This is a genomic window from Bifidobacterium sp., assembly GCF_022640935.1.
In the GTDB taxonomy this organism is placed as follows: domain Bacteria; phylum Actinomycetota; class Actinomycetes; order Actinomycetales; family Bifidobacteriaceae; genus Bifidobacterium.
In genome coordinates this window covers 57,672-115,342 of the sequence record NZ_JALCCV010000002.1, presented here as the reverse complement: position 1 = coordinate 115,342, position 57,671 = coordinate 57,672, and the positions used below count along the sequence as shown (strand labels likewise).

The 57,671-nt window shown below is 60.3% G+C and carries 46 protein-coding genes and 2 tRNA genes (2 of these 48 cut by a window edge); 8 read left to right on the top strand and 40 right to left on the bottom strand.

What is annotated here, in order from left to right:
• Nucleotides 1-656 carry the 5' portion of a UTP--glucose-1-phosphate uridylyltransferase gene (locus LKG04_RS01320; protein WP_363300621.1) on the bottom strand. Its footprint begins 772 nt before the window's first position, so only the first 656 of its 1,428 coding nucleotides appear in the window; the start codon lies at nt 654-656; the stop codon falls past the left edge of the window.
• Between the two features lie 520 nt (nt 657-1,176).
• Between LKG04_RS01320 and LKG04_RS01315 the strand changes: the two genes are divergently transcribed.
• Nucleotides 1,177-1,905: a type 1 glutamine amidotransferase domain-containing protein gene (locus LKG04_RS01315; RefSeq protein WP_291758830.1), complete on the top strand. Its 729-nt coding sequence runs from the start codon at nt 1,177-1,179 to the stop codon at nt 1,903-1,905.
• 72 nt (nt 1,906-1,977) lie between these two features.
• Nucleotides 1,978-2,913 (top strand): NAD-dependent epimerase/dehydratase family protein, encoded by a 936-nt coding sequence (locus tag LKG04_RS01310; protein WP_291758829.1) that lies wholly within the window; start codon nt 1,978-1,980, stop codon nt 2,911-2,913.
• 14 nt (nt 2,914-2,927) lie between these two features.
• Here LKG04_RS01310 and LKG04_RS01305 read toward each other — a convergent pair whose 3' ends face one another.
• The 5 genes from LKG04_RS01305 to LKG04_RS01285 form a co-directional block, all read right to left on the bottom strand.
• Nucleotides 2,928-3,971: a permease prefix domain 1-containing protein gene (locus LKG04_RS01305; protein WP_291758826.1), complete on the bottom strand. Its 1,044-nt coding sequence runs from the start codon at nt 3,969-3,971 to the stop codon at nt 2,928-2,930.
• Nucleotides 3,971-4,300 carry a PadR family transcriptional regulator gene (locus LKG04_RS01300; RefSeq protein ID WP_291758823.1) on the bottom strand — a complete coding sequence of 110 codons (330 nt, stop codon included), beginning with the start codon at nt 4,298-4,300 and terminating at the stop codon, nt 3,971-3,973. Before LKG04_RS01300 ends, LKG04_RS01305 begins: the two co-directional genes overlap by 1 nt.
• A gap of 574 nt (nt 4,301-4,874) precedes the next feature.
• Nucleotides 4,875-4,948 (bottom strand) — tRNA-Pro (locus tag LKG04_RS01295).
• A 167-nt stretch (nt 4,949-5,115) separates the two neighbouring features.
• Entirely contained in the window at nt 5,116-7,245 is a 2,130-nt protein-coding gene (der, locus tag LKG04_RS01290; protein WP_291758820.1) for a bifunctional cytidylate kinase/GTPase Der, read from the bottom strand.
• Nucleotides 7,242-8,015 carry a pseudouridine synthase gene (locus LKG04_RS01285; protein ID WP_291758817.1) on the bottom strand — a complete coding sequence of 258 codons (774 nt, stop codon included), beginning with the start codon at nt 8,013-8,015 and terminating at the stop codon, nt 7,242-7,244. The genes der and LKG04_RS01285 overlap by 4 nt, the downstream gene beginning before the upstream one ends.
• Nucleotides 8,016-8,341: 326 nt before the next feature.
• Here LKG04_RS01285 and LKG04_RS01280 point away from each other — a divergent pair, with 326 nt between their 5' ends.
• The gene (locus LKG04_RS01280) at nt 8,342-9,325 is read left to right on the top strand and encodes an MIP/aquaporin family protein (protein ID WP_291759325.1); all 984 of its coding nucleotides are present in this window, start codon (nt 8,342-8,344) and stop codon (nt 9,323-9,325) included.
• Here the strand turns inward: LKG04_RS01280 and LKG04_RS01275 are convergent.
• The 15 genes from LKG04_RS01275 to thrS form a co-directional block, all read right to left on the bottom strand.
• Nucleotides 9,242-9,529 (bottom strand): DUF3017 domain-containing protein, encoded by a 288-nt coding sequence (locus tag LKG04_RS01275; protein WP_291759323.1) that lies wholly within the window; start codon nt 9,527-9,529, stop codon nt 9,242-9,244. The genes LKG04_RS01280 and LKG04_RS01275 overlap by 84 nt on opposite strands.
• 276 nt (nt 9,530-9,805) lie before the next feature.
• Nucleotides 9,806-11,470 (bottom strand): bifunctional phosphoribosylaminoimidazolecarboxamide formyltransferase/IMP cyclohydrolase, encoded by a 1,665-nt coding sequence (purH, locus tag LKG04_RS01270; protein WP_434734824.1) that lies wholly within the window; start codon nt 11,468-11,470, stop codon nt 9,806-9,808.
• Nucleotides 11,415-13,049, bottom strand: a complete 1,635-nt coding sequence (locus LKG04_RS01265; RefSeq protein ID WP_291758815.1) for a cell division protein PerM — start codon at nt 13,047-13,049, stop codon at nt 11,415-11,417. The genes purH and LKG04_RS01265 overlap by 56 nt, the downstream gene beginning before the upstream one ends.
• 2 nt (nt 13,050-13,051) lie before the next feature.
• Nucleotides 13,052-13,981 carry a succinate--CoA ligase subunit alpha gene (gene sucD, locus LKG04_RS01260; protein WP_291758812.1) on the bottom strand — a complete coding sequence of 310 codons (930 nt, stop codon included), beginning with the start codon at nt 13,979-13,981 and terminating at the stop codon, nt 13,052-13,054.
• Nucleotides 13,978-15,174, bottom strand: coding sequence for an ADP-forming succinate--CoA ligase subunit beta (sucC, locus tag LKG04_RS01255; RefSeq protein ID WP_291758810.1), 1,197 nt, complete (start codon nt 15,172-15,174; stop codon nt 13,978-13,980). Before sucC ends, sucD begins: the two co-directional genes overlap by 4 nt.
• A 116-nt stretch (nt 15,175-15,290) precedes the next feature.
• A complete protein-coding gene (locus LKG04_RS01250) occupies nt 15,291-15,917 on the bottom strand; it encodes an adenine phosphoribosyltransferase (protein ID WP_291758807.1) in 627 nt (208 codons plus the stop codon).
• Nucleotides 15,918-15,990: 73 nt separating this feature from the next.
• Nucleotides 15,991-16,473 (bottom strand): preprotein translocase subunit YajC, encoded by a 483-nt coding sequence (locus tag LKG04_RS01245; RefSeq protein WP_434734823.1) that lies wholly within the window; start codon nt 16,471-16,473, stop codon nt 15,991-15,993.
• Between the two features lie 69 nt (nt 16,474-16,542).
• Nucleotides 16,543-17,619 (bottom strand): Holliday junction branch migration DNA helicase RuvB, encoded by a 1,077-nt coding sequence (ruvB, locus tag LKG04_RS01240; RefSeq protein ID WP_291758806.1) that lies wholly within the window; start codon nt 17,617-17,619, stop codon nt 16,543-16,545.
• Between the two features lie 47 nt (nt 17,620-17,666).
• Nucleotides 17,667-18,284 (bottom strand): Holliday junction branch migration protein RuvA, encoded by a 618-nt coding sequence (gene ruvA / locus LKG04_RS01235; protein WP_291758803.1) that lies wholly within the window; start codon nt 18,282-18,284, stop codon nt 17,667-17,669.
• A gap of 170 nt (nt 18,285-18,454) precedes the next feature.
• Nucleotides 18,455-19,036, bottom strand: coding sequence for a crossover junction endodeoxyribonuclease RuvC (ruvC, locus tag LKG04_RS01230; protein ID WP_291758801.1), 582 nt, complete (start codon nt 19,034-19,036; stop codon nt 18,455-18,457).
• Between the two features lie 7 nt (nt 19,037-19,043).
• Nucleotides 19,044-19,802 carry a YebC/PmpR family DNA-binding transcriptional regulator gene (locus LKG04_RS01225; RefSeq protein ID WP_291758799.1) on the bottom strand — a complete coding sequence of 253 codons (759 nt, stop codon included), beginning with the start codon at nt 19,800-19,802 and terminating at the stop codon, nt 19,044-19,046.
• Nucleotides 19,803-19,856: 54 nt separating this feature from the next.
• Complete coding sequence (locus LKG04_RS01220) at nt 19,857-21,035, bottom strand: glycosyltransferase family 4 protein (protein ID WP_291759317.1); 1,179 nt, start codon at nt 21,033-21,035, stop codon at nt 19,857-19,859.
• A gap of 125 nt (nt 21,036-21,160) precedes the next feature.
• Nucleotides 21,161-22,213 (bottom strand): phosphatidylinositol mannoside acyltransferase, encoded by a 1,053-nt coding sequence (locus tag LKG04_RS01215; protein WP_291758797.1) that lies wholly within the window; start codon nt 22,211-22,213, stop codon nt 21,161-21,163.
• Between the two features lie 21 nt (nt 22,214-22,234).
• On the bottom strand, nt 22,235-22,927 hold the full coding sequence (pgsA, locus tag LKG04_RS01210; protein WP_291758794.1) for a phosphatidylinositol phosphate synthase: 693 nt from the start codon (nt 22,925-22,927) through the stop codon (nt 22,235-22,237).
• Nucleotides 22,928-22,944: 17 nt separating this feature from the next.
• Nucleotides 22,945-25,011 carry a threonine--tRNA ligase gene (thrS, locus tag LKG04_RS01205; RefSeq protein ID WP_291758792.1) on the bottom strand — a complete coding sequence of 689 codons (2,067 nt, stop codon included), beginning with the start codon at nt 25,009-25,011 and terminating at the stop codon, nt 22,945-22,947.
• A gap of 773 nt (nt 25,012-25,784) precedes the next feature.
• Here thrS and LKG04_RS01200 point away from each other — a divergent pair.
• A complete protein-coding gene (locus LKG04_RS01200) occupies nt 25,785-27,095 on the top strand; it encodes an MFS transporter (RefSeq protein WP_291758789.1) in 1,311 nt (436 codons plus the stop codon).
• A 146-nt stretch (nt 27,096-27,241) separates the two neighbouring features.
• On the opposite strand, the gene LKG04_RS01195 is transcribed toward LKG04_RS01200, so the two are convergent.
• From LKG04_RS01195 to LKG04_RS01160, 8 genes are all read right to left on the bottom strand, one after another.
• A tRNA-Gly gene (locus LKG04_RS01195) sits at nt 27,242-27,314 on the bottom strand.
• Between the two features lie 553 nt (nt 27,315-27,867).
• Nucleotides 27,868-30,744, bottom strand: coding sequence for a phosphatase PAP2 family protein (locus LKG04_RS01190; RefSeq protein ID WP_291763163.1), 2,877 nt, complete (start codon nt 30,742-30,744; stop codon nt 27,868-27,870).
• Between the two features lie 362 nt (nt 30,745-31,106).
• Entirely contained in the window at nt 31,107-31,847 is a 741-nt protein-coding gene (gene alsE / locus LKG04_RS01185; RefSeq protein WP_291758783.1) for a D-allulose 6-phosphate 3-epimerase, read from the bottom strand.
• A gap of 32 nt (nt 31,848-31,879) precedes the next feature.
• Nucleotides 31,880-33,001, bottom strand: coding sequence for a PTS fructose transporter subunit IIC (locus tag LKG04_RS01180; RefSeq protein ID WP_291758780.1), 1,122 nt, complete (start codon nt 32,999-33,001; stop codon nt 31,880-31,882).
• Between the two features lie 38 nt (nt 33,002-33,039).
• Nucleotides 33,040-33,351 (bottom strand): PTS fructose transporter subunit IIB, encoded by a 312-nt coding sequence (locus tag LKG04_RS01175; protein ID WP_291758778.1) that lies wholly within the window; start codon nt 33,349-33,351, stop codon nt 33,040-33,042.
• Between the two features lie 117 nt (nt 33,352-33,468).
• On the bottom strand, nt 33,469-33,930 hold the full coding sequence (locus tag LKG04_RS01170; protein WP_291758777.1) for a PTS sugar transporter subunit IIA: 462 nt from the start codon (nt 33,928-33,930) through the stop codon (nt 33,469-33,471).
• Between the two features lie 71 nt (nt 33,931-34,001).
• Nucleotides 34,002-34,481, bottom strand: a complete 480-nt coding sequence (locus LKG04_RS01165; RefSeq protein ID WP_291758775.1) for a PTS sugar transporter subunit IIA — start codon at nt 34,479-34,481, stop codon at nt 34,002-34,004.
• Nucleotides 34,478-35,974, bottom strand: coding sequence for a BglG family transcription antiterminator (locus tag LKG04_RS01160; RefSeq protein ID WP_291758771.1), 1,497 nt, complete (start codon nt 35,972-35,974; stop codon nt 34,478-34,480). Before LKG04_RS01160 ends, LKG04_RS01165 begins: the two co-directional genes overlap by 4 nt.
• Before the next feature lie 369 nt (nt 35,975-36,343).
• Here LKG04_RS01160 and LKG04_RS01155 point away from each other — a divergent pair, with 369 nt between their 5' ends.
• The gene (locus LKG04_RS01155) at nt 36,344-36,739 is read left to right on the top strand and encodes a hypothetical protein (RefSeq protein ID WP_291763161.1); all 396 of its coding nucleotides are present in this window, start codon (nt 36,344-36,346) and stop codon (nt 36,737-36,739) included.
• A gap of 324 nt (nt 36,740-37,063) precedes the next feature.
• The gene (locus LKG04_RS01150; RefSeq protein WP_291758769.1) at nt 37,064-38,056 is read left to right on the top strand and encodes an aldo/keto reductase; all 993 of its coding nucleotides are present in this window, start codon (nt 37,064-37,066) and stop codon (nt 38,054-38,056) included.
• Nucleotides 38,057-38,199: 143 nt separating this feature from the next.
• On the opposite strand, the gene LKG04_RS01145 is transcribed toward LKG04_RS01150, so the two are convergent.
• A complete protein-coding gene (locus LKG04_RS01145; RefSeq protein WP_291758766.1) occupies nt 38,200-38,985 on the bottom strand; it encodes a GNAT family N-acetyltransferase in 786 nt (261 codons plus the stop codon).
• 553 nt (nt 38,986-39,538) lie between these two features.
• On the opposite strand from LKG04_RS01145, the gene LKG04_RS01140 reads away from it, so the two are divergent.
• Entirely contained in the window at nt 39,539-40,726 is a 1,188-nt protein-coding gene (locus LKG04_RS01140; protein WP_291758764.1) for a MarP family serine protease, read from the top strand.
• A 412-nt stretch (nt 40,727-41,138) separates the two neighbouring features.
• On the opposite strand, the gene LKG04_RS01135 is transcribed toward LKG04_RS01140, so the two are convergent.
• A complete protein-coding gene (locus LKG04_RS01135) occupies nt 41,139-41,741 on the bottom strand; it encodes a superoxide dismutase (RefSeq protein ID WP_291758761.1) in 603 nt (200 codons plus the stop codon).
• A gap of 129 nt (nt 41,742-41,870) precedes the next feature.
• Nucleotides 41,871-43,433 carry an MFS transporter gene (locus LKG04_RS01130; protein ID WP_291758759.1) on the bottom strand — a complete coding sequence of 521 codons (1,563 nt, stop codon included), beginning with the start codon at nt 43,431-43,433 and terminating at the stop codon, nt 41,871-41,873.
• A 199-nt stretch (nt 43,434-43,632) separates the two neighbouring features.
• Between LKG04_RS01130 and LKG04_RS01125 the strand changes: the two genes are divergently transcribed.
• Nucleotides 43,633-45,453 carry an AMP-dependent synthetase/ligase gene (locus LKG04_RS01125; RefSeq protein ID WP_291758758.1) on the top strand — a complete coding sequence of 607 codons (1,821 nt, stop codon included), beginning with the start codon at nt 43,633-43,635 and terminating at the stop codon, nt 45,451-45,453.
• Nucleotides 45,454-46,384: 931 nt separating this feature from the next.
• Here the strand turns inward: LKG04_RS01125 and pyrE are convergent.
• The 8 genes from pyrE to metE form a co-directional block, all read right to left on the bottom strand.
• Nucleotides 46,385-47,170, bottom strand: a complete 786-nt coding sequence (gene pyrE, locus LKG04_RS01120) for an orotate phosphoribosyltransferase (protein WP_291758755.1) — start codon at nt 47,168-47,170, stop codon at nt 46,385-46,387.
• A gap of 241 nt (nt 47,171-47,411) precedes the next feature.
• Nucleotides 47,412-48,431: an orotidine-5'-phosphate decarboxylase gene (pyrF, locus tag LKG04_RS01115; RefSeq protein WP_291758753.1), complete on the bottom strand. Its 1,020-nt coding sequence runs from the start codon at nt 48,429-48,431 to the stop codon at nt 47,412-47,414.
• 76 nt (nt 48,432-48,507) lie between these two features.
• Nucleotides 48,508-50,079: a dihydroorotase gene (locus LKG04_RS01110; protein WP_291758751.1), complete on the bottom strand. Its 1,572-nt coding sequence runs from the start codon at nt 50,077-50,079 to the stop codon at nt 48,508-48,510.
• Nucleotides 50,080-50,295: 216 nt separating this feature from the next.
• A complete protein-coding gene (locus tag LKG04_RS01105; RefSeq protein WP_291758750.1) occupies nt 50,296-50,715 on the bottom strand; it encodes an aspartate carbamoyltransferase regulatory subunit in 420 nt (139 codons plus the stop codon).
• The gene (gene pyrB / locus LKG04_RS01100) at nt 50,715-51,662 is read right to left on the bottom strand and encodes an aspartate carbamoyltransferase (RefSeq protein ID WP_291759314.1); all 948 of its coding nucleotides are present in this window, start codon (nt 51,660-51,662) and stop codon (nt 50,715-50,717) included. Before pyrB ends, LKG04_RS01105 begins: the two co-directional genes overlap by 1 nt.
• Nucleotides 51,663-51,943: 281 nt before the next feature.
• Nucleotides 51,944-55,096 carry a bifunctional [glutamine synthetase] adenylyltransferase/[glutamine synthetase]-adenylyl-L-tyrosine phosphorylase gene (locus LKG04_RS01095; RefSeq protein ID WP_291758748.1) on the bottom strand — a complete coding sequence of 1,051 codons (3,153 nt, stop codon included), beginning with the start codon at nt 55,094-55,096 and terminating at the stop codon, nt 51,944-51,946.
• Between the two features lie 143 nt (nt 55,097-55,239).
• Nucleotides 55,240-56,121 carry a methylenetetrahydrofolate reductase [NAD(P)H] gene (gene metF, locus LKG04_RS01090; RefSeq protein ID WP_291758746.1) on the bottom strand — a complete coding sequence of 294 codons (882 nt, stop codon included), beginning with the start codon at nt 56,119-56,121 and terminating at the stop codon, nt 55,240-55,242.
• Nucleotides 56,121-57,671 carry the 3' portion of a 5-methyltetrahydropteroyltriglutamate--homocysteine S-methyltransferase gene (gene metE, locus LKG04_RS01085; RefSeq protein WP_291758744.1) on the bottom strand. 765 nt of this gene lie beyond the right edge of the window, so only the last 1,551 of its 2,316 coding nucleotides appear in the window; the start codon falls outside the window, past its right edge; its stop codon occupies nt 56,121-56,123. Before metE ends, metF begins: the two co-directional genes overlap by 1 nt.

Sequence of the window (57,671 nt, the reverse complement as noted above, 5' to 3'; positions counted from 1 at the left end):
TTGGATATGAACAGATACAAGAAGCCCTGCTCCTGCAAGACGTCGAGCAAGCCGGACTCCCAGAGGGTCGAATACAGGTCGCCGTGGCCGGGCGGGCACCATTCCAGCTCAGGATTCGCGGGGAAGCTTGCCGGTCTGCCGGTCGCGATGTCGATCTTGGGCTCCTGATGCTGCACGATCTCCTCGGGAATGTCGTCTTGAACGAATTTGGGATTGCGCCTAAGCACCTTCATCGTGTCGGCCGAAGTGCGGAAGGAGTTCATGAAGGTGATCGGCAGCGGCACCTCCAACCGGGTGCGCGCCGTGAGCACCTGCCCGATGATGATATCGATGAAGCGCATCTGCCGGGCCTTGTGCCGGCGCACCGGCAGCAGCGATTTGGCGCTGTCCAATCCCATCGAGGTACCCAGCCCGCCGTTGAGCTTGAGGAAGGCGGTCTTGGCAAAGGCTTCTTTTGCCTTGTCATGGTCGATGGTCTCATACACGTCGTGGAAGCTGGGCACCTCGCTCAGCGGTTCGACTTCGGATTCGCGGATCCAGCTGGTGTCTTCTTCGCCACGCCATACGTCATACAGCCGTTTGAACTGCGCAATCGCTGTCTCGCTCATATCGTTCTGGCGCATCTTCTCGGCAGATTCGTCAAAGGCTTCCGTCATCGGTGTCCCCTTTCGTTGCATGCATCGTCCGGATGAGTTCATCACAAGTCTAGCCGTTTTGCCAATGCGGCCAAGTTCAGCCGGATTATGGTGCGGTGAAGCCGCGCAGCGCAAACACCCCTCCGCCGCGTTTTCTGTGTGCTTTCGCCACGAGCAGGAAATCCCGTTCGCCGCGAATGCCCGACACGGTAATGTTAGCAATGCTAACAATATAAGTGCTTACAGCATCACGGAGATGCGATACGGATACATTCATAGATACTTTTGCGACGAGGCGTCACAGCGACCTGCGCGAGCAGCTGCTGCACTCGGCGCTGCAGCTGCTCGAAGGCGGAGGGATGGTCGCTCGTGCACGGCCTCGCCTTCCTGCATCTCGACGTCAAATTGTCGAATACGGACCTTGACAAGATTGATGAACAGGTGCGATCGACCCTCGCGGCGATCTTCATGCCGTTCGGCAAAGCTGATGCCGATCACACGAAAACCACAATAAATTCCACGTCACAGAATCGAAAATCCAATGAGCCGGAACACCGCAACACCGAGTACAGCGACGCAGACACCCGAGAGAGTATTGCTCGTCGTCACCAACGTCACCCACTACGAGGTTGATCCTTCGCATCCGACCGGGCTATGGCTGTCCGAACTCGTTCACGCCTATGACATTTTCGCGAAGCACGGCTATGAGCAGACCATCGTAAGCCCGGCGGGCGGCAAGTCGCCGTTGGAGCCGCGTTCGCTGAAGTTCCCCAACTACGACAAATCCTCGAAGGCCTGGCATGACGACCCTGCAAAAATGGCGCTGCTGGAGCATACGGCCAGCCCCGACGACATCAATGCCGCGGACTACGACGCGATCTTCTTCACCGGCGGCCATGCGGTGATGTTCGACTTCCCCGGCAGCGAAGGCCTGCAGCGAATCACTCGCGCTATCTACGAGGACGGCGGTGTCGTCTCCGCGGTCTGCCACGGCTACTGCGGGCTGCTGGAGACGAAGCTCTCCGACGGCAGCTATCTCGTCGCGGGCCGCAATATCACCGGCTTCTCATGGCGCGAGGAGATGCTCGCCCGCGTGGACAAGCTCGTGCCATACAACGTCGAGGATCGCATGAAGCAGCGCGGCGCGAACTATTCGAAGGCGTTGTTGCCGTTCGTGTCGAACACCGTCGTCGATGGCAGGCTCGTCACCGGCCAGAACCCCGGATCAGCCAAGGAGACGGCGACCAAAGCCGCCGAACTGCTGGGCTGAATCGGCTGTCGTGCCTTCTTCCGATACGGAAAACCAGCATTGAACAACGGATCTCAATCAGGGACATATACCATGCAGACCATCCTCGGCGCAGGCGGCCAGATCGCCGATGAACTCGCCCGCGAACTGTATCGCAATTACACGCACGACATCCGCCTGATCAGCAGGCATCCGCGCAAGGTGCACGACACCGATCAGCTTGTATCCGCCGATCTCATGGATGCCGAGGCCACAGATACAGCGGTCGAAGGCAGCGAAATCGCGTATCTCACGGTAGGCTTGCCGGCGAATTCAGGCATGTGGGAGGAGAAGTTTCCGACCATGATGGCGAATGCGATCGCGGCATGCGAAAGACACGGCGTCAGGCTCGTCTTCTTCGACAACACCTACATGTACCCGCGCACCGCCGAAATCCAGGCCGAAGGCATGCGCTTCGAGCCGGTCGGGCGCAAGGCGCGTGTCCGAGCACAGCTTGCGACAATGCTGCTGGACGAGATGGCTGCGGGCCAGATCGTCGCCGTGATCTGCCGCGCGCCGGAGTTCTATGGGCCTGGCAAAACTCAGAGCGTGACGAATGCTATGGTGCTGGGCCGCATCGCGCAGGGCAAGCGGCCCTTCGTGCCGATCAGCGCCCATGCCAAGAGGACGCTGATCTGGACGCCTGACGCGAGTCGCGCCTTGGCGCTCATCGGCAACACGGCTGATGCCTACGGACAGACCTGGCATCTGCCGGTCGACCACGAACGGCTGAATTATCGGCAGCTGATCAAAATCGCGTCAGCTGCCACCGGCCGTGGCATCGGTTACACGACCGTGCCAGGCTGGGCGTTCCGCATCGGCGGCTGGATCAACCCGACCGTCAAGGAGATCGAAGAGCTGTTGCCGCGCTACCGGCAGGACAACATCTTCGATTCCACCAAATTCCAGACCAGATTTCCGGGCTTCCCAATCACCACCTACCGCGAGGGCATCGCGCAGCTGCTTGGTGGGTCGAACGATCGGGCATAAGCGGCCTGACTGTTTTACCGTTCCTGCTCCCGCGATGAGTAAATGGTTCCGGCGATCGCCGCGAACGCGCCGAAGGCGATCGCCGAAATCGGCCAGATGATCCACGTGGTACCCCAATTGCCGGTGATGAAACTCCACGCGAGATAGATGGCCGTGATGATAAGCCAGAATCCCGCGAAGATCGCTCTCACCCATACGGGATAGTGGTCGGAATTCTCGCCGCGTTCACGCTCTGCGATCGCCTCAGGCGAGGTCTGCGTCAAATTCACCTGCGCGGCGTGCATCCAATTGGCGGGCAGGAAGACCAGCAGACCCAGGCTGACCAGAACAAGCGTGAGAGCCATGCTCCAGCCGAGCAGCGGATCAGCTTGGATTTGCGGCCAGTCCTGCGTGTAGATTCCCGCGCCGACCAATGGCAGCCCAGAAAGAATCCACAGCATAATCGCGACGACCAAAGCCAGTGTGCGCTTCGAGGATTCCTGTTGTTGCAGGGCGTTCGCATAGGCGGCTATCTCAGAAGTGCAACGATCCATGCCGCCGACGATGCGCCTGAACGCGGAAAGCTGCTGGTTTCGGTACACCAGAAGCCCGACGCCCACGCCGATGAGCGGGAGCATGAGCGCGAAGCCAAGCAGCAGGCCGAGGTTTTCGCGCGCTCCCCCGACGCTGCCGTAGGCGATCGCCAGCCCGAGGAACGGGGCCGCGCCGAACACGATCAACGCCACTCCCACGCCCAGCAGCCACCGGGTACGTTTCATCGCATCGATGAAGTTCTGCGCCTGGGCCATCGTGATGGGGCGCTCCACACGCCCGATGTGCTCCACCGGAACAGTTTTCGCCGCAGCATGCGCGTTGCCCAGCGTCGGCGCGATCTCATCGATATTGCCGAATTCGGCGATGGCCTGCCCTATGGCCTCATTGTGTGAACGTCCCGCGGCAAGCGCGCCGTTGTACGCGTCCTCCATCATGGCGCGCAGCTCGCGCTTCGCATCCTGCGTTTTGGGCGTAAGCGGATAGCGGGAGAACATGGTGTCCAAATAGTTGTCAAGGATGTCCATCAGTCGTTTCCTTTCGCGAAGCGGTCGACGAGTGTTTTGGTTTGCTCCCACTCCTCGCACTTGGAAGCCAGCAGTTCATGGCCCGCTTCGGTGAGTCGGTAGTAGGTTCTGGGCTTTCCTGATTGAGATTGCCCAGGGAATGATTCGACGTGTCCTGTGCCTTCGAGCCGTTTGAGTGCCGAATACAGTGTGGTTTGTTTGATCGAGTAGTCTCCTTCAGCCTCGCGCGCGATTTCCTTCGCCATGTCATAAGCGTATGAAGGCTCGCGGCGCAGCAGCGACAGAATCATGATGTCGACGTAGCCGCGCAGGGCGTCTGCACTGATCATGACGTATCCTTTCCAGCCGAAGTGTGCAGCGAACGGGCGTTTTCGTTCCCATTCACATAGTATGTTCATTATACTATGTTTGGCATAGTATGCGCAACTCTGTTTTCTCTTCTCTTCCAGCGAAATGGCAGGTGAGACACTGCAGGTAGTCCGCATCTTTGCCCACACCATCCCTGCACATTTGTTCTCGCTGAGTGGGAAAACGGGCCTCTTTTGCATTACCGAGGATATGGAACCTCACGTAATGCAAAATAAGGGCCGTTTTGCGTTACCTGAAGGGAATGGCGTTCTCATTGTCGCCAAGAGTAGCTGAATATCAACGAAATGTGGAAAATGGTCTGACGACCTGACTCAATGCAAAGGCCCCTGTTTTGCATATGCAAGGCACAAACAAACCGAAATCGCATCAAAGGGCAGTTCAGGGAGCCGTTCGGCATTTCCTTGACCCCGAAAATGCAAAACCCGCCCTCCGCAGCAAAGTGGAGGGCGAGCCGGGAACTCAAAACTTCATTGCCGCTCGTGTGAACGACGCCCCTACACGATATGGAGGCTATCTGAGACTGCCTGTTGTTTGTCGGGCCAGCGAGATTTGAACTCGCGACCCCTTGACCCCCAGTCAAGTGCGCTACCAAGCTGCGCTATGGCCCGAACGGTGTTTGCACACCAAGGACATAATGTACCACATCCTTTGACTTTTGACGACACGCCAGCAAGTTACGGCAAACACATCAGCCAATCATGCACTGAAACAAGAGCCGAACGCATCCATCTCGATGCGTTCGGCTCCTAATCAATGAATACAGGTAACAATATATCTACTTGCGCTTGCGCCTCTCCCGGATGTGCACAGAGATCTGGATAGGGGTGCCTTCGAAGCCGAACTCTTCCCGTAAGGAACGCTCGATGAAGCGACGGTAGCCGTGCTCCAAGAACCCGGTGGCGAAGATCACGAAGCGGGGCGGACGGGTCGAGGCCTGAGTGGCGAAAAGGACGCGGGCTTGCTTGCCGCCGCGCAGCGGGTGCGGGTGCGCGGACTGGATTCGGCCAAGAAAAGCATTGAGTTTGCCAGTGGGGATGCGCTTGTCCCAAGATTCGAGTGCGGTGCGCATGGCCTTGGCCAGCCGGTTGGAGTGCCAGCCGGTTTTCGCGGAGAGATTGACCCGCTCGGCCCACGTGACCCGGTCGAATTCGGTGTTCCAGAGCCGTTCGAGGCGCTGCCGGTCGAATTCGTCGAGCAGATCCCACTTATTGAACACGAGCACGATGGCACGGCCGGCGTCCACCGCCTGGCTCATGACTTTCAGATCCTGATCGGCTATTGGCTGCGAGGCGTCGAACAGCACCAAGGCCAGTTCGCTGCGTTCGATGGCTGCCTGCGTGCGCAGCGAGGAATAGTATTCCGCGCCAGACAGCTTGTGCGCGCGACGTTTGATCCCGGCCGTGTCGATGAACAGCCAGTCCTCGCCGTCGATGTCGATGACCTCGTCTATCGGGTCTCGTGTCGTGCCCGCCAGCTCATTGACGACTGCACGCTCCTGCTTGGCCATCTGGTTGAGCAGCGAAGATTTGCCCACGTTCGGCCGGCCCACCAATGCCACGCGCCGCAGATCGCCAGGCGTGAGGAAGCCCGAGGTCTTGTCGGCTTTTTTGAGCGCATCGACGGCCACATCGAGCAGGTCACCGACGCCGCGGCCGTGCATAGCAGAAACCGCATAGGGCTCTCCCATACCCAATTTCCAGAATTCAGCGGCCATGTATTCGCCGGTGGCATCGTCGATCTTGTTCACGGCCAGCACCACGGGCTTGCCCGAAGCACGCAGCAGTTTCACGATGCGCTGGTCGGTGTCGGTCAAGCCCACCTGGGCATCGACCACAAAGACGACGGCGTCGCTGAGCTGTACGGCGACCCGGGCCTGCGATGCAATCGCTGATTCGATGCCTTCGACGTCGGCCTCCCAGCCGCCGGTGTCGACGAGCTTGAAATCATTGCCGGCCCATTCGGCGTCATAGCTTACGCGGTCGCGGGTCACGCCCGGCGTGTCTTCCACCACGGCGACGCGACGGCCGAGGATGCGGTTGACCAGCGTGGATTTGCCGACGTTGGGGCGCCCGACTACAGCTAGCACGCCCACTGGTTTAGGACCTGTCAGGCTGCCGGTTCCGACATTGCGATCGGCGGCCAGCAGCGACTGGTCCTCATCGTCAAGCTCGTAGCCTTCGAGATTCGCGGCGTATTCCCGGTATTCCTGCTCTTCGATCGCCTGCTCGACCAGCGCGATCAGCGCGTCGAGCGTCTGTTCGAAGGTCAGGTCGGAATTGTCGAGTGTGGTCACGCCTTCGGCGGCGGTCAGAAAACTGGTGACTTTCGAATCGGCTTTGTCGCGGGCGGCAACGTTCTCCGCGCCGACACCCTGCTCGCTCTGACCTGAGCGGCGCGCCTGACGCACCTCTTCACGCGCGGTGAGCAGCACCCGCACCTCAGCGTTGGGCGAGACCACCGTCGTGATATCGCGGCCTTCGGCGACGACTCCCAAGCCTTTCGAATACGAGTCAGCCAGTGCCTCGCGCTCGATGAAGGCCCGCTGCGCGGCAATCAGTATATGGCGCACCGGGATGATGTTGGAGACCACCGAAACATGCGATGAGACCGCTGAGGAGCGGATCGCTTCGCTGATGTCATCGCCGTCGGCGAATACCTTGGGATCCTGCGGATCCACGCTTAAATCGAAATGATCTCCGGTGAAGAACTCCCCCACGCTCTGTATGATCGCCTCTTCATCGACCGGCGAGACGTCAAGATCGACGCCTTGATGCAGGCACCACCATGCGCAGGCACGGTACATTGCACCGGTGTCCAGATAAGCGAAACTGAAATAGCTGGCCAATGCTCGCGAAGCGGAGGATTTGCCCACGCCTGCAGGGCCGTCAATGGCTACTCGGATCACAGCCCTACCTCCTTGGACAGCGAGCGGACTTCAGGCTGCGAAAGCACGCGGTAAGTTCCGGGCTTCAGATCGCCAAGCTTGATCGGGCCGATTTGCGTGCGCACCAGGCGTTTGACGGGGAATCCGATCGCGCCGAAGATGCGGCGGACGATGCGGTTCTTGCCCGAATGCAGCACCACTTTGACCATGGTGGACTCGCGGTTCCCGTCGATGATCGCGCAGTGGTCGAGTTTGATGATCCCATCGTCGAGCTGCACGCCTTGCGAAACGAGCCGACGGCACACGTTGCCGCCGATCCTACCTTCCAGCGTGGCGATATAGGTCTTTTCCACCTCATATTTGGGGTGCATGACATGCTGGCTCAGCTCCCCGTCGTTCGTCATGAGGATAAGGCCTTCAGAGTCATAATCCAAGCGCCCCATGTGGAAGATGCGCTCATATTTGTCGCCCACGATGTCGGCTAGGGTAAAACGTCCTTTTGGATCGTCCATGGCGCTGAGCACCTTCTTGGGCTTGTTGAGCGCCAGCGTGACATGTCTACCGTCGACGCGCACACGCGAGCCGTCGACGCGAATCTGCTGGTGGGCAGGATCGACCCGGGTGCCGAGTTCGGTGACCAGTTCTCCATCGACCTCGACCCGGCCTTCGGTGATGATCTCCTCGCATTTGCGGCGCGAGCCGAAACCAGCCTGAGCCAAAAGCTTCTGCAGCCGGATTCCTTCATTATCGGTGGTATGCGCCTTCTCGGCGCGGGTGTATGCGTTTGGCATCGTTCTCCCAACGTGGCCTGTCGGCAGCGCGCACGCACCGCCGTATTCGTATGTTCATCGGCGCCGTCTCACAATTCAGCAAACATTCGGCGACCGCAACCTTTCGATTATATCGCATTGCATGGAACGTTAAGGGGATGCTGCTACGATGGCAGTCGTCCGGCGGACATCGGCCCGCATTGATGGTGCAATACAAAGTTGAGGTATCAAGGAATATCATGACCCAATTCGAATCCGAAAACGACGGCGAGCCAAGCAGCGAGGCCACGCATTATGCGCCAGCGCAGCGCGCTCCGCAGCGTTCCACACCACTGAATTCCACACCAATGTGGCTGCGCGTAGGCGCAGAGCTGCTCGGCAGCTTCCTGGTCTGCTTCGTCATCTACATGGCGTACACGCTGTCCGCACCGCTCTATAACCCCAACTTGGCGTTCATCGCGCTCGCCACGGGCTTTGCCTATGCCGTCGTGACCTTCGTGTTCGGTCGCATTTCGGGAGGCCAGCTCAATCCTGCCGTCACGGTCGCCGCCATGCTGACCTCGAAGACCCGGCCGCTTGACGGCGTGCTGTACATCATTGTGCAGGTGCTGGGCGGCATCGCAGCGGGCGCTGTGTATAAGAGCGTGCTCCCGTCCTCCCAGAGCCTGCCGATCAAGATTTGGCTCACTTATGGCGTCAATGGCTTCGAATCAGGCTCGGTGTCGTATTCGGCGCTCAATGGCGCTGGAACGAGCTTCGGCATCACTGTGGCGATTCTTGTCGAAGTCGTTGCCGGTATTCTGATTATTGCTACGGCCATGTCGACGATCGGCGCTGACGGCGCGGGAACCTCACGCCAGCCATGGGCCATGGGCATCGCCTACGCTGCGGGCGCCGCGCTCACTTATCCAATCACTGGCGCGGCGCTGAACCCGGCGCGCTCCACCGGAATCGCAATCTTCGCGCAGAATCAGGGCCTGACGCAGCAACCGTTGCAGCAGCTTTGGGTTTTTTGGATTGTCCCGGTGCTCGCGGCGGCGCTGGTCGCGCTCGTCATGGTGGCGCGTGAGCTGTTCGCCAACGGCAGTGCCATCGAAGGCGCCGCGTTTGAAAATGACATTGCCGAAGAAGACGCTGCTGAAGACAGCACAGCCGAAGAGGAATCCGATGACGCTCTTGTCTTCACGACAGGCAACGGCGGCGAGGCAGTCGATGCCAATGCTGGCGATGCAGCCGACCAACCAGTCTCAGTAGAGCAGACGAATGCTGGCGTAGGTAATGATCAGGCCGAGCCCCAATCCAATACCGATAATGGAATCGAAGGCGACTGAACGCACCTTCCAGGGGCTGCGTTCGCGCAACGCCAACCGGAGCGATCCGGTGATGATGGCCGTCGCAGCGAGTACCGCTGTGGCGGCCATCATGTATCCGAATAACGCGCACAGGGCGCCAAGCGCGACGGCTGCCACGACCAACCACTCGAAGGCCGGCTCGCCTTCATGGTCTTCCGAAACTTGTGGACGCTTGCCGCTCATCGTCGGTGCTCCTTGCTGTGCTTCGTCTTCCTGCATACGTACCAGTCTGAAATTTTCCCGGAATTATACTGAAACCGGGCTCCTCAGCCCTCTGGTTATGATATTTTCCCCGGACTATGTTGATAATGCCCAATTGTGCGGGATGATTTCAGCATAATCCGGGGAGAATACGGCTAAAGGCGCGTCTACGAGTCAACAGTTTGCAGTCCAGCGACTTTCAGCTGCGTCTCAGTGAAAACGGCCGCCTGCCGTTCCTGAACAGCGATCATCCTCATTTCAGTGGAAGAAATGGCGCGTGCCTGTCGCATACATCGTGATGTGAGCCTCGCGGGCGGCGGCGAACACTTCCTCATCACGGATGGAGCCGCCCGGCTGCACGATGGCCCTGACCCCGGCGTCGATAAGCTTCTGGGCGCCGTCGGCGAATGGGAAGAAGGCGTCGGACGCCGCGACCGAACCGGTGGCGCGGTCCGCATTGTCAGCCAGCGTATTGGCGCGGCGCACCGCAAGATCGCACGAATCAACCCGGTTGACCTGTCCCATGCCGATGCCGACCGTGGCCTCGTCGTGCGCAAGGAGGATGGCATTCGACTTCACGCAGCGTATCGCGCGCCACGCGAACGCCAGGTCGCGCAAGGTCTGCTCATCCGCAGGATCGCCAGCGACCAAACGCCAGTTGGACGGGTTGTCGCCCTCGGCATCGATCAGATCGGTGGTCTGCAGCAGCAGTCCGCCGTCGATGGCCCGCATCTGAGTGCGCGCATGCGGCGGCTCGGCGACCTTGAGGATACGCAGGTTCTTCTTCTTGATCTGCAGGAGTTCTAGGGCTTCCGGCTCATAATCCGGCGCGACGATGACTTCGGTGAAAATCGGCCGCACTGTGTTCGCCATCTCCAGGGTGACAGTCGTGTTGGCGGCGATGACCCCGCCATAGGCGCTCATCGGGTCGCAGGCGTGCGCCTTGCGATGTGCTTCGGCTACGGTCTCCCCCAGCGCCAGCCCACAGGGATTGTTGTGCTTGGTGACGGCCACGGCGATGCGCGGCGCGAAGTCCCACACCGTGCGCCAAGCAGCGTCGGCGTCGACATAGTTGTTGTAGCTCATCGGCTTGCCGCCGAGCTGGATCGCATGCGCGAAGCCACCCTGATCGAAGGGGTCAAGATACAGCGAGGCCTGCTGATGGGGGTTCTCGCCGTAGCGCAGCACATGTGCCCGTTCCCAGATGCGCGTGAGCGTCGCCGGCATCGTCGTCTCGTCGATGCTGCTCGCGTTGTTAGTCACAGCCTCGGCTGTCTCAGCGTCACTGGCCCGTGATACCGAGACAATGCTGGCAGGTTTGATCCAACGCTGGGACGTCCATTCCGCGATCGTCGCGTCATAGGCCGCGGTATGGGCGAAGGCCTTGGCTGCGAGCCAGCGGCGTTCCTCCAAGCTGAAACCTTGACCATTTGCGACCCGCTGCGCGACCAGTACGTAATCCGCAGGATCGGTGATCACGGCAACGGAAGCACTGTTCTTGGCCGCTCCGCGCACCATAGAAGGACCACCGATGTCGATCTTCTCGATGGTATCGGCCTCATTAGCGCCTGAACGCACGGTATCGGCGAAGGGATACAGATTCACGATGACCAGATCGAATGCCGCGATGCCGAGCTGCTCAAGCTGCGCGACATGATCGGGGTTGGTCATGTCGGCGAGGATGCCGGCATGAATATGCGGGTCGAGCGTCTTGACCCGGCCATCGAGGCTTTCCGGGAATCCTGTGACCTCGCTGACCTCGGTGACGTTGACGCCTAGCGCTGCCAGCGTTTTTGCCGTGGAGCCGGTGGACACCACTTCGGTCTGCGCGTCAACGAATGCGTTGGCCAGCGTCTCCAGTCCTTCCTTATGGAAGACGGAAACCAGGGCTCGTCGTATCGGTCGCTGAGTTGTCGTCATCATGGTCCTCCTTGGGTGTGGTCATCGAGCTGATGACACGTCGTGAAATCTTGTCCGAGACAAACGAAGCGCCGGCTCCGCTGCCAAGGGTGGAATTGACCGGCCTGGTGCCTTTACCGGTCTTGCCTCCGGCAGGGCCATTCTCGGTATTATCGCCGGTATCATCGTCAATGATACCGGTGCCCCTATCGGCGATATCGCCATCATCGCCAACGTTGATATCGAATCCGTCACCGACCCGCCCGCCGCTGTGGCCGCCAATGATGCGTGCAGCGGTTCCACCGGCCGGCAGTCGGCGAGCGAGGGCGAGGCGGACGACGAATACGGCCGAGACGACGATAAGCACAGCCAGCCATGCGATGAACAGCCCGGAAACGCTGGGCTGGCCTATGCGCTGCGTGGAAGCCATGACATCGACACCGATATAGCCCAAGCGCTGGCGCCCCAATGAACCATTCGACACAGCAAGCAGCAGCGTCATGCCCAGCGAGGTCGCGACGCTGGCCACGCAGAAACCGCCTGCTGCATAGGCGAATTGAATCGCAGCCTGCCTCCAGCCGGAGGCACCGGCAGCCTTGTCGGCAGCAGCGCCATCAGCAAAACCGCCGTCAACAGCTCTCGCGCTGTCATCGCCACGAATGAAGCGGATAGCAAAACCCCGGCTCGCAACCAAAGCGGCAATGCCAACCACGAGACCGCACGCCAGCGGAATGGAAACCAGGATGTTGCGCATGGCATCACTGGCGACCGGCTCGGGCAGCATGGCGAACACCGGAAGCGGGGGCAGACCTGTTGCCCGCCCGGACCACAGGGTGAAGGTGGCCAAGTCGCCGATGGCGAAGCCGCCGCCGAACAGCCAGGAGATCGCCCAGATGCCGATGTTGGGCAACCATGCCAGCGAGCAAATGACGGTGAAAATGCGGGAACCGGTCTGCATACCGCTCAGCTCGAACAGCCGCACTATGGCTCCGTTGCCTCGCACGGCCCAAGTTGCCGCCGTGATCAGCCCGAACAGCAGATAGAGTGCAATGAGCAGCCCGCCGATTTTCAGTCCGACCGCCACCGCCTTGCGCAATGGCGCGGACACCCTGCTGCGCGCCAGCTCCGTCAGCCGTCTGAGCCCTTGCGAAGCGGGTGCTGCATTAAGCGCGAAACCAAGCGTGAACACGATATACGTTTTCAGGCATATTTTCCATGTCGGGTCAAGCAGACCGACGCTCACCCCTTGTGTGAACACGGCGTTAATCGCCATCCATACGGCTGCGCCGGCGATATACTCCTGCCAGGATGACGCCCCGAAATGCACGGCGAACGAACGTATCAGCCCGATAAGCAGCAGCGTCAGCAGCAGCGGCATGATCGTCAGCGTGATCGAGCCGGCTTCGAAACCAATGCCTTGGCTGAGCAGCACAATCGCTTCGCTTAAGGGTATGGCGAGCTGCGAAAGATTGTCGCCGCCCTCTTCCATCGAGATGACCAGCAGCATCAGCGCCAGGAAGAAACCCAAAGCGATGGAGTATATGGCGGCGCTGGCCAACGCCACGCCAGCGCCGCTCAGCCATCGTCTGGGTTGCATGGTCATGCTCAGCGTTTCACGGTGAGCATTTCGCGCATGATGCCCGCGGTCTGCCCCGGGGTTTCCCCCACACGGATGCCCGCGGCCTCAAGCGCATCCCTCTTATCTTGCGCCGTGCCTTTGCCGCCGGAGACGATGGCGCCGGCATGTCCCATCTGCTTGCCCTCGGGAGCAGTGAATCCGGCGATGTACGCCACAACGGGCTTGCTCATATGCTCGGCGGCCCATGCGGCTGCATCCTGTTCGGCATTGCCGCCGATCTCGCCGATCATCACCACGGCTTTGGTGTCTTCGTCCTTCTCGAAGATTTGAAGCGCCTCCTGCAGCGTGGTGCCGACAATGGGATCTCCCCCGGCTCCGATGCATGTGGTGAATCCGATGTCGGCGAGTTCGCCCATGAGCTGGTAGGTGAGCGTGCCCGATTTGGAAACCAATGCCAGCGGGCCGTAGTTGACGATCCCATCGGGAATGATGCCCAGGTTCACGCCCGGCTGCTGCATATCATCGCTGAAAGTCACCAGTCCGGGACAGTTGGGGCCGATGACGCGCACGCCTTTTCTCAGCGCTAGTTCGACGAAATAAGCGGTATCCGCCACAGGAATGCCTTCGGTGATGACCACGATCAGTCCGATGCCCGCCTCGATTGCCTCAACGACCGCGTCCTTGGCGAATCTCGGCGGCACGAACACGACGCTCGCCTGCGCCCCGGTGGCAGCGCGGGCCTCGCCGCAATTGGCGTAGACCGGGATCTCGCGCGTGGCCTCGGAGTCGTTGCGGGGACCCGTGAGGAAGGGAACCACCGTGCCGGCCTTGCGAGGGTTGACGCCTCCGACGATATTCGTGCCTGCCGCGAGCATACGGGCCGTATGGGTCATGCCTTGGCGGCCGGTCATGCCCTGGACGATGACCGGCACGCCGCTTTCAACAAATGCGCTCATCGACGTGCCTCCTTGGCTGTTGCGGCAAGTTCCGCCGCACGCTGTGCGGCTTGTTCCATCGTATCGCAGACATGCACGCCGGGATTGCCCGCATCACGCAGGATATGCAGTCCTTCGGCCGCTGCGTTGCCGTCGAAACGCACAATGATCGGCTTCGATGAGCCCAAGGCATCCAATGCGCGGAGAATGCCGTTGGCGACCTGTTCGCAGGAGGTGATGCCTCCGTAGATGTTGATAAGTATTGATTCGACCTGCGGGTCGGAGAGCACGATACGCAGGCTTTCGCTCATGACTTCAGCCGAGGCCCCCCCGCCGATATCGAGGAAATTCGCCGGTTTAACCCCGGTGCGCTGTGCCTCGCCAGCGCCTGAGACAGCATCGAGCGAACTCATGACCAAACCTGCGCCATTGCCGATGACCCCGACCTCGCCTGACAGATGCACGTAATGCAAGCCATGCTCACGGGCACGTTCTTCGAAGGGATCGAACTGGTGGGGATCGTCAAAACGCTGCCAGCCATCATGCCGGAAGGCAGCATTGTCGTCCAACGAGATCTTGGCGTCCAAAGCACATAACGATTTAGAGGATTCGTCATCCGGGTCGCCGATCTTGGCGAGAGGATTGATCTCGACAAGCGTCGCATCGTTCTCTTTGAAACAGCGCCACATCTTGAGGAGCACTTGCGCAGCCTGGTCGACGTCGGCATGGTAGAAACCGATGCTTTGCGCCATCGCTGTCGCCGCTTCAAGATCAAAATCGTCCAACGCGCTGATATGCAGACGTTTGACGGCTTCCGGCCGCTCGCGGGCGATGCTTTCGACCTCCGTGCCCCCGTTGGCCGTAGCCAGAACATCGAAGTCGCGCGAGGTGCGGTCCAGCGAGATCGACACATAGTACTCATGGAGAATGTTCTTGGCCTCGGCGACGAGCACTCCGCTCGTCTTATGACCATGGATGCTCATAGGCAGGATCTGCTCGGCGGCGAGTATTGCCTCGTCGCGGCTGGCGGCAAGCTTGACCCCGCCAGCCTGGCCGCGATGGCCGATTTTGACCTGCGCCTTGATCACGCAAGGATACCCGATCCGTTCCGCTGCATCGGCTACTTCATGCGAGTTCTGCGCGAAAATGGCTTTTGGCGTGGCGATGGACTGCTCGTCCAACAGCTTTCGTGCTTGGTATTCATAGAGATCCATGGACGAAACCTTTCGTTCTATGACAGGGATTCAACAATTGCGGCCAGCTGCGGCGGAAACGAACGGCACCGTTCGACTACGCCACATTGTTGCAGGACCGTTGCCCGGCAAACCGCCTAGGCTGGCATGGTGACCAACGTGGATATGGGGTAATCGCCCAGTGCCGAACGGCCACCAAGGCCTTCAAGCTCCATGACGAAGCTGAATCCGGCGACGTTGCCGCCGCTTTTTTCAATGAGATGCGACGCGGCATTGGCGCTGCCGCCGGTGGCGATCAGATCGTCGACGACGAGCACCCGTTCGCCGGATGAGATCGCGTTGTCTTCAATCTCGACGCTTTCCTGCCCATATTCGAGCGTGTATTGCTCGCTGAGCGTTTCCGGAGGCAACTTGCCGGTTTTACGCAGCGCGATGAAGCCTTTGCCCAATGCAGCCGCCAAGGCCGGCCCAAAGAGGAATCCGCGCGCCTCAAGTCCCGCGATGCTGTCGAAATCATCCGCTGGCACCGGCAGCGACAGTCGCAGCGCCCTGATGAGAATGGCGAGTCCGCGCGCATCGGCCAACAGTGGCATGAAATCCCGGAAGAGAATGCCTTTCTTGGGAAACCCCGGTATGGTGCGAATGAGCGAAACAAAGTACTTGGCGTCCTCGTCTCCGACGCAATCGAGCTGCGCGACGGAGATGTCTGACGCCTTGCCTGCTGATTCCTGTGCTGTCGCTGCTTGTGGTCTCACTGATGACATGGAAAGTCTGCTGCCTTACCTGGGTTGATGTTCATCCTGCTGACGCCGTTGCCCGCCTCCTGCGGTTTGGCTGCTACTTGACGGTCGGCGCCGATTCGTTGCTGCTCGGCTCGGCGCCTTGGGCGTACTCAGCCGGAATGCTATCCTCTTCGGAAGCCGTGACGTCGTTTGCCCCATCGCCAGCCCCGGCATCGGTGATTTCGCCGTATGCGACCTGGTCGTCAGCGCCGTCTTCCTGCGGAAGCGGATTGCCGTTCTCGTCCACTTCATCGTCGTCGATGAAGGCCGGACGGGTGTAGGTCTTGTTGATGGCGGAGGATTTGAAGCGCATGAGGCTGCCCTCGGAGTCGATCACGATCTCCTCGTATTTCGCATCCACCGATACGACTTTGCCGATCACGCCGCCGATGGTGATGACTTCGGTGCCGGGTTCCAGATTGGAACGGAAATCTTGGACCGCGGCCTGCTGCGCCTTGGTTTTTTTGGTTTGCCGCCACATCAGCACGCCGAATACGACGATGATGAGGACGGTGATGAGCAGATTCATATCAGGCATGGTGAGTGGCTCCTAACGTGACGGGCGCACCCGCACCCAGTACAAGGTTGATTGTCCGAACAACAGATTTTAGAATAGCTTGCTGACATCATCGCTCGGCGTAAGCCCGAGATGCTCCCACGCCTTCGGCGTGGCGACCCGGCCCTTGGGCGTGCGGATGAGGAAACCCTCTCGCACCAAGTACGGCTCGCATACTGTCTCCACGGTTTCAGCCTCCTCACCGACCATGGCCGCGAGATTATTCAATCCCACTGGCCCGCCGTTGAAATTTTTCACGACGGCGTGCAGCACGGCGAGATCCAGACGATCCAAACCTTCCGAATCGATTTGGTAGAGCGCAAGCGCCTCATGCACCGCATCCGGACGCACGACATCGAGATCATGCACCGTCGCCCAGTCGCGCACCCGGCGCAACAGTCGGTTGGCGATGCGCGGCGTGCCTCGCGAGCGCAGGGAGAGCTCTTGCGCGGCGCCGTCCGCCAGCGACACGCCCAGCACCGACGACGACCGTTCGATGAGCTTTTCCAGCTCTTCACGTGGATAGAAATCCAGATGAGCCGTGAAACCGAAGCGCGCACGCAGCGGGGAAGGCAGCATGCCTTCGCGCGTGGTTGCGCCGATGACGGTGAACCGCGGCAGCGTCAGCGGAATTGAAGAAGCGCCGGGGCCTTTGCCTACCATCACATCGACGCGGAAATCCTCCATCGCGATGTAGAGCAGTTCCTCGGCGGCACGCGGCAGGCGATGAATCTCGTCGATGAACAGGACTTCGCCCGCATCCAGAGAACTCAGGATCGAAGCAAGATCGCCGGCGTGCTGAATCGCCGGGCCGGACGTCACGCGAATCGGCACGCCTAGTTCGTTCGCAGTGATCATTGCCAGCGTGGTCTTGCCCAATCCCGGAGGGCCGGCCATCAGAATGTGGTCGGGTGGCACTTCACGTTTGCGCGCGGCATCGAGGAACAGCTGCAACTGGGCCTTCAAGCGAGGCTGGCCGATGAAGCCATCCAAAACCTGCGGGCGCAGCTCCTCGTCGCTGATCGGCTCATTGCCCACCGGCTGCGAGGAAACCATGCGCAGCGACTCCTCGCTGGCGCCGTCATTGTTCTGCCCGGTGTTGTTCGCAGGACTATTCGTGGAAGTCATATCGCCTATCGTATTGCGTGCTGTTGCATGTGCCATCGTTCTCTCGCTCATCTTCCCCTGTCCAAGGACGCCAAGGCCAGTTTGAGCACACGCGGCACGTCCTTCGCGGCAATCGGCGTGACGATGCCGTTATCCTCACACGCCGAATGAACCGCCAGTTCGGCGTCCTGCGCCCGCCACCCCAATGAAATCAGTCCTTCGATCACCTGCATCGTCCCGGTATCGGCATGCGGCAGACTCGCTGATGCCCCCACCTCGATCTGATCGAGATCAATCGACCCTTTGAGCTCCAAGATGATCTTCTGCGCGCCCTTGCGGCCCAGCCCCGGCGCCTTGGCCAGCGCTGCCGCGTCGCCGTCGGCCACCGCACGGGCCAATCGTTCAGGGGGCAGCGTAGACAACAATGACAGCGCCACCCTCGGCCCTATGCCGCTGACCTTCTGCAATTGCAGGAACATGCGTTTCGCGGCCTGGGAGAGGAAGCCGAACAGCGTGATGGCATCCTGCGAGACATTGAGCGAAGTGTAGACCTTCACCTCCTGCCCGGCGTGCAGCGCGGCGAGCTCAGCCGCCGGCATGCGGATCTCGAAGCCAACGCCCGAAGCCATGATCAGCACCGCGGCGGCATCGACGGCCTCGACCTGGCCGACCAGCATTCCTATCATGTCAGTCCCCTCTATCGCTCAGAACAGTTAACACAGCCGCTAGGGCACAACGCAATCGGAGCACACCGCGGTCAGCCTGACCTGCCGGCAGCATATACAGCGGCCGGAGAAATCGGCACACAACGTGCGCTGCGCATACCGCACAGCATATTCGAACATCTGTTCGAATTCTACATGCCGCGGTCGACGCTGTGCCGCCGCTGCGCCTCTTGCGACGCCTCGGCCCACTGCCGCTGCGCCGTAGTCAGATGCTGCTCGCGTTCGCCGCCTTCGAGCGCGCCGGCCGGGCGCAACGCATGGGTGATGGCCTGCGCCAGGGCATCGGCCGCATCGGCTGGCTTGGGCATCGTATTGAGGTTCAGGATATGCGCCACCATGCGCTCGATCTGGATCTTCTCGGCGCGCCCGTTGCCGGTGATCGCCAGCTTGACCTCGGTCGGCGTATGCAGCGCGACCGGGATGCCCAGTTGCGCCGCGGCGAGCATCGCCATGCCAGCTGCCTGGGCGGTGCCGAGCACGGTGTTGCGGTTCTCTTGGGCGAACACGCGTTCGATGGACACGGTATCGGGCGCGAAACGCTCGATTTTGGCGCGCAAGCCGTTGTAGATGGTCAGCAGCCGCAGATCCTGCGATGTATGCGGATCGGAGCGCACGACATCCACATGGATAAAGGAAAGCCGGCGGGATGCGCCGGCTCCGATCACGCCGACACCGCAGCGGGTAAGCCCGGGATCGACGCCTAGGATGATCACGAGGGCGTCACTCTTCCTCGTCGAGTTCGGCCATCACCTCGTCCGAGGCGGTCCAGTTGCTGTAGATGTTCTGCACATCGTCAAGATCATCGAGGTTGTCGACCAAATGCGATACCTTGCGCGCATCGTCCACGTCCAACTCGATCTCGCTCTTGGGACTCATGATCAGATCGGCGGAATCGTAGTCGACCCCCGCATCCTGCAGTGCCTTGCGCACGGTTATCATGTCGCCAGGATCGGTGATGACCGTGTACACTTCGCCCTCGTCGCTCACGTCTTCGGCGCCAGCCTCCGCAGCCAGTTCAAAAAGCTTGTCAAAGTCGATGCCGTCGACAGGAACGACGATCTGGCCCTTGCGCTCAAAATTGAAGCTCACCGAACCAGAAGTGGCCAAAGAGCCGTTTGCCTTGGTCAGCGTCGAACGCACCTCGGCGGCGGCACGGTTGCGGTTGTCTGTCAGGCATTCGATGATCAGGCCCACGCCTGCGGGCGCGTAGCCTTCATACACGATGTCCTCGTAGTTGGCAGCGCCGGCCTCCTCGCCGGAGCCGCGCTTGACGGCGCGCTTGATGTTGTCGGCCGGCATGGAGTTCTTCTTGGCCTTGACGATGGCATCATAGAGCGTGGGGTTGCCGTCGGGATCACCGCCGCCCATGCGGGCCGCGATTTCGATGTTCTTGATCAGCTTGGCGAACAGCTTGCCGCGCTTGGCGTCAATGGCCGCTTTCTTGTGCTTGGTCGTCGCCCATTTGGAATGCCCTGACATAATACTCCTCAGCAGCTATGCGAATACGTTAAACATAGTGATTCTAATGCAATTTCACGACAAAGCCCGGGCATAGATCTCCAAAACGCGGCCAGTGACGCCCGACCAGTCGTATAGTTGCGAGCGCTGCGAACCCTCTGCGCACAGCCGTTCGCGCAGCGAGGAATCCGCAAGCACCCCGCACACGGCGCGCGCGCAATCCCGTCCGTCGCCGTTTTCGAACAGGGCTGCGGCCGCGCCGTTGTCGGCTACCGCACGGAAGGCGTCAAGGTCTGACGCCACGACCGGGCAGGCTGCGGCCATCGCCTCGGCCAGCACAATGCCGAAGCTTTCGCCGCCCGTCTGCGGGGCGATATAGACGCTGAGCGAACGATAGAATCGAGCCTTGTCTTCGTCGCTGATGCGCCCGAGGAATTCGCAGTGTTCGGCGAGCGCTCCACTAGGGTCGGTTCTGTTCAGGATTCGCCTGCCACTGCCTTCGCCATCGCCTACGCACAGGAAACGTGCGTGTGGATAGGTGCCTAGGATACGCTGCGCAGCCTGGGCAAAGACGATGAAGCCTTTTCGCTCGTCGCCCATGCGGCCAAGGAAGCCGATCGTAGGCCGCTCCGCAGTGCCCAGCCAGCGCGGAGCGGGCTCGGCGTGAGCGAAAAAGGCCGTGCTGATGCCATTGGGGATGATATGGGCGTCGATATGCTCCGGCAGGTAGTGCGCGGCGGTGTCCAGCGCGGCCTCGCTCACGCAGATCGCATCGGACAGTGGGTCGAGATAGCGGCGCAGATAGGGTTCAAAGAGCAGCAGCGCACGCGGGTACGTGGTGAAGGCCGCGTGGAAGGTCGCTATCATCGGCGGATGATGTTTCATCGTGAGCGGCTTATGGCTCAAGGATGGAGTTTCGGGCTCGTGCAAATGAAGAATGTCGAATTGGCCCTGTTCGACCCAGCGGCGGGCCTGTAATCCGACGACGCCGAAGTAGCTCAGCCGGGCCACGGATCCGTTGTAATGGATCGAGAACGAGCTGCCGTTCGCATGCACCCACAGCGGCATATCCTTGGTGCGTCTGCCGGGAGCCAGCACTTCGACGTGATGGCCGCGGGCCGTAAGCTCTTTCGCGAAATCACGGATATGGAACTGCACGCCGCCGGGGGTTTCGAAAGAATATGGCGAGATAATGCCGATGTTCAGCTTGCGCCCGTGCAATGGATCGTCAGCTTCTGCGGCGTTTGCGGCCATCGGCGTTTCAGGCGGTTGCGGCATATGAGGCATAACTGGCATTGTGGCACGGCCCTCGGTTTTTGTCATATCGCCGCGTTGCCCGATGCCAGTGCCGCCTGCGCAGCGTTCGGCGTTGCCTGGCCTCAACGCCTCCTATTGTTGGCGTTTGCATTGTCCCGCGCCATTGCGGCCACAATATCCTGCGGCACATCGGCAAGCCGGGCCAGATCGAGATCCTCGAGGAAGATCGGCTGGAGCATGTGCCAGTCCTCGGGGCGCTGCGCGATCTGCGCCGACCATACATCGACCCATGCCTGGCTGATGGCGCGAATCGCCTGTTCACGCGGCAGCGAACGATACCGGTCGATATCCAGCGGCCCTTCGATGCGGCACACATACCCGTAGCGCGATTTGGCCTGACGGCGGCGCCCGCCATGCAGCCGCTCGCGGAACACATTGGCGACGTACAGCGGCAGCTCGGTATCCAAGGCCAGAGTCGCCGGCCCGCGTGCGACACGAATCGTGGACCCGAAGGCCGAGACGAATTCGCCATGGCGACTCAGATCACGGTCGGCGAGCAGCGGGACGACGACATTCGGTTTTTCCAGCGCCTTTTCAAGTTGCGCGGTGAGGCCTTTCTGGCCGGTCAGCACTACGGTGATGCCAAGCAGTTCGCGGATGCTGACGAAGGTGTCGAGCAGCTCCTGGTTGTTGAGTTTCTCGGCCACCGTCGTGACAGGGGCTAAGTCCTGATGCGCCCAGAACCCGGCGTAATCCCAGTTGCCCTGATGCCCGATGGCCAGCGGCGCCGAACCGGTGGAATCATGCACATACGCCGCCAAGCTCCTGAGCCCTGGCCCGTCGCCGCGCACCCGGGCGCGAAGTTGGTCTTCGCTGCGCGCTCCCACAGTCATGGCCTCTGAGAAATAGGCGAAATACGAGCGCATGCCACGTCGCGAAAGCCGACGCAGGCGGCGACGCGGAGCATGGACTGTAGCCGACTGTTTGATTTCCGCCTGTTCCGTGATCGTTTGCCCCGCACCCAGTACATGACGCAGATTGCGCTCCAGCTGGCGCACTCCCCCGATGCCGAACAGCCAGCACACGTCGGCAGCACACGAGAAAAGCCCGCGCAGCAATGGCTCAGGAATGGATCGCGCGTGCTTGGCGACGGCTATGAGCATGCGATCGAGCATATGGAGGAGCCCCCTTCCCGCCTATTGCGCCTCGACACGCGGCTCGGACACGATGGGCTGGGCCGGCTCCTGCCTGGTCATCTGCCTGCGCACTTCATGGATGCGCTGGAAGACCGTGATCGTGCCAAGCACTGCGAGCAGCACGATGAAGCCCATCAACCATAGGCCATTGCGGAACAGCCCGGTCAGGAACATCCCCACCAGGATGATAACCAGCCGGTCGGATCGTGTGGCGATGCCGTTCTTGGCTTCGTAACCCACCGATTCGGCGCGGGCTCGGGCGTATGAGGTCACGAAGGAGGTCATGACGGCGTAGAGCGCGCAGCCGATGCCGATATAACGCACGTAGTCCGGGGACGTCTCCGATGCGGCGTCATACCACCAGTCGCTATGCAGTTCGAAGAAGAGCATGACGGCAACGAGCACCGCCCAGTCGGCGATGCGGTCGAGCGTTGAGTCCAGAAAGGCGCCGAATTCCGTGCCGCCGGTAGTGATGGCCGCCACCGACCCATCGAGCGAGTCGAAGACGACCAGCACGGCCAACACTAATGTGCCAGGCACCATCCAGCCGGTGACGCCGGTGATGACGGCTGCGATGATCGTGCCGACGGCGCCGATCACCGTGACCATGTCAGCGGTGAGGCCGAGGCGCACCAGTCCGCGCGCTATCGGGGCTAAGACCTTCTTAAAAGGTCCACGTAGTTTTTCGAACATATCGTGTTGGATCCGTCTCAGTCGATCGGCGCGGAAGTTGTCACGGAAGTAGCCGGAGAAATAACCGCCATGAAGTCATCGGCGGAGTTGACCTGGACCCGGGTGCTGATGACCTCGAGAATCGACGCCTTCGCCTGCTCCAGCGGCACGCCGTTGAGCTGGCTGCCGTCGCGGAACCGGAAGCTCACGGCGTTCTTCGACACGTCCTCGCCACCGGCGATCAGCGTGAACGGTACCTTCGACTTGGAGGCGTTGCGGATCTTCTTGCCGAAGCGGTCGTCGGAGCGGTCGAGCTCGCAGCGCACGAGGTTGTCTTCCAGATCCTGGATGAACGTCTCGAGATGCGGCGTGAATTCGTCGGCCACCGGAATGCCGGTCACTTGCACCGGGGCGAGCCAGACGGGGAAGGCGCCCGCATAATGCTCAAGCAGAATGGCGAAGAAACGTTCGATGGAGCCGAACAGGGCGCGGTGGATCATCACCGGGCGCCGATGCGAGCCGTCGGCGGCAATGTATTCAAGCCCGAACCGTTCAGGCAGATTGAAGTCGAGCTGAATGGTGGAGACCTGCCATGTGCGGCCGATCGCGTCACGAGCCTGCACCGAGATCTTCGGTCCATAGAAGGCCGCTCCACCCGGGTCGTCGACGAGTTCGAGCCCGGAATCCGTGGCGACTTCGGCCAAAGTGCTCGTAGCCTCTTCCCACACTTCGTCCGATCCCACGAATTTGTTGGGATCCTTCGTGGAAAGCTCGAGATAGAAGTCGTTGAGGCCGAAATCCTTGAGCAGCTTCAGCACGAAGGTCAGCAGGCTTGCCAGCTCGCCCTTCATCTGCTCTCGCGTGCAGTAGATATGCGAATCATCCTGCGTCAATCCGCGCACACGGGTCAGGCCGTGCACCACGCCGGATTTCTCGTAGCGGTACACTGTGCCGAACTCGAACAAACGCAACGGCAACTCACGGTACGAACGCTGGCGCGATTTGAAGATCAGGTTGTGCATCGGGCAGTTCATAGGCTTCAGGTAGTAATCGACGCCCTGCCTGGTGATATTGCCGTCCTTGTCCCGTTCCTCGTCCAGGCGCATCGGAGGGAACATGCCGTCCTTGTACCACTGCAAATGGCCCGAGGTCTCGTACAGGCCGCCCTTGGTGATATGCGGGGTCTGTACGAAGCTGTAGTGGTGTTTGCGATGCTGCTCGCGCGAATAGTCCTCCATGGCATTGATGACCGCGGCGCCCTTGGGGTGGAAGACGGCGAGGCCCGGCCCGATCTCCTCCGGGAAGGAGAACAGATCCATTTCCTGGCCGAGCTTGCGGTGGTCGCGTCTGGCGGCTTCCTCCATACGGCCGGCATACGTCTTGAGATCTTCCTTGGTCGCCCACGCGGTGCCGTAGATGCGCTGCAGCATCTTGTTGTGCTCGTCGCCAAGCCAGTAGGCAGCCGCCGTGCGTTCGAGCTTGAAGGCCTTGATGTAGCGCGTGTTGGGCAGATGGGGCCCACGGCACAGATCCTTCCAGACCGTGTTGCCCTCGCGATCGACGTTGTCGTACATGCTCAGCTCACCGATGGAAACCTCGGTGGATGCCTCCTCGTCGATCTCGGCCTCTTTCTTGCCGATAAGTTGCAATTTGTATGGCTGTTCCCGCTCTTCCGCACGCGCCTCCTCTTCGCTCACCACACGGCGGCGGAAGGACTGCGACTGCTTGACGATGCGCTGCATGCGCTTCTCGATATCCTTGAGATCCTCGGGCGTGAACGGCTCGTCCACATCGAAGTCGTAGTAGAAGCCGTTCTCGATCACCGGGCCGATGCCGAGCTTCGCGTCGGGGCGAATCTCCTGCACGGCCTGGGCCATGACATGGGTCGCCGAATGACGCATGATCGCAAGCCCGTCGGGGCTGTCCAGCGCGATCGGCTCCACGCTGTCGCCGTCGTTCAGCGGCGTATACAGGTCGCGGGGCTGGCCGTTGAGGCGCACGGCGATGATGTTCTTGTCGTCTGCAAAAAGCTGGACACCCGTATCGTCTGACTTCACCTCCTTCACTTCGCCATTGAGTGTGATGGAGATGAACTGATCCGACATGGGAGGTCCTTTGCTATCGGGGCCCGCGTTACTAAGGGGCAGGCCTGGACTGTGAGTCAACAGAATCACACATTATGTGCGCAACGGGACAACGAGTGGATTGGGGCCGCAGGGCCGCCCGATGCACAATCGCGACACGCGGATTACGGCGCGCGCGAAGGCGATGTCTTCGACACGTCACATAATGTCGGCTAACGGAGCACATCATTTGGCTCCCGGGCATCTGAAGATGCTTATCTGTGGAAAGAGGTCACGGCATGAGGCACGTTGACAATCGGCAGCACGAAGCCATCCGCATGGTTGGAATCGCGCGTCGAATTATCATCGCGTCCTTCACGACGCGCTGATCACCAAACCACATATTTTCATTCCTGGCAATGCGCATATGAAGTTGCGCTAGGTACTTTCGTTGCTATGCGGGCATGGGCAAGGGCCTTGCCTTACTTATGGCGACCGCTGCTGCATCTGGCCATTGGCATCTGCGTGCCGATGCATCTGCATCTCTGCAGGTGATGCACATGGCCCAAGCTGCGTGTATGTGTTATACGCGCCCGTGCCATGGTGAGCGCGACGTTACCCTTCCCAGCCGAGTCTTGCGCACACTGCTTCTCTTCGCCTCGCTGCCAATTCTGGCGCGTGCATATGCACATCCAACGCAGCGACGCCTCTGACATCCGCGGTTTTCCACATGTCCGCATGACTGCTGAGAATCCGGCGGATCCCTCCAACGCAGCCACATCCAAACCAGCTATATCAGAACAAAGGATCGTCACATGACAGATACAGCATTATCCGCAAATTCCGCAGTCGCGCTGAAGCACGATTCGGTAGGCGAGATCATCGGGGCGTCGATGGTCGGCACGGCCATCGAGTTCTACGACAACTACTGCTACAGTATCGCCGCGGCGAGCTACTTCTCCGCCGTATTTTTCCCCAAGTCCGACCCGGTGGTCGGCACCCTGCAATCGCTGCTGACCTTCGCCATCTCATTCCTGGCGCGCCCTTTCGGCTCCCTGCTCTTCGGGCACTTCGGCGACAAACTCGGCCGCAAGAAGACGCTGGTCGTGGCCCTGCTGGTCATGGGCGTCTCGACCTTCCTGGTCGGCGTGCTGCCCGGGTACGCCCAGATCGGCATATGGTCGGTGATCCTGCTGTGCCTGTGCCGCGTATGCCAAGGCCTAGGGCTCGCCGGTGAATGGTCCGGCGCCGCGCTGGTGGCCACCGAGAACGCACCGAAGAACAAACGCGCCCTCTACGGTTCCTTCCCGAATCTCGGGGCGCCGATCGGCTTCCTGTTCGCTTACGGCCTGAATCTGATCCTGACCTCCGTGCTCAGCGCGGACCAGATGCAGCAGTGGGGCTGGCGGATGCCGTTCCTGCTGTCCTCCCTGCTGGTGGTCGTCGGGCTGTATGTGCGCGCCCGCATGCAGGAGACCCCGGTCTATCGCAAGGCCACGGCCGAGCAGCGCACCGCCCGCCATCCCCTGTTCGAACTGCGCCACTACTGGAGGCAAGTCGTGCTGGGCATGTTCGCCATGGGCGTTACCTACACCCTCTTCTACATCCTCGGCACCTGGTCCTTGTCATACGGAGTCAAAGGCCTTGGATTCACACAGACGGAATACCTGCTTATGCAGGTGGTCTCCACGCTGTTCTTCGCTACGTTCATCGTCGTCAGCTGCCTGCAGGCTGACAAGTTCGGCCGTAAGCGCGTGCTGCTTGTCGTGACTGCGGCTGCTCTAGTTTTCAGCCTGCTCAGCCCGGCGCTGCTCTCCGGCCAACGCAATTTCGCCGGCGCGCTGGTGTTCCTTTGCCTCGGCTTCGTGGTCATGGGCAGCCTGTTCGGCCCCTGCGGCGCCTACCTGCCTGAGATGTTCCCCATGAAAGTGCGCTACTCCGGCGCAGGCTTCTCCTACAACCTCGCAGCCATCCTCGGTGGCGCGTTCGCTCCGACCATCGCCACATGGCTTGTGACCAGCTATGGCATCTGGGCGCTCGGCTGGTACATGGGCACCATGTCCGTGCTGGCACTAGTCGCCCTGCTGACGTTCAAGGAAAGCAAGGACGTGGACTTCGAGCGCTGATTCGCGATTCGGCGTGATTCGCGCACTGCGCCACACGTTTTAATCGCGCGACGCGGTTGCGCTCTAATTGTCTGCTCTGGAACGAAGGAGTCGGTTCTCGTTCCGGAACAGACATTTTTATTCGCCAATGACTTCCAAAGATATAGAGCGGACAACGGGACTCGAACCCGCGCTCTCGACCTTGGCAAGGTCGCGCTTTACCAACTAAGCTATGTCCGCGCATGCCGCACCCAAATATCCTAGTGTATCAACGCAAGCACCTCATCAAGCGTGAGCCTTGCGGTTCCTGCCTTCCGTTGTGCAGCCGCATATATTAAACCGTTGCACTGCAACCGAGTCAAGTCATCCGGCGAGTCGAGGCGTTAAGCGGGCAGCCCAGTGGGCTGCTCGTAGGCGAGACTGAGCAGCCGCTAAGGCTGCGAAGAGCGAAGCCAAAGGCTGAGCTATCAGCCAGCATTAACAGACCAGAAAACCATTCAACATTCATCACGTCGAGGCGTTAAGCGGGCAGCCCAGTGGGCTGCCCGTAGGCGAGACTGAGCAGCCGCTAAGGCTGCGAAGAGCGAAGCCAAAGGCTGAGTCATCAGCCAAGCATTAACAGACCAGAAAACCATTCATCTCGGTTGCGGCAGAACATGCTTGTTGAGCCTAGGCACAACAAGCATGCATACCGGGTGATTCCGCTGCCGGACGTGACGATGCCTGACCTTATATCAGTTGTTGCCACATGGGACAGCGGAATCGCAACCCGGAAACCAAAGATTCAGGCGTCTCAGTCTTGGCGCCGGCGCGACGCGATCATGGCAGCAGATCCCATCAGGGCAAGCACTGCGACCGCTACGACAGCCGCAGAAACACTGGCACCGGTGGAAGCCAGTTCCCCATTGGCAGCCTGAGGCGTGCCGCTGCCGTTTGCACCGGCACCGTTCTTGCCGGGCTTGGTCGGCTGGTTGTTATTGTTGCCGTTGCCGCCAGGCTGCACCGGTGTCTTCTCACGGACCACCGAAGCGACTTTCTGCCCTGGCTCGACCTTGACCACATTCTTGCCATCGGCACTCAGCGTCACTTTGGCGCTGTATGCAGCAGTGAGGTTCACACGTGCCCAGCCTTCGCTCGTGGCGTCCAGCGGATAGCCGGATTCGCCCTCCGTCGCGGCGATCACCTGCTTCTTCTGGTTGGCGCTCAAAGCCTTGAAGGCCTCGACGTTGTCCAGCAGGTTGACAGCGGCATCAGGCACGACCGGAGCCTGCCCGGCGGTGCCCGTCTTGTCGAACCCGTAAGACATGCGAGCCTGATATGCGGCCAATGCGGACTTCAGATCGGTGACCGGCTTGGTCGAGACCTCGTCGGTGAATGCGTTGGCGTAGCCATTCGCGTCGTTGGCGCCGGTGGCGTCGATGCAGGATTGCAGGGTGTCGCCGTGGCCGTCGGCCTTGCACTGAGCGGTCAGGTAGTTGACCAGTTCGGTGCGGGCAGCCGCATTCTCCTTGCGCATGGAGTCGTCATTCAGTGCGTTCGCCACGCCGTACTGGCCTGCGATGTGCCCGCCGAGGATATCGAGCGGGTAGTGCACGCCGAGCACGATGCGGTTGTTGCCTGCCTCGGAGACGCGTGTCATGATCTGCGGGCCCAATTCAGGCAGGATGCTCGCCAGACCGGTGCCTTGCGTGAATGCGAAGGTGGTGTGGCCGGAGGGGAAGGAGCCGGAGTTGTACAGCCCGTCGTATTCGTTGTCGAGCGGCTCGCCGTCGCCCCAGTCGAAGTTCTCGTATCCGGGGACCTTCTTGATGTTCAGCGTCTGTGCGGTGCCGTTCATATCCAGCGTGGTACCGTTGTAGTTCACACGATCCACGTAAGGGCGAGGATGCTGATACCAGGCCTTGGCTTTACCGGTGGAAGCGGATTTGTTCATGTCCTCGAGGTACTGCTCGGTTTTGGGCAGCTTGCCGGAGTCCGCAGCCTGCTTGAAGTAGGTTCCCAGCACCGGACCGAGCGCGTCGTACAGCGTGTTGGTGGAATTCATCTGCGCGTCGGACAGTGCGCGCTTGTCCTGGGCGGTCTTGCCGTCCGCGCCGAATGCCGCTTGATTGATGGACTCGGTGAGCTTGTCGTCGTGGCTCAGCACGCCCTTGCCCTCGTCGGTGACGCCCACGCCGGCAACGAAGTAGCGGTTGAAATCCTTGAGCAGATTCGTGATGGCATCAGTGCTGCTGACTTTGGTGACCTTGGGCGCGGCGTTGCCGAAGTTGATGGCGAGAATCGTCTTGCCGTCGGCGCTCAGCGTCACATCGGCGCTGTAGGCCTTAGCGAGATTGAGGCGTTCGAAGCCCTGCGAGGAGGCGTCCAGCGGGTAGCCGGAATCAATCTCGGAGGCCTCGAGCACCTGCTTGCGCTGCGCGGCGTTCAGATCCGGGAATGCAGTGAGCAGCAGATCCTCGGCTCCTGCAGGGACCTTCGGCGCCTGACCGGCTGCGGAGGTCTGCGCGAACCCGTAGGTCATGCGAGACGTGTAAGCCTCGATGGCGCTGGAGCGATCGGTCACCGGCTTGGTTGAAACCACGTCGGTGAAGGTGTTGACGTAACCCTTGTCGGCGTTCGCGCCGAGCTTGGTGACGCATTCCTCGACCGTGGAGCCGTTGCCATCAGCCTTGCAGCGGGCAGCGATGTAATTCTCGAGTTCATTGTGCGCCGGCAGCAGCTCATTCGTGCGGAACCCGGCATCGGACCACAATGCGCTCGAACCGGCCGTGGCGGCGATGCGCCCGCCCATCACATCCATTGGATAGTGCACGCCGAGCACGACGCGGTTATTGCCCGCTTCGGAAGCGCGGGCCATGATCTCCGGCCCGAGTTCAGGCAGCAGCGTGGATAGCGCGATGCCGCGGTTGTAGGCCTTCGTGGTATGGCCGGAGGGGAAGGCCTGCGAAGGCTCCTGATAATCCGTGTAGTCCTCGCCGAATTCTTCTCCGTCCTGCGAAAACATCGGAATATGAATGATGTCCAGCTCGGGCTTGAGTCCGTTGAGATCGGTGTCGCCGCCGATGGTGCGGTCCATGCCCTGATCCGCCTTGGTGAAATATGGACGCGGATAGTTGAAGTCCTTCTTGGCACTGCCGGTGCCGACGAAGCCGGACGTTGCCACCGGGCTGGAGGCATCGAATACGAGCGCGTTCGTTTTGGGCAGCGAGCCGTCGCTCAGGCCTTCGCGCAGGTATTTGCCGATGGTGTCGCCCAACGCAGTCGAATACGAGGTAATCGCGTTGGCCGGGCTGTCACTCGCATCGAATGCGGCACGCTGCGCCTGCGTGTAGGTGCCATCCACTTTCGTGGTGTCCTTGGCTGCATGATTGTTGATAGCGACGACCGTGTCATCGCTATATCCAAGCACGGAGCGCCCAGCATCTGTCACGCTGCCTCGGAACGCATCGCCATTGGCCGTATTGTTGACGACTTTCTTCGGTGTCCACCAATTATTGAATTCGCCCAGCAGAGCGGTGATATCCGGCTTGCTAGCCGGGTATGCCGTCGCAGGCTGCGCCGCCTGGGCTACTGCCCCGCCGCTCAGGAGCATCGCCAGCGCCGCAGCGCCCGTTATAGCTCTGAACGCTCTATCGCGCTGTGTTCGGTGTCGTTGTGTTGCCGTTCTCATTCCACATCCATTCCTCATATCGGATACGCCGATGCGCCCGCAAGGAGCATCATCGGCAGGTTGGCGATTCCAGTGTGGCCCCGGCGTACGGCGAACGCGCAGGAAGTCGGAGAGATATCACCCCCGCGTAAGCCAAAGTTCACTTTGGCATGCATTCCGCCGAATCTTCTATGCGCGGCGCTGCAACCAAAGACGCCCGCCTGCGCAATCCATATGCGGACTGCGCAGGCGAGCGCGAAACATTCGTTATCGAGCAATACCAAGGAGGGGAAGAGGTACCCCTAGATGTGCCAAGAGGCGAAAATGCTTGGTACGATCAGCAGAACTACCTTGTCTCTCGGCACTGTACAACGGCTCAGTTCTCAAGCCACGCGCGAAGCCGCCCCCGAGTATTCGGCTCGGTATATGCCGTTGTCGAACGGGAACCCGGTGGACTGCTCATATTCGCGCGTCATCTGGTTCCAAGAGTCTTCGATGCTGTTGGTCAGCCCGAACAAACCGCTGCGGCCAATGACATAGATATCCGGCCTGGCATCCGAAATCATCTTCCAGTGCTTAAGATTCGTGGAACCGTCCATTTCGATTGCATATCCGTATCCATGCTCTTCGCGCAGCTGTCTGAGCCTGACGATCTTGCCGAGCGTTCCTTCGAGGAAACGCCGTCCGGCGAAGCCCGGGTCGATGGTCATGATAGTGATCTTGTCGAGTAGATCGATATATGGCAGCACCGTCTCGATCGAGGTCTCGGGGTTGAGCACGGCTCCGGCCTGAAGTCCGGCGGCGTGGATGTCGTCGATCATGCTGAAAGCGACCCCGTTCGCCACTTCCGAAGGAAAGCAAATCGCGTCGCAGCGCACTTCGATAAGCCGAGAGACCCAGAATGGGGCGTCGGTGACCATCATATGAGCAGAGAGCGGCACATCGGATATTTTCTTGACCTGCTCGATGAACCACGGCGACAATGTGAGATTGGGAACGAAATGACCGTCCATGATGTCGACATGATATGAATTTACCTTGTCGTTCAGGAAACCGATCTGCTCCTTGAATTGGTCAAGGTCCATCGTCATCAACGAGGGGGAAAGCTGTATTTGTTGAGGCATTATCTTACTCGATTCTTGAAATTCGCAGTCTTTTACATAACCTGGATGTCATCCAGCGCGATGTCGGCCTCATCCGAGACGGCTGTTTTTGCAACCGACGGCTGTGATCCGAGATCCTTTTTGATCAGGGCGTACACGATGCCGGTGACCAGCACGTTCGCCGCAATGGCGAGGAGGCCGACCCACCAATTCGAGCCCATCGTCGGCAGCATCAGGAATCCGCCGAATGGCACGGTCGCGCCCTCGCCGTGGGCCAGACTCATCAAAATCGCGCCCTCGACCATGCCGCCCAAGCCTGCAGCTACGACGCCACGGATCAAATCGTTGAGCACGATAGGGATGGAGCCTTCGACGATGTTGACCACGCCCATGGGAACAGTGGATTTGAGGGTTTCGATTTCCTCATGCGTGTAGATGTTCTTGCGGATCAGCTTGGCGACGAGGAATGCGAAACCAAAGCCGATGGGCGTGGCGGTGTTGGTCAGCTGCAGCGCCGTGACCGGGCCGTTGATGCCTTGGGCCTGCAAAGTCAACGCGAAGGCGAAGACGGTCTTGTTGATCGGGCCGCCGAAATCGACGATGCTGAGAGTTCCGATCACAGCGCCGAGAATGAGGTTGGACACGCCGTTCATGCTGGCAAGCAGATTCGTAAGCCAGTTCGTGAACCAGGAGATGGGTGTGCCGATGACGTAAACCATGATCAATCCGCTTGCAAACGAGGCGATGAAAGGCACGATCAATGTCGGCATCAGTCCTTTCGCCCAGCTCGGCACCTTGAAGTAGCGCAGCACGGCGAAGGCGAGCCAACCGGCGATATAGCCACCGACGAGCCCTCCGATGAATCCTGCGCTGATGGCGACTGAGGCCAGACCGGTCACGAAACCGGGAGCGATGCCAGGTTTTCCCGCAATGGAAAATGCAATGCCAGTCGCGATGATGACCGGAAGCAGCCCCAGCGCCTTGCCGCCAAGCGTCGCCAGCGCCTGGAAGAAGTCGAACTTCCCCATGACCAGCGAGTCTTGGGATTTCCCGCCGAAAGCCATGCCGATGGCGATGAGGAAACCAGCGCCGCACACAATCGGTATCAGATAGGATATGGCGGTCAGCAGGTGTCCTTTGAAATTAGCTTTTTTCCAGAATTCTTTCATAGTCATAATGACGTCCTTGTCTTGTGATGGTGATGGTAGTGGTGTTATTTGCCGACGATCTCGTGAAGCTTGGCCACGAGCTTGTTCGGCGATTTGATCGCCGTGTCGGTGGATACCTTGACGACTTTCTTGCCGTTGAAGCGCTCCTCGTTCGCGATCTTGACGTCGACCGCAAGCAACACGATGTCGGCTTCGGCGATGTCTTCGGGCGTCAAGGCATTCTCGATGCCGATGGTTCCCTGGGTCTCGATCTTGACGTCGTCGCCAGCGGCTTTGGCCGCATCCTCGACTTTCTGCTGCGCTAGATAGGTGTGTGCTATGCCGATGGTGCATGCGCTCACTCCGACGATTTTCATGGTGTTTCTCCTTTGGTTAGTGTGGTTATACGTGGGTAGGGATGTGGCGCTGATCTGCCGCTTCGCTAGCAGTGCGACGTTCGGCGCAACAGCAGTTTGCGGCGCGACAGCGGGTTTTCAGTCGGCGAATGCTCCAATGACGTCATCGGCGCTTCGAGCGTGAAGCAGCGCTTCAACAACTTGGGATTTGGCCAATTTGCGTGCGAACATCGACAACAGCTTGAGATGCTCCTGCGCCCCATCGTCATTCGAGCCGACGGTGAACAGCACCACGGCTTTCGCGCCGGTCTCGTCGAGGGACTCCCAAGGGATTTCGTTCCGGAGAATCGCGATGGCCATCCCGTTTTTGCGCACCGTGTCGCTTCTGCCGTGGGGAATGGCAACGTGGCCGCCTATCCCGGTGGCACCCTCCTGCTCACGCTCATGGACGGCTGCGATGAATGCCTCCTGCGATTCGATATAGCCCTGCTTGAGCAGCAGCTGTGTCAAGGCGGCGATGACATCGTCCTTGCTGCGCGCCGCAAGATCGGTGACGATCGTGTTGCGGTCCAGGACAGTGCTCAGCGATGGTTCGCTCATGGTTGTTCTCCTTGTTGTTGATGGAATGTACGGAGTGAATGTGCTACAGAGTTGGATGTTGAGCGTGGAATCTATTGGGTCGTTGGAGATCTTCTGCGCTTCCGGCCTGCGGCACAGTCCGGAAGCAACTGCAGCAGGGTTTCCCGCACTTCGTCGCATTCGCCTACCGAGAATGTCTGCGTTATCCTCTCATCGGCAAGTCGCTGGAAAAAATTTTTCAGCACGGCCGCGTCGTGCTCGCTAGGCCGTTCCGGGAGCAGCGTGACAATCAACCTGTCAACTGTTGCAACGCCCTGCCAGCCGGACAATGCCTCACGCAGTTTGACGAACAGCATGATGGCTTCGTCAGCGGCATCACTCTGCGCATGCGGGACTGCGAGGTTGTCGGCGATCAACGTGTTGCCAAAGCTCTCCCGCTGCCGCAGAGCGGCGGCGACGCGCTTGCCGTCATTGATGAGCCCGCGGCTCTCCAGGTATTGCGCCATGGATTCGACCAGCGAGTCAGCGTCGTGCGCACACCATTGCGGCTCCCACGCAATCAGCGATTTCATCGGCTCATCCCCTTGCGAATGCGATCGACCTCGTGTTCCAATTGCTCTTGATCCTCGCCAGTGAACATTGCGCTGACTACCAATGTCGCAATATGCACGCTCGAAGGCAGCCCGACTGTGGAAATCACAAGATCGACCTCGTCATGGCTGGCGAGCGAGTCCTTCAGATCGCGGACGGCAACTGTTTCTACGATGTTGAGTTCGGAGAAGCGTCGTTCTATTTTGGCCTTCAGCAGTTGCGCCGTACCCAAGCCGGTCGTGCATACCAGAAGGATGTTGATTGGGGCATGCATGTTCTCCAACGCCTGGGCGAAATAGACGGTGATGAAGCCATTTTCCTCATCATCGATGGAGTTGAGGCGGTAGCGTTGCACTAGCTGCGCCGATGCCTCGCGCACGACATCGAAAAGATGCGGGTATTCAAGCTTGATCTGTTCGAGGAGGTTGTTCTTCACGCTGATGTGATTTTCCAGTCGATTGAGCAGAGGCTTGATATGGTTGGCGAGGCTTGCGAAGAGATCGTTGCTGCCGATGTCGTGGTAGCTCGGATCCTCGCTGACTCTGTCGATCAGGAAGTCCGTGACAGCGCGGACTTGCTCAGGTATTTCGCTGACGGTGATGCGCCCGCTGTCGATACGCGATGAGGTCAGGTATTGGTACAGATTCGCGACTTCGACGCCGGGCAGGGTCGTATCGAGGTAATCGTCAAGGTTCCTGATCACGCACTCACAGACTTTCGCCAGCCCCTGCTGTTGCATGCTCACCAATTGCGCATCATCGCCTGAACTGGTATCGATCAATGCTCCTGCGCCGCGGTACCGCTCGATCAGAATGTACAGGTGCGAAAACAGATTCACATTGTAGGGATAAGGGATTTTGGCATGGGTCAATTCTTCGATCAGATCGAGCTGGTGCGTGACGAATGCACTGTCCCTGCGCTGCATACGCTGATCCGTATGTCCAAAGTCCTCGTCGAGTATGCCGCTGTCGGTAATGAGCAAATCGTTGATGGACCGACGCACATCCGCTTCGGAACCCTCGATCCAGATCTGGTCATAACTGCGGTTCAGGATGAGATGGTACTGCTGCAGCACGCTGCGCAGGATCTTGATATCGGATGAGATGGTCGAATCACTGACATAGAACTTGCCCCACACGGCATCAATGCGATAGCTGTGCGGCGATGCAACCAGCAGCTGGCGCAGGACGGCGTCGCGCCTGCCCATCGACGTCATCCGATTCGGATCCACAAGCCTTTCGGCATTGCTGTCGCCATTAGCTGTCACAAGATAATGCTGGCGGTCTATACGATAGCCGCGGCCCCTTTGCGATTCGATAATTGGCGCGTTCGGATGCTGGGCGTTGATCTGCTTGACATTGCGAGTGATGGTTTTGGTGGAGACACCCAGCACGGCGGAAAGCTGCTCTCCCGATACGAACCCACGATGGTTCATGAGATAATCGATCAGTGCCTGTCTGTGTTCAGTCGTCATAGCCTTATGCCTCCTTGCTAAGCCAAGACTGTAATGCAGAGCGGATTAGAAAATGCAGACGTTGAAGACATCATCCAGTCTGTTGCCAACAGACATATCTTCCGTTGGCAACAGACATAGGTATATTGGCGACCTGCCGGTGAACGCCGATGATGTTTCCCCGCTCAGCGATGCGATGCAGACACAGTGTGGCGGCAAGAGGCTACGAAGATGTGCAGGGATATCGCACAGGGCGCCATCGCGGACCGGCATAACGAACAGGCGATGAGAGACACGTCAATAACGAAGGCGCAGCGCGCTGGCTGATATACGGGTTGATGCGTGCCTGCAGACTGGGGGAAAAGGAGGCTGGGTCCGTGTGCATGGAACATGGCGGGTATTACCCGCTGGGGATCGTCGCGGAATCGGAAATCGATTATCGTGTGCCGATCGATGCATGAGACGCTGCACTTCGGCGAGATGATGAACGAGTCTGCGCCGATGACGAAGACGCTGAAAAACAGTTCGGTGACGATGATCAGATCCTTGAGGCCTTCATACGTCGGTTTGGCTGAGGAAGCCAGCGAAGATGGGCCTGCTGCGACGCCTAACCTGCCGCGGTTTCTGGCAGTGGCGATAAAGGCTAACGGTGGTGCTGGACGCGGTGAGCCCCTTGATGGCACTTCCTTGCTTCTGTACGGTCAATGCTTCTGCGTTATCCGACCGGCGTCTGCCGGCAGCATGCCGAAGCAAACTGCCGTAAACCGGTCTGAACGTTCAAGCTAAGACGCGTCCATCCGGCGCACAGGGAGAGAAAAATGGTTCGCCAGTTTGGCGGGTTCGTGCCCGGATCCTGCGCAGCCGCATCATTCGGGCCCCCGCAGCCTGTGGACGTGCAGCAGGCACAAGCAGTTTTATGCTTCGAGCGAAGACGTTCGCAGCACATCCGGCAGCGCGCATTACGCTGATTGATAAGGGTTTGGAGTTGCGATGCCACGGCAATGCCGGCGCAGCGGCGTCGGTATCCAGACAGCAGAATCCAGCGATGCGACGTTTACCCATCAACATCTCGCGGCAAGGCATGCCGGCGCAGACATCAAGGAGCAGCGTATGAAATACACGAATCTGGGCAGAACCGGCATGAAGGTGAGCCGACTGGTTCTTGGCACAATGAACTTCGGTACCCGGACCGGCGAGAAGGAATCCTTCGCGATCATGGACCGCGCCTTGGATGCGGGAATCACTTTCTTCGACACGGCGAACGTCTACGGCCATGGCGGCGGCAAAGGGCCATATCGCGGAGCGACAGAGGAAATCGTCGGCCGCTGGTTCGCGCAGGGCTCGAGCCGCCGCGAGAAAGTCGTGTTGGCGACCAAGTTCTACGGCACGATGGACAACGAGATCGATGGGCCGAACGATCAGTCCGGCGTTTCCGCATACAAGCTCTACCGCAGCATCGATGCGTCGCTGCGCCGTTTGCAGACCGATCACGTCGAGCTGTACCAGATGCACCATATCGATCATCGCATCAATTGGGACGAGATCTTCGGAGCCTACGAAAATGTCATTGCGCAGGGCAAGGCCGTATACGCCGGCTCAAGCAATTTCGGCGCCCGGCACCTTGCCTATGCCAGCGCCGCCGCGGAAAAACGCCATTTCCTGGGTCTGGTCAGTGAGCAGCATCTGTACAATCTCATGCAGCGCCTGCCTGAGCTGGAACTGCTGCCGGCCGCGCAGGATCTCGGCATGGGCGTCATCGTGTGGAGCCCGCTTGAAAGCGGGCTGCTGGCGCCGCATGCGCTTGACGCGAGCGCTGGTCGGCGTGCTGAGAGCGCCCGGAAGCTCTCCCCCGCCCAGCGCAAGCAGCTCGAAGATTATGCCGCACTGTGCAAGGAGCTGGGCGAGAGCGAGTCGAACGTCGCGTTGGCTTGGCTGCTGCACGATCCTGCCATCACCGCGCCGATCATCGGTCCGCGTACCATTGACCAGCTCAACGATGCCTTGCACGCCGTCGAGATCGAACTGTCCGACGATGTGCTTGCACGCCTCGACGCTATCTTCCCAGGCCCCGGTGGCTCCGCGCCTGAGGCATACGCCTGGTGAACGCAGCCTAGGCACAGTGTCTCATGCACACAGTGCCTTATACCCAAGTCGGGCCAAGGTTTTTCGTCGGCGGAATTCCGCGGGTCAAAATCGCCATGGCCTGACTTGCATATGCTGGCCTAGGCGTGTGAAACCGGGATTGATCAGTGGTCTTTCGCCAAAACGTAATACAGCATCGCAGATTCTTCTTTGAACCCGCACGATGTGTACAGATTCAGCGCACGGTCATTGTCTGTGTCGACTTGCAGGATCACCGTTTTGGCGCCCATCGAAATCAATGTAGCTATCGACCAGTTGAGCAGTTCGCGACCATAGCCACGTCCGCGATACCCTGGTAGTACTTCCAGGGCGTAGACGCCGCCCTTGTCAGGCAGCAGCTCCAAACGAACGCTGCCAATGATCTCGCCGTCTATTGTGCCGGCGAACGTATGCTGTTGGGCATCCGTTTCCTGGATGCCCAATGCATTTGGGGGCCGCAGTGGACTCAATGAATCTCCCCTATGCTTTGCATATCCTTCTCGCTGTTTGAAATCCGCCGCATTCAGTACCATGTCATATTCGGCATGATGATAGTTCGCGTGCAGACTCTCGACGAATCGCAAACCAGACGACGATTTCCTGTCGCTAAGCAGCAGCAGCAGCAGTTCCTGCGGGCTTCTCGCATTGAATTCGCCTTGCATCCGCCGAAAGAGTTCGGTGAAGATTCCTTGATTCCTGTAGCCCGGGCGTACCATGCCGTTGACCTCCCAGACCGCGCTGTCGAACGAGCACACGCCCAAGTACCCGACCAGCAGTCCACGGTCATAGCAGAAGAACTCATTCATGCCGGAACGGTCGGCCTGTTTTCTTCCCGCCTTGCTCGTCTTGAAATCCAGCTCAAGTTTGAAATCGAGATCCTCGTAGTCTCGGCACGACTTTTCCAGTTCCATGATCTGCCGATGTTGGCTGTCATTAATTGCAACGCTTTCCATAAACATAGAGTTGCCCGTCATTTCGTTTGCCGCTTTCTGCGCATGCGAACTGTATATATGTTGCCTTGGCCTATCATGCGGTCAAACCAAGCTCGTGTTCAAAAACTATCAGCTTCTCAGAAATTCTATACGAAAACTTTTTCCGATAACGTTAGCCGCGGCCCCGCTGCTTATCAGAGAGTGATCGCACCTGCAGTGCGCACAGAAGACTACACACAACTGTTCATTAGATTGCCCGACGATTTTCGCCGTCGACAATAATCACGGTGCCATGCATACCAAGCTTGCGCGCGACGCCATCAGGCCGATGATTTTCCGGGTCGATATAGAGGCGCTGAACGCTGTAATCTCTGTGTTCGCACAGCCAATCACGCGTTCGTCCAACGGCTTTCGCATTACAGATAATGCACGTTGCATAGGAACTGCACCACATGCCGAAACGCGCCGCCGCCTATTTCGCCTCTGGCCGAGCTATCAGGCATCTTTCAGCACGGTGGAAAATCATAGGAGCATGTTGCTGACTATTGACATCGTCCTTGTCGTGTTGCTGATCTGGGGCTTTGCTGCGGGCATCCGCGCAGGATTGTTCTCCACGCTCGGCACGTTCGCGGGTCTCATCGCGGGAGCCATGGCCATGCCCTACATGCTGCCATTCGTCGCACGTTCGATTCCCGATGGCTCATGGCGAGGCTCGGTGGTACTCGGCGTGGCGCTTGGCCTGCTTGCACTGACTTCCAGCATCGGCTCGGGAATCGGCCGGATCCTCCGCCGGGGCGCCGACCGTGTGCATCTTGGCGGAGTGGAGCGGCTGCTGGGTGGCGGTTTGGCGGCACTATGCACTGCAATCGCGTTGTCTTTGACCGCCGCGGGAGTCATTTCCTCCGGGATACCGTTCCTGTCGCAGTCCTTCGCATCCTCGCAAGTAGTTCAGGCCATCAACCGATACACTCCGCAGCCAATGACCGATGCTATCGACCGGATACGCGCCCAAGCTTTCGACAGCACGGGCATGCCCACGCTGAAAGGACTGTTCGAAGGCGGCGACAACGGCGCTAACAGTCCCGTTCCCGCCATAGACACCGATAACGCGAAGATTCAGGCTGCGGCGAAATCCGTCGCCCGCATCTCTGGCATCGCTCCCGCCTGCAGCACCATGTCCTCCGGATCGGGATTCCTGGTGCGCGATGATCTCCTGGTCACCAACGCCCATGTCGTCGCCGGAGTCGCCAATCCGCTCGTCGAGCTGCCCAATGAACCCGCCCGCACCGGCTCCGTCATCTATTTCGACCCCGTCAATGATCTCGCAATCGTTTCGGCGGATGTCAATGCCAAGCCGCTGTCACTGGATGATTCGCCGATTGCGGCCGGCGCCGCGGGGGTCGTGCAGGGCTATCCGTATGGCGGTCCGTTCCAAAGCGTTCCCGCACGGGTGCTGTCCACCGGACGCGACGCTGTGCCCGATATTTACGGGGACTCCACTGCCAGCCGGGCCATTCATGTGCTCGAAGCCCGTGTGGAGCCTGGCGATTCCGGTGGCCCGTTGCTTGATCAGGACGGCACCGTCGCCGGAATCGTCTTCGCGAAGGCAGAACGTTCAGGAATCGGCTATGCGATGGCCAATGAGGAAATCCAACCCATTCTAAGCCATGTTTCAACCCGCAACCCGCCCGTGAGCACCGGGCGCTGCCTCGCCAGATGAGCGGGTGCCGATAGTAGCCGCCGATATCAGATGCATCACGGCCGGAAACGTCGGACTTTCACACCCGAAGGCTCCTCAACCATCGCAATTCCCCGCATTGTACCGACAGCAATGCGGGGTTGTGATGGTTGGAAGGCGGGAAAACATCAAAGCGCCCGCACTAGGGGTCACGATAATGCGGGATTACGGTCGTATATGTGCGGTAATCGAGATGACGCGGGAGCGGGACAGAGTGGTCAATCAGAACATAGCGAGCAATAAGCCCAGCATTCACAGAAACCAAGCGCCCTACGACATGCAAATTCCCTGAACCCTTGGGAAGGATTCAGGGAATCACAGTTCATCGACCGCACACTCAGCCAAACAAATATGCCGAGCCGAAGCCCGGCGACTCAGCGCAGGCCGGCACAGCTCAGTCCGCGCTGACCTTGGCGAAACGCTCGGCGACATCGGCCCAGTTGGCGACATTCCAGAATGCCTTCACGTAGTCGGCCTTGACGTTGAGGTAGTCGAGATAATAGGCGTGCTCCCACATGTCCAGCTGCAGCAGCGGGACGATGGAGACCGGCACGTTGGCCTGCTGATCGAAGAGCTGGAAGATCAGCGGCCGCTTGGCGATCGTATCCCAACCGAGGATGGCCCAGCCGGAGCCTTGCAGCGTCGTCGCGGTCGCGTTGAATTGCGCTTGGAATTTCTCGAAGGAACCGAAGTACTCGTCGATGGCCGCCGCCAGCTCGCCTTCGGGCTTGCCGCCCCCATCGGGGGAAAGATTCTTCCAGAAGACGCTGTGGTTGATGTGCCCGCCGAGGTTGAAGGCGAGATCCTTCTCCAAACGGCTGATGTTGGCGAAGTCGTTCTTGTCGCGGGCCTCTTCGAGCTGTTCGATGGCCTTGTTCGCTCCTGCGACATAGGTCTGATGGTGCTTGTCATGGTGCAATTCCATGATTTTTCCGGAAATGTACGGCTCCAGTGCCGAGTAATCGTAGGGAAGATCGGGAAGCGTGTAGATGGCCATATCGAGGTCCTTTCATCGTTGTTCTGTCCCCACTCAGCTTAGCAATTCCGGCGAGTCTGCGAAGAGCTAAGCGCTGTGCGCGAACAACGAGGCAAAAGCCTTGACGGCTAACGCCCCGCGTATACCTGCTCAGCCCTGCTGCGAATCATGCGTCTGCTTGTGCGCGAACACGTGCGGCGCGACGAGCGCCACGCTGATCAGCGCGCCGATCAGCAGCGCCATGGCCGGCATCGTCAGCGAATCCCTCATCGCATTGGTGAACCGAGTCGCCACGGCGAGCGGCATATGCGCGTCTGCAGCCGACATCCCGGAGAAACGCTGCGAAACGTCTGGAAGATAATGCTCAAGCCGCGCGGAGACGAGCGCGGCAATTGCCGCCGAGCCGATAACGCTGCCGAGCTGGCGCGCGGTGTTGTATACCCCTGAGGCCGCGCCCGCCAAGTATGGCGGCAGATTGCGCGTGGATACCGCGCCCAGCGGCCCCCACATGAACGCGCTGCCGATGCCCAGAAACACCGAGGGCACCAGCAGCCAGCTCCAGGCGGTCTGCGCCTGCGCGATCCACGCGTAAAGCCACAATCCCAACGAGGAGCACAGCAGTCCCGGCACGGCTATGGCACGCGGATGCATGCGGTCGATCATTTTGCCGGAAATCGGCGCGAGGATGATGCCGAGGATCGGCGACGGCAGCGTCATGAGCGCCGACTGCGTCGGGTCGAGGCCGCGCACGATCTGGAAGTAGTAGTACAGCGGCACCGACATGGAGGTGATCCCGAAACCGACGAACACAATGGCGGCCGACGACACCGAGAAGTTGCGGTCTTTGAACAGATTCAGCGGCACCAGCGGCTCCCCTTCGGCACGGGCCTGCCATAGGAAGAAAAGGGCGAACACTATGACACCGAACGCGATGGATGCGATGATCCAGCCGCCCCAGTGGTGCGCATTGCCGCTCTGCACCCCGAAGACGAGGAAGAAGACGGCGACAGCGGAGAGGGCCACGCCGACCCAGTCGAAGGAATGCGTATGCGTTTGGAGCTTTGGAACGTTCACCCACCCAAGAATCAGCGCGATGATGCCGACGGGTACGTTGATGAAGAAAATCCATTCCCAGCCGAAGGAGTTGACCAGGAATCCGCCGAGCACAGGACCCACCATCGTGGCGACGCCAGCGACGGTGCCCCATACTGCCATCGCCCCTCCCCTGCGTGCAGGCGGGAAGATGCGCTGGATGACGGCCATGGTCTGCGGGCTGATGAGCGCCGCGCCGATGCCCTGCACCGAGCGCGCGGCGATCAGGTTGCCGATCTGGCTGCCCGGCAGCTGGGACGACAGCCCGCACCACAGCGACGACAGCGTGAAGATCCCTAGGCCGATCAGGTATATGTTGCGCTGGCCGAAACGGTCCCCCAGCCTTCCCGAGATGAGCATCGGAACGGTGAGCGTGAGCAAATACGCCGACGTGGCCCACAGTACCGTCCCGACATCCACTCCGAGGCCCTCTTGGATGCTCGGGTTCGCCACGGCTACGATCGTCGTGTCCAGCAGGATCATGAAAAATCCGATGATCATCGACCACAGCGAGACCCATGGGTTGATTCCCTTGCGATTGAACCTGTTGCGATCCTTCCCCTTATCGGCCTGCCGCCGAGGCGGTTCCGCGGCCAATGACGCCTCTGAATCCTGTATCATATTTGTTTCCCTCATGTCAGCCGCCTACATAGCTATATGTCATTCCGTTCGCATTCCGCACATTACACCCGGTCGAACATACCGCAAACGGGCATCCGCATACACTTCTTTACGTACTGGTCCTACTATGGTTGTGGCACACAGTGGAGCGCTGGGTTTCGCACTCAGTTTTGCACTCAAGGAAGCTTGCGGAGGAAACGTGAAAAAACAATATACTGCCGGACTGCAGCACCCGATCAACATCGACATCAATCTCTTCGATTTCGTGCAATCCAGGGCCGAACGCGATCCGGATGGTCCGGTGATCGAATACAAGGACGGCAATGCGTGGGCGCATTTCAGCGGGCGCGAATTCCTTGAGATCGTGGTCGCTATAGCCAAGGGACTTATCGCAAAGGGCGTAAAAAAGGGCGACGCCGTCGCGATCGTCTCCCATACGCGCTGGGAGTGGACGGCGCTCGACATGGCCATCATGGCTGTCGGCGGAGTCACCATCCCGGTCTATGAGACAAATTCCGCCGCGCAGATCCGCGCAATTCTCAACGATTCCGCCGTGACATTGGCCTTCGCCGAAGACGAGGGGCAGCTGGCGAAGATCGAATCCGTGCGCAGCCAGGTCGGCACGCTCAAGGATGTCTACGTCATCGAACGCGGCGCAGTCAGCATCATCAAGGAATTCGGCGCCGGCGTAAGCACTGAGGACTTCGAAGAACGCCGGAAGGCCACGCACGGCAATGATCTGGCGACTATCGTCTATACCTCTGGCTCTACCGGAACGCCAAAGGGCGTCGAGCTGTCGCACGCCAATTTCGCCTTCCTGTGCCTCTCAGGCCTGCAATTCATGCCGCGCGCCTGCAACATTCCCGATCGTGGGCTGCTGCTGTTCCTGCCGCTTTCGCACGTTTTCGCACGCTATATGGAGATTCTGAGTTTCGCTGGAACCCTGCGGCTGGGGCTTTCCAGCAATTTCTCGACAATCATCGACGATTTCCAGTCGTTCAATCCCACGCTGCTGCTGGCAGTGCCGCGCGTATTCGAAAAGGTCTACAACGCCGCGTCACAGCGGGCCGGCGGCGGGTTCGCAGGCCGGCTGTTCAAGCGCGCGGTAAACAACGCGCGGGAATGGTCGGTGGCTCAGCAGTCCGGTCAACGCCTGCCGCTGGGCAGCCGCATCCGCCACGCATTCTACGCGAAGGCGATCTACAGCCAGATCCTGCGCATCTTCGGATCAAACGCCGATTTCTGCATCACCGGCGGCGCCCCGATGGATCCGATGATCTCGCACTTCTTCAATGGCATCGGCATGCCGCTACTCGAAGGCTATGGCATGACCGAAACCGCCGGGCCAGTGTCTGTGAGCCTGCCCGGCAGCAATCGGATCGGCACAATCGGCCAGCCGCTGTCTGGCGTGACCTTCGGCATCGGTGACGATGACGAAATCTGCATCAAAGGGCCAATGACCTGCCGCGGCTACCATAACCAGCGCGAAGTCAGCGCCGAACAGATCACGGACGGCTGGCTGCACACCGGCGATCTTGGCGACATCGACCACGACGGCTTCATCCACTTGACCGGACGCAAGAAAGACCTCATCATCACTGCAGGCGGCAAGAACGTCTCCCCCGGCGGCCTCGAGGCCTCCGTCATGACCTCGCCCGTCGTGGATCAATGCCTTGTCATCGGCGACCGCAGGCCATTCGTCGCTGCCCTGGTCACCATCGACTTGGCCGATGCTAACGAATGGCTCAAGACCCAAGGCGCAAAGCCCGTCGAGAGCTTGGAGCAGGCCAGCCGCAACGTCATCATCCATGACGAGGTGGAGCGCGCGGTCGCCGAGGCGAACACCGCGGTCTCGCGCGCCGAGTCGATCCGCAAATTCGAGATTCTGCCCGGCTCCTTCACCTCGGAGAACGGCCTGCTCACGCCGAGCCTGAAAACCAAGCGCACCGCCATCGAACAGGCCTATGCCAAGGTCATCGACACGGTAATCTACGTGCCGCGCGGCAAAAGGCTAGGATAGGCGATTCCGTGGTACTCGTAATGCCTCATCGGTTCCTCCTCGAAAAACAGCTGCCGCAACGATTACTACAATCTGCCTGACTCGGTCGACAGGCGCCATCCCGATGGCGCTGCCCATCATGGTGGGCAGCGCGCGGATCATAGAGGCGTTTGACGCCTGCTGGCCGTTGAAGGCGACCGTCTGCCACAGGCCGGTAATCATGGGACGTCATCGTGCTGCATCCCGAAAGCTGCCAGGATAAGCCGTGCTGCCGATAGAGCAGGAGCAGGAAGTTCAATCCCAGCAGGGAACGGGACGATTTCTTCGATTCCGCCGAATCCTCATCCATGCCCGTCTTCTTCGGCGCGCTTTGCATATCGCATCGATCACATGGATGTGGCGATGCTTGAATCTCGCCCAGGAAATCGAATCTGGCTTGGAAGGCAATCGTTTCGGCGTTGACGCTCATATCGGAGACGCCGCACCGGATGACCTCATCCGTCATTCGTGGGGCGAGTATGGCATCACCTGTATGCACCGAACGGGTCATGCGGCAAGGATCCCCGTCTGACGTCTCCGCACAGGAATCCCGATGCGCCGGCTTAAGGGGCGTCCCCCAAGGCAAGGTCGCGTTTGAACAGCTCTGGCACCCCGGTCTCTCGCTGGTCAAGAATAATATGCCGTACCGGTTCACTCATCATTCGTTCCTCGCACATATTCAGCGCCCTTCGGATCGTAACGAATCGATAGTCTTGCCGTCCATGACATCACGATTAATTATTTCTTGTCGCCATAGACGACAAGGGCGAGAAAGAGCAAGCAACTGCCACAGCGGAATGAGGCGGCAAAATCGAATGCAAGCCGAAAAGGACAGACAACTGTCTTCATGCCCACGTTTCAGCCAGTCAGACGATGCAAACGGACAATGGAAACTTCAGTTGCTCACCTCTGGTCACGCACCGTATTGCGCGAGGTAGTCTTTGGCGCGCTGGGCGAGTTCGGCGCTGAGTAAGGGCTTGCCCTCGGCGTCGGTCATCTGCCCGGCGGCAGCGAAGATCTCGCGCACGTTGGCGATGGGAATCACCGGGAAGCCGAACTCCTGTTCCACAGCGAAAACGGCGGAACGGTCGGAATCCTTGGTTTTCTCCATGCGGTCCACCGCGAGAATGAGTCCGACGATTTCGACGTCTGCCGCCGCCTTGATCTTGGGCGCGACCTCGCGCACCGCGGTTCCGGCCGTCATGACGTCGTCGACGAGCAGCACCTTCATGCCGTCGCCCAGCTGGGTGCCGACGAGCATGCCGCCGTCGCCGTGATCCTTGATTTCCTTGCGGTCGAAGGTGTAGCCGATATGCGCATCATGCATCGAGGTCAGCGCGATGGCAGTGGAGACGGCCAGCGGAATGCCTTTGTACGCCGGCCCGAACACGGTGTCTATGTCACAGGGCAGCGTTCCGGCAGCTATGGACGTGGCGATGCGCTCGGCGTAGAAGGCGCCGAGCGTGGCAATTTTGCGGCCGTCGTTGAACGCGCCTGCGTTGATGAAATACGGCGATCGCCTGCCGGATTTCAAGGTGAAGTCGCCGAATTTCAGCGCCTGCGATTGCAACAGGAAAGCGGTGAAGCGGCTGTCCAACGAGTCTGCCGCCTCCCCACGCGTCGAAACGGCGGAAATCCGTGTTTTCGGATTCCCCGTGTTTGCTGTGGTTGCCGCGCCCTCAGCGTCTACCGTGTTCATTTTCGTCCTTTCGCCTGCCGTTCCTTTGATTATTCAGTTGTATCCCATCGCCGTCGTCCATACGACATATTCTCGTTCGCGCGCCCGTCATGGCTGACATGGAGAAAAGTGCCCTATGCGCGCGTCGACACTCATGTTGCGCGTTAAAACAGACGATCAATAACCGTTTCTCATTGTCAGGCGAGCAGCGATCGGTTCGGAACGCACGAGACCGATACGCTCAGGGTTTGTCTTCCCACGCTCACCGGTACACGGCCACGCGCAGCTCGTCGCGCATGTCGAGCGCTGCCCGCCGCGCCGCGGATGCCACGAGGCCAAACGCCTCGTCGGCGGTCATATCGCTGCGATATTCGCCGGATTCCTTCCAGGCTGCGATGATGCCGCGCGAGGAGTTGACGATGGAGCCCGACCCGTCCGCGTCGAACATGCCGGCCACATCCTGCGCGGTGCCGCCTTGCGCGCCGAATCCGGGAACCAGGAAGAACGTGTGCGGCATGCGTTCGCGTAATTCCCGGCCTTGCTGGGGATGGGTCGCGCCCACGACGGCACCTACGCGCGAATATCCTTCGGTTCCCAGCGAGTCGCTCCCCCAGCTGCTCACCAGATCGGCGACATGCTCGTAGAACCGTTCTCCCGATGCCAATTCAAGTTCCTGGATGTCCTTGCTCGACGGGTTCGAGGTGCGCACCAGCACAAAGATTCCCTTGTCGGTCCGTTTCGCCGAATCCACGAAAGGAGTGATGCCGTCAGTGCCGAGATACGGGTTGACCGTCACCGCATCCTCATGCCACAGATCGTCATATGGACCGCCTTCGCGCGGCGTATCGACAGAGGGGTCCGCAATCCGCGGCAAACCGCTCAGATGCTGCGCGTAGGCGGCTGCAGTGGAGCCGATGTCGCCGCGCTTGATGTCGCCGATGACGTACAATCCTTGCTGCTGCGCATATTCGCACGTCATCGTGTACGCGTCGATGCCAGCTGGCCCCAGCGCCTCGTACATCGCGATCTGCGCCTTGACAGCAGGCACGATGTCGGCGACGGCGTCGATGACCACTCGATTGAATTCGAAGTACCCCATGGCGAGGCGCGAAGCTACTTGTTGCGCGGCGTTTTCTGATTCGCCGTCCCCAGCACCCGTATCATCACTGATGTTATCTCCCACCATGTCGAACACTTGGGGCGGCACCAACAGCGTGGTCGGGTCCAGCCCGACGACGCTCGGATTCTGCGTGGCCTTGATAGCCGCGATCAGACGGTCCATGGCTTCGTTCCTTTCCTGAATACTCTTCAAATTCCATCACTCTGGCTGCGCCACATCTGCACCAAGCCAGAGGCGTCTAGCGCTCGGATCGCTCGATTCTGCTGAAGACCAGCCGGCCATCCAGAATCGTAGCTACTGGTCTGCCGGTGACGTTCCAGCCGACGAATGGCGTGTTGCGCGCCTTGGAGTGGAAGCGCCCCGGGTCGATGACCCACTTCGCATCGGTGTCGATAAGGACAAGATCGATGCCCGACCGACCTGCTGATGACGCAGTCGAAACCCCAGCAAAGTCAAGGATTCGACGAGCCGGAGAGCTGCGTGATTGAATGCCGTCATGAGCATCACCAGCCATTGGGCCGCCATGGTTCACACCATGGACCGCGGAATCACCCAATTCCACATCAGGAGCAAGGGCGCTCCCGTTCGACGCATTCACCACCGACTTGCCCAGCAAACCATCAATATCAACAGCCCGCCGACCGAGCAACTCCATCGGCTGAGAGGACATCAGCTCGATGAGCCGCTGATCGTCGATATATCCACTGTCGACCAGCACCGTATGACAGACCGCGTACGCGCTTTCCAAGCCGATGATGCCGTTCGGCGCCGATTCCAGCCCGGCCCGCTTCTCCTCGATAGTGTGCGGCGCATGGTCGGTGGCGATCATATCGACCGTGCCGTCGACGACGGCCTCGATGGTTGCCTGCCTGTCGGCCGCCGAGCGCAACGGCGGGTTCATCTTGGCGAGCGCGCCGTACTTGAGCAGATCCTCGTCGCACAAGGCCAGATAGTGCGGCGCGGTCTCACAGGTGATCGGCAAACCTTCGGCCTTCGCTTTACTGATCGCATCAAAGGAGCCTGCCGTACTCACATGCTGGAAGTGGATATGGACACCGGTCTCGCGGGCCTTGTCGATATCTCTGGCGACGATCGAAAGTTCCGTATCCGAAGGAATCCCCGGCACGCCAAGCCGGCGAGAGACTGCGCCCTCGTTGATGATGCCGGAATCGTGGTGCTCGCAATGCTCCAAAATCCACAGCCCGGTCCGTTTCGCGTTCTCCAAAGCCGCGTCCAGAACTGCGTTAGTCACCGCTGACCCGTCGTCGCTGATCGCCGCTATCGGGTGGTCGAGCTGCTCTGCGTCCTTCGCAGCATCACCGTGCCCGGCGATATACCGCCCCCAATCGGCCGGATCGCTCGCTTCGACACCCGCCCGTCCTTTCGAAGCGCAAACCGACAGATCGTAATGCGAAGGCAGCGCCATGCCATGGGCCTGCCCATAATGCTGCAGATAATCGATCACCGTGCCATACCCGGCGTCGAGCACTTCCGCGGCTCCCTGCTGCCCGGCGTCGACCGGCAGCCCATCGATGGCCGGCTCCGTGTTAGGCATGATGAGCAGATCCGTGTACCCGCCAGAAGCCGCCGCCCGGCAGCCGGAGATCATGGTTTCCTTGGCTGTTTGACCGGGATCTCGGAAGTGGACATGCGGGTCGGCGAAACCGGGCGCAAGCGTGAGATTCGAACCGTCGGCCTCGCCGGATGTTATGCAACCGGAATCGACGAAAGCGCGAGCCTCGTCGGCCTCGACGCGCAGATCGATGCGCTCGCCGGTGTCCCAGACGTGGATATTGCGCAGTGTGAGCATCGTATTCTCCTCGCTCCAGGGCCGTTTTCAGTCATTTCACATGCCGCCGCGACTCGCGCATGCGTCCGTACGGTTTATGGCTTGTCTCTGTTTCCGCCGCGCGGCCACGGTCATTGCATTCGTCGGTTCCCTGGCCAGCTGATCGCTGCCGTTCGGCGTTTTCGCATGGTCTATCGCCGATCAGCCCTGTTACTTGACATATTGCCGGTTGAGGTATTACCGCTTTGCCTTTTCGTCGCAGTAATCGCAGCGGTATTCGCCGCGCTCCCGCTGCGCGAGATGGAACATCTGATCCAGTCCCGTCTCGCTGGTGGTCACGCAGCGCGGGTTCGCGCAGGTGAGCACGTTGACGAGATGATCGGGCAAAGTCGGCCTTATCTTGTCGACGATGGCCCCGCCGCGCACGATGTCCACTGTCGCCTGCCGCGCCACGAATCCGAGCACGTCAAGGTTGATGTCCTTCTCGGTTTCGATCTTGATGATGTCCTTCGAGCCGAAGCGGTTGCTCGTGGTGTTCATAATCAGCGCCAACCGCGTTTTGGCCGGGTTGATTTTGAGGTATTCGAGCACTTTGAGCGCCCGGCCAGCCGGGACATGGTCGATGATAATGCCGTTTTGGATGCTGGTGACCTCCATCAGGCCCGCACCTCCTTCCGCTGCAGCGGTTCATAGCCGGGCAGCACGTCTCCTATCACTGCGCTTTCGAGCGCCATGCGCATGAGCATGCCATTCTTCACCTGCTCGAAGTAGGCGGCGCGCGGGTCGTCATCCACCTCGACGGCGATTTCGTTGACGCGTGGCAGCGGGTGCAGCACCGCCATGTCCTGCTTCGCCAGGCGCATCTTGTCGGCGTCGAGGATGTAGGTGTCGCGCAGCCGCAGATAATCGTCCTCGTTAAAGAAACGCTCCTTCTGCACGCGCGTCATGTAGAGCACGTCAAGGTCGCCAATATTCTCGGCCAGATCGCTCGCCTCGACATATGAGCAGGTCTCGGTCGCGTTGATGCGGTCAAGTACATACTGCGGCGTCTTGAGCTCATCGGGGCTGATGAGCACGAAGCGGACATGGCCGAAGCGGCACAGCGTCTCGATCAGGCTGTGTACGGTGCGGCCGAAGGTGAGGTCGCCGCACAATCCGACGGTCAGGTCGTTGATGCGCCCGAAGCGCGATTGCAACGTGGCGAGGTCGGCCAGCGTCTGCGTGGGGTGCATATGCCCGCCGTCGCCCGCGTTGATGACCGGCACCGAAGCCGCGTGCGAAGCCACTAGCGCCGCGCCCTCCTTGGGATGACGGATGGCGACGACATCGACGTAGTTGGACACGGTTTTGAGCGTATCGGCGATCGACTCGCCCTTGCTCACCGAGGAGAGCTGCGCGCCGGCGAAGCCAATGACCTGTCCGCCGAGGCGAAGCATCGCGGTTTCGAAGCTCAGGCGCGTGCGCGTGCTCGGTTCATAAAACAACGTGGCCAGCACCCTGCCGTCGCAGGTGTGGGCCACGGTCGTACGATGGGCGTCGATGTATTGCGCCCGATGCAACAGTTCGCGTATCTGCTGCGTCGATATGTCGTCAAGCGTCACCACGCTGGTGCCGACAAGCGACGAAGGATAGTCAGGGGCCTTGGCCGATGCAGCAGCGGCGGTTTCGCCAACGCTGTTTTCAGCAATGCCATTTCCAATAGGAGCATCTTCAGCAGTGGAATCGACTTGCGACACATATTCGACGGACAAGGGCACACCTTTCTTTCGCGCAAGGTGGCCACCGGCGGTGACCTCGCCAATCATACGCCGTTTTTCGGACATGGTCCACGACATGTTTGACACGTATAGTCGACGCCTTTACCACAAAAAGCGCTGTTCACCCATCACCGCTCCCCGTAAAACAGCCGCTCCACGACCTCGCGGCATTGGCGCATCGTGGCGAGCAGGTCGTTTTCGAAATGCTGGCCGTGGTGCGAATCATAGCCCAGATAGACGCCGATAGCCCCCAGGGAGTCGAGATCTTCAGGCAGAATGTCGGCTCGCACGGCTCTGCCTGTCCACAGATAGTTGCCGTTGCGTGCATCGGTGCACATGCGCCAAGTCCGGCGCAGTGTTTGCGCGTCCGTGGATGCGATGCAGCCCAGTCGTTCCAGTTCATTCAAAGCCGCCAGCGTCGAATTTACGCGCAGCCCTTCGCTCTGCCCCGCGTGGCATAGCTGCATGAGTTGTACGGTCCATTCAACGTCGGACAGACCTCCTCTGCCGAGCTTCAGATGCCGCTGCCTCGATACGCCTCGTGGCAGCCGTTCGGACTCCATGCGAGCCTTGAGCTTCCTGATTTCAGCCACGGCGGATTCGGATACTGGTTCGTTCGGGTACCGCAAGGGATCGGCAATATCGCGCAGAAAATCTTCGGCAAGCTGCTGGTTCCCGGCGGCGAAGCGCGCTCTGAGCAGAGCCTGATGCTCCCAAGTGGCGGCCCACTGCGCATAGTATTCCTCGCAGGAGGCATAGGAGCGCACCAGCGGGCCGTTCTTACCTTCGGGACGCAGGTCAAGGTCGAGATCGATCTTCGGTTCGACCGTGACCGGCCCCAGCACCACGTTCCTGAGCATTTCGACAACCGAACGGGCAAACGCCCCGGCATCCTCCTGCGACGCGCCGTCACGTGAGCGGTAGATCAGAATCGCATCGGCATCGGAGCTGAAATTGACCTCGCGTCCGCCATAGCGTCCCATGCCGATGACGCACAAGGTCGCCGGAGGATCGCAGTATCCCAGCGCCCGACGCTGCGAGCGGATAGCCCACGCAAGCGCGGCATCGAGGATGGCGTCATAAACATCCGTCATGCCCGTCAGACATGAGTCCGAATCCATGGCCCCGCTGAGCCACGACAGGCCGATGCGTTCGATTTCGTGGCGGCGCATGGCGCGCAATGAATGCGCGAAGTCCGCGATGGAATCCGCGTACCGTTCCATCGTCGCATGACATTGGACGTCCAAGCTCGCCCTGTCACGCGCACGGAGCATCTCGTCATTGCCCAGCCACGTGATCGATTCCACGGATTTGTTGAGCGCATCGCCAAGGAACCGCGAGTTGGAGAGCACATGGCACAGGCGTCGTGCGGCCATCGGCGAATCGCGCAGGAAGCCGAGATAGGGACTACCGGTGCCGAAATGCTCCTCAAGCCGCCGCCAGTTGAGCAGTCCCATGTCGGGGTTTTGTCCCTCGCCTAGCCACTGCAGCACGGCGGGCAGCAGGAAGCGATTGATTTTGGCGGCGCGCGATACGCCCTCGGTCAACGCGGAGACATGGCGGATCGCGGCATCGACGTCACCGAAGCCGATGGATGCGAAGCGGTCGCGCGCCGCCTGCCTGCTCAGTACGATCTGGTCGTCGTCGAGCTGGGCGTTGACCGGCAGCATCGGACGATAGTAGATATCCATGTGCATCCGCCGCACTTCCTGGCGAGTGCTTTCAAACCGTTCGGCTAAAGCATCGGGAAGCAGCCGGAACGCCCGCGCGAGCCGACGCAGTTCGGGATTGCGATCGAGAGTTTCAACTGTCGCTGCCCGCTGCCGCACGCCATTGGCCGGCGCGGCAGCAAGATCAGGGAACAGGTGGGTGCGCTTGAGCGCCCACATCTGCTGGCGGTGTTCGAGCACGCGTTCGAAACGATAATCGAGCGAAAGCCGTGCCGCCTGCCGCCGTGAAACGTATCCGCCTTCGGAGAGGGCCTGCAGCGCGTCCAAGGTCGCGGATACGCGCAAAGATTCGTCGGTGCGGCCGTGCACCAGCTGCAGCATCTGAACAGTGAATTCCACATCGCGCAAGCCGCCGCGGCCGAGTTTGATCTCGCGTTCCTTGAGCGGACCGGGGATCAGATCCTCGACCCGTTTGCGCATCTGCTGGCAGTCGTAGACGAAGTTGCCACGCTTTGCCGCCGTCCAGACGAGCGGTCTCGTCATCGCCATGTATGCCTCGCCCAATTGCGGGTCCCCGGCTGCCGGACGCGCCTTGAGCAATGCCTGGAACTCCCAGTTGCTCGCCCACTGCCGATAGTACTCGCGGTGCGAAGCGAGCCTGCGCACCAGCGGGCCATCCTTGCCCTCAGGCCGCAGCCCGCCGTCGATCTGCCATAGCGGCGGCGCAGCAACCCCGGGAACCAGGGATTGGCACACGCGCTGCAAGGTCGTGGCCATTCTCGTACCGATTCTGGTGAGTTGGCCCGTGTCAGTGTCGCCATCGCCGCCAGCGCCGTCGTCCGCAGGCTCTACGACATAGATCAAGTCCACGTCGGAAACGTAATTCAATTCGCGGGCGCCGAGCTTGCCCATGCCGATGATCGCGAACCGGCAGCGTTCGCTGCCTTCGACCTCATGCCGCGCAATGGCCAGCGCGCCTTCGAGCGCCGCATCAGCCAGATCGGAAAGCTCCAGGCTGATGCGGCGCTGGATATCCACTGGGTCGCCCGCCGCCACATCCTGCGCCATAATCGCCGCAAGCTGGTCATCATAGGTCAGGCGCAACGCACTGGTCGCCTCGGCAAGGCTCAGCGTGGAGGCTGGAGGGGCGGGGTTGCCGCGATCGTGGCCATCGTTGAAACCAGCGTAATCGACAGGATCAGCGGGATCGGCCCCGACCGCCTGCAGCATATGCGCGCGGCGCTGGCGCCGATTGAACAGATGGCTGTTGCAGGAGTCACGCGCCGCTGCCGCCACCAGCGCCGGCCGAAAACGCATTCGCGTCCCCATGGCATCCGAAGCGCCGAGCACGCCGATCAAGCGCCGCAGCGCCGCCGGCTCGTTCCAGAACGTATCGGGAGCGGCGTGCCCAGCCTTGACGATACGGACGAGATGCCGCAGCGCAATATCGGGGTCGCAGGCGCGTTGCAACGCGGCAAGCACCGTGCGCAGCCGTTCCGCCCCCCAGCCCTCACCGTCGAGTTCGCCGAATAGCCGCGAGGCGCCTTCGAGATCCTGCAATCCTGAATGAATCAGGTCACGAGTATCTGGGGCGAATGCTGCACAGTCCATAGCACCAATCTACATCGCTCACGGTCGACGGCGCCATTGGGCGACCCCCATAGCCCAATGCCGCCGAAAACATGTGCACGCACACGGCGGCACGGGTGAAGCATATTTAGCCCGCAAAACCCAGCTAACCCACAGCCGGGCTTTCAGTCGTCGGAACGTTCACCCTCCGATCCATCATCAGCCGTTTTGAACAGCAGTCCGACGTTGCGCCAGATGCCTCGGGTGACGCTGGGATGGTTCATCGTGTAAAGGTGGATGCCGTCGATGCCGCGCGCGACAAGGTCGGCGATCTGCTCAGAGGCATAGACGACGCCGGCGGCCGGCAGTGCCTCGCGATCGTTTCCCCATTTGTCGAGCAATGTTTCGAGGGGCTGAGGCACGCGCGAGGAGCAAGTGCGCACCATGCGGCGCACCTGGCCGGCATTGGTCACCGGCATGATGCCCGCTTCGATGGGCACGCAGATGCCGGCGGCGCGGGCCTTGTCGAGGAAACGCAAAAAGTCCTGGTTGTCATAGAACAGCTGCGAAATCAGATGCGTCGCACCGGCATCCACTTTGATCTTCAGGTTTCGGATATCCTCGTCCAGGTCGTGCGCCTGCGGATGGCTTTCCGGGTAGCAGGCGCCGAACACGGTCATGTCGGGTCTGGTCCGGCGGATGTAGGCCGCCAGATCGCTCGCATGCTCGAACACGCCGAGCGGCTCGCGATCCGGATTTCTGTCGCCTCGCAACGCCAGCACCGCGCTGACATTCGCCTGCTCGAACATGTCGAGCGCGGCATCGGCCTGTGCTTCGTCAAGATACTGCGCGGTGAGATGGGCGACGGCCGGAATCCGGTACTCGGCAGTGATTGTATGTGCGATGCGCGCGGTCGCCGTGCGGTCCGATTGGGAGCCGTGTCCGTAGGTCACGGAAATAAAGTCCGGGTCAACGCCCTGCAGACCGTCGAGAGTGTCGTAGATCGTGCCGACCGGGGCGTTGCGCTTGGGCGGGAACACCTCAAGGGAGAACATCGGGGCGTGCATCAGCCGGCGAGCCTCGCGCGCTCGGCCCTCGCCGCTGCGACCAGATTGGTCAGGCTCGGCCAGGTTTCGGCGTTGCCGCGCGTCTTCAAGCCGCAGTCGGGGTTGATCCACACCTTGCTGGCGTCGATCTTCTCCAGAATCGCATCAATGCGCTCCTCCAGCTCATGCTCGCTGGGGATGCGCGGCGAATGGATGTCGTAGACGCCGGGACCGGCCTCGGTCTCGAAGTTGGCGTCGTGGATTGCGTCCAACACCACGAGGTCGCCGCGCGACGCCTCGAAGGAGATCACGTCGGCGTCCATCGCGTCGATGTCGCGGATGATGTCATTGAACTCCGAATAGCACATATGCGTGTGGATCTGCGTGGTCGGCTGCACAGCCGAATGCACGAGGCGGAAGGCGGGAACCGCCCAATCCAAGTACTTGGCATGCCAGTCGCTTTTGCGCAGCGGCAGCTTCTCGCGCAACGCGGCCTCGTCGATCTGGATGATACGGATGCCGGCCTTTTCGAGGTCCAGCACTTCGTCGCGGATGGCCAGCGCCAGCTGCTTGGTCTGCAGCTCGTGCGACACGTCCTCGCGCGGCCACGACCAGTTGAGAATCGTTACCGGGCCCGTGAGCATGCCCTTCATCCAATGCCTCGTGCGGCTTTGCGCGTAGGCGCTCCACTCGACCGTGATCGGCTTGGCGCGCGACACATCGCCCCACACGATGGGCGGCTTGACGCAGCGCGTGCCGTAGGACTGCACCCAAGCGTTCTTGGTGAAGAGGAAGCCGTTGAGATTCTGGCCAAAGTATTCGACCATGTCGTTGCGCTCGAATTCGCCGTGTACGAGCACATCGAGGCCGATCTGCTCCTGATGGGCGATGACCTCGTCGATCTTGCCGCGAATGAAGGCATCATACGAGGCCTGATCGATCTCGCCCTTGCGCAGCTTCGCGCGCTCCGCGCGCACATCCTTGGTCTGCGGGAAGGAGCCGATCGTGGTCGTGGGCAGCAACGGCAGGTTCAGCGCCTTGCGCTGCAGCCGCTGGCGCTCGGCGCGAGCCGGCTGGCGCACGAAATCGGCGTCGGTCAGGGCCTCAAGACGCCGGTAGACAGCCGGGTCCTCGGCCACGCGCGTGCCGTCGAAGAGCGCTTGGTTGCTCTCAAGCGCCTGGGACGAACGCTTAGCGTCGTCATCAAGCTGCGCGAGTTCGGCCACTTCCCCGAGCTCGCCAAGCTTCTCGACCGCGAACGCGAAATGCCTGCGCACACCGTCATCCAGCCCACTCTCGTCAGCCGTGCTGAAGGGCACGTGCAGCAGCGAACTTGCGGTTGATACGGCGACGTTGTGCGTCTTTTGCTTCAGCGCATCTATCAAACCAAGGGACACCGCATAGTCGTTGCGCCAGATATTGCGGCCGTTGATGACGCCGGCGAACAGCGTCGTATCCTGCGCGACGCCGGACTTCTCGACCGCAGCGAGGTTTTCGTCCTTGCCTTCGATCAGATCGAGGCCGACGCCGTCGAAGCCGAACAGGTTCACCGTCTCATAGATGTCGGCGAT

What these genes read in the sequence shown, in the direction of transcription:
- LKG04_RS01315 (WP_291758830.1), top strand. Translation starts at nt 1,177, where the DNA reads ATGAGCCGGAACACCGCAACACCGAGTACAGCGACGCAGACACCCGAG.
- LKG04_RS01310 (WP_291758829.1), top strand. Translation starts at nt 1,978, where the DNA reads ATGCAGACCATCCTCGGCGCAGGCGGCCAGATCGCCGATGAACTCGCC.
- LKG04_RS01305 (WP_291758826.1), bottom strand. Translation starts at nt 3,971, where the DNA reads ATGGACATCCTTGACAACTATTTGGACACCATGTTCTCCCGCTATCCG.
- LKG04_RS01300 (WP_291758823.1), bottom strand. Translation starts at nt 4,300, where the DNA reads ATGATCAGTGCAGACGCCCTGCGCGGCTACGTCGACATCATGATTCTG.
- LKG04_RS01285 (WP_291758817.1), bottom strand. Translation starts at nt 8,015, where the DNA reads ATGCCAAACGCATACACCCGCGCCGAGAAGGCGCATACCACCGATAAT.
- LKG04_RS01280 (WP_291759325.1), top strand. Translation starts at nt 8,342, where the DNA reads ATGTGGCTGCGCGTAGGCGCAGAGCTGCTCGGCAGCTTCCTGGTCTGC.
- LKG04_RS01275 (WP_291759323.1), bottom strand. Translation starts at nt 9,529, where the DNA reads ATGAGCGGCAAGCGTCCACAAGTTTCGGAAGACCATGAAGGCGAGCCG.
- purH (WP_434734824.1), bottom strand. Translation starts at nt 11,470, where the DNA reads ATGATGACGACAACTCAGCGACCGATACGACGAGCCCTGGTTTCCGTC.
- LKG04_RS01265 (WP_291758815.1), bottom strand. Translation starts at nt 13,049, where the DNA reads ATGACCATGCAACCCAGACGATGGCTGAGCGGCGCTGGCGTGGCGTTG.
- sucD (WP_291758812.1), bottom strand. Translation starts at nt 13,981, where the DNA reads ATGAGCGCATTTGTTGAAAGCGGCGTGCCGGTCATCGTCCAGGGCATG.
- sucC (WP_291758810.1), bottom strand. Translation starts at nt 15,174, where the DNA reads ATGGATCTCTATGAATACCAAGCACGAAAGCTGTTGGACGAGCAGTCC.
- LKG04_RS01250 (WP_291758807.1), bottom strand. Translation starts at nt 15,917, where the DNA reads ATGTCATCAGTGAGACCACAAGCAGCGACAGCACAGGAATCAGCAGGC.
- LKG04_RS01245 (WP_434734823.1), bottom strand. Translation starts at nt 16,473, where the DNA reads ATGCCTGATATGAATCTGCTCATCACCGTCCTCATCATCGTCGTATTC.
- ruvB (WP_291758806.1), bottom strand. Translation starts at nt 17,619, where the DNA reads ATGACTTCCACGAATAGTCCTGCGAACAACACCGGGCAGAACAATGAC.
- ruvA (WP_291758803.1), bottom strand. Translation starts at nt 18,284, where the DNA reads ATGATAGGAATGCTGGTCGGCCAGGTCGAGGCCGTCGATGCCGCCGCG.
- LKG04_RS01225 (WP_291758799.1), bottom strand. Translation starts at nt 19,802, where the DNA reads ATGTCAGGGCATTCCAAATGGGCGACGACCAAGCACAAGAAAGCGGCC.
- LKG04_RS01220 (WP_291759317.1), bottom strand. Translation starts at nt 21,035, where the DNA reads ATGGCCGCAAACGCCGCAGAAGCTGACGATCCATTGCACGGGCGCAAG.
- LKG04_RS01215 (WP_291758797.1), bottom strand. Translation starts at nt 22,213, where the DNA reads ATGCTCGATCGCATGCTCATAGCCGTCGCCAAGCACGCGCGATCCATT.
- pgsA (WP_291758794.1), bottom strand. Translation starts at nt 22,927, where the DNA reads ATGTTCGAAAAACTACGTGGACCTTTTAAGAAGGTCTTAGCCCCGATA.
- thrS (WP_291758792.1), bottom strand. Translation starts at nt 25,011, where the DNA reads ATGTCGGATCAGTTCATCTCCATCACACTCAATGGCGAAGTGAAGGAG.
- LKG04_RS01200 (WP_291758789.1), top strand. Translation starts at nt 25,785, where the DNA reads ATGACAGATACAGCATTATCCGCAAATTCCGCAGTCGCGCTGAAGCAC.
- LKG04_RS01190 (WP_291763163.1), bottom strand. Translation starts at nt 30,744, where the DNA reads ATGAGAACGGCAACACAACGACACCGAACACAGCGCGATAGAGCGTTC.
- alsE (WP_291758783.1), bottom strand. Translation starts at nt 31,847, where the DNA reads ATGCCTCAACAAATACAGCTTTCCCCCTCGTTGATGACGATGGACCTT.
- LKG04_RS01180 (WP_291758780.1), bottom strand. Translation starts at nt 33,001, where the DNA reads ATGACTATGAAAGAATTCTGGAAAAAAGCTAATTTCAAAGGACACCTG.
- LKG04_RS01175 (WP_291758778.1), bottom strand. Translation starts at nt 33,351, where the DNA reads ATGAAAATCGTCGGAGTGAGCGCATGCACCATCGGCATAGCACACACC.
- LKG04_RS01170 (WP_291758777.1), bottom strand. Translation starts at nt 33,930, where the DNA reads ATGAGCGAACCATCGCTGAGCACTGTCCTGGACCGCAACACGATCGTC.
- LKG04_RS01165 (WP_291758775.1), bottom strand. Translation starts at nt 34,481, where the DNA reads ATGAAATCGCTGATTGCGTGGGAGCCGCAATGGTGTGCGCACGACGCT.
- LKG04_RS01160 (WP_291758771.1), bottom strand. Translation starts at nt 35,974, where the DNA reads ATGACGACTGAACACAGACAGGCACTGATCGATTATCTCATGAACCAT.
- LKG04_RS01155 (WP_291763161.1), top strand. Translation starts at nt 36,344, where the DNA reads ATGGCGGGTATTACCCGCTGGGGATCGTCGCGGAATCGGAAATCGATT.
- LKG04_RS01150 (WP_291758769.1), top strand. Translation starts at nt 37,064, where the DNA reads ATGAAATACACGAATCTGGGCAGAACCGGCATGAAGGTGAGCCGACTG.
- LKG04_RS01145 (WP_291758766.1), bottom strand. Translation starts at nt 38,985, where the DNA reads ATGGAACTGGAAAAGTCGTGCCGAGACTACGAGGATCTCGATTTCAAA.
- LKG04_RS01140 (WP_291758764.1), top strand. Translation starts at nt 39,539, where the DNA reads ATGTTGCTGACTATTGACATCGTCCTTGTCGTGTTGCTGATCTGGGGC.
- LKG04_RS01135 (WP_291758761.1), bottom strand. Translation starts at nt 41,741, where the DNA reads ATGGCCATCTACACGCTTCCCGATCTTCCCTACGATTACTCGGCACTG.
- LKG04_RS01130 (WP_291758759.1), bottom strand. Translation starts at nt 43,433, where the DNA reads ATGATACAGGATTCAGAGGCGTCATTGGCCGCGGAACCGCCTCGGCGG.
- pyrE (WP_291758755.1), bottom strand. Translation starts at nt 47,170, where the DNA reads ATGAACACGGTAGACGCTGAGGGCGCGGCAACCACAGCAAACACGGGG.
- pyrF (WP_291758753.1), bottom strand. Translation starts at nt 48,431, where the DNA reads ATGGACCGTCTGATCGCGGCTATCAAGGCCACGCAGAATCCGAGCGTC.
- LKG04_RS01110 (WP_291758751.1), bottom strand. Translation starts at nt 50,079, where the DNA reads ATGCTCACACTGCGCAATATCCACGTCTGGGACACCGGCGAGCGCATC.
- LKG04_RS01105 (WP_291758750.1), bottom strand. Translation starts at nt 50,715, where the DNA reads ATGGAGGTCACCAGCATCCAAAACGGCATTATCATCGACCATGTCCCG.
- LKG04_RS01095 (WP_291758748.1), bottom strand. Translation starts at nt 55,096, where the DNA reads ATGGACTGTGCAGCATTCGCCCCAGATACTCGTGACCTGATTCATTCA.
- metF (WP_291758746.1), bottom strand. Translation starts at nt 56,121, where the DNA reads ATGCACGCCCCGATGTTCTCCCTTGAGGTGTTCCCGCCCAAGCGCAAC.